Below are 56,322 nucleotides of genomic sequence, written 5' to 3'. Positions count from 1 at the left end.
GACCGGCGCGGTGGAGTGGGCTCCGCCGCCGGGCGCGGACCGGCTGCTGCTGGCCGGGGACGAGACCGCCGTGCCCGCCATCTCGGTCATCGCCGCGGCGCTGACCCCGGCGGCGCGCGGCCGGATCCTGCTGGAGGTGCCCGAGCCGGACGACGAGCTGCCGCTGGCGGCGCCGCCGGGCGTCGAGGTCGCCTGGCTGCCCAGGACCGGCGCACAGGCCCACGGCGACCTGCTGGTGCCCGCCGTACAGGAGGCCGTGCGGGCGCTCGCCGCCCCCGCGCAGGAGGCCGCCGGGCGGGGCCCGGAGAGCCTGGATGACCTTGAGGACGTGGACGAGGACGAGCTGTGGGAGATCCCCGAGACACCGGGCGGGGACGGCTTCTACGCCTGGCTGGCCGGCGAGGCGGGCATGGTCAGGCGGATGCGCCGCCATCTGGTCCAGGATGCGGGCGTGGACCGGTCGTCGGTCGCCTTCATGGGCTACTGGCGGCTCGGCCGCCCGCCGAGATGATCCGGCGTTAAACCAGTCGGCCCGGCGAGGTCTGGGTGGTTATGGTCGGGGATCATGGATGTGACGGGGCTGGTGCCCGATCAGGTGGTCCTGTCGGTCGTGGTGGGATCGCGGGCGTACGGGCTGGAGACCGAGGAGTCGGACGTGGACCGGCGGGGCGTGTTCGTGGCGCCGACGCCGTGGTTCTGGCGGCTGGACAAGCCTCCGACGCATGTCGAGGGGCCGCTGCCCGAGCAGTTCTCCTGGGAGGTCGAGCGGTTCTGCGGGCTGGCCCTGGAGGCCAACCCGACCGTCCTGGAATGCCTGTGGTCGCCGCTCGTCGAGCGGGTCACCCCGGCGGGCGAGGATCTCCTCGCGCTGCGCACGGCCTTCCTGTCCACCCGGGCCCACCGGAGCTTCCTCCACTACGCCGAGGGCCGGTTCCGCCGGTTCGACCCGGAGCGGCCCCCGTGGAAGCGGGTCATGCACATGCTCCGGCTGCTGATCAGCGGCCTGCACCTGGCCAGGCACGGGGAGCCGCTGGTCCGGATGGACGGCTACCGTGACCGCCTGCTCGCCGTACGGCGGGGCGAGACGCCGTGGGCCGAGGCGTGCCGGTGGCGCGCGGAGCTGACCCGCGGCATCGAGGACGCCGTGCCCGGCTCCCCGCTCCCCCTCCGGCCGGACCGGGACCGGGTCGAGGAGTTCCTCGCCGGCGTGCGGAGGGCCGCCCTGTGACCGCCGCCCTGTGACCGCCGCCCTGTGACCGCCGCCCTGTGACCGCCGCCCCGGGCGCCTCCTAAGCGGTCAGGGCGCAGCGGAAACCGGTGTGGCCGGAGGAGCTGTCCGGGGTGTTGCCCATCCGGGCGGCGACCCGGTAGCGGGTGCAGTAGGAGTCGTGGCAGAGGTAGGAGCCGCCGCGCAGCACCCGGGAGGAGCCTTTCGGCGGGCCGGCCGGGTCCTCCCTGCGGGCGGTGCGGTGGTGGTCGACGCTCCACCGGTCCGAGCACCACTCCCACACGTTTCCCGCGACGTTGTACAGGCCGAAGCCGTTCGGGTCGAACGCGGTGACCGGGGCGGTGCCGCGGTGGCCGTCCTCCGCGGTGTTCTTCGCCGGGAAGGAGCCCTGCCAGATGTTGCACATGTGCCGCCCGCCGGGGGTCAGCTCGTCGCCCCAGGGGTAGCGCCGCTGGACGAGGCCGCCGCGGGCGGCGTACTCCCACTCGGCCTCGGTGGGCAGCCGCAGCCCGGCCCACCGGCTGAAGGCGTCGGCGTCGTGCCAGGAGACGTGCACCACCGGGTGGTCCCAGCGGCCCTCAAGGGTGGACCCCGGCCCCTCGGGGTGCCGCCAGTCGGCCCCGGAGACCGCGCACCACCAGGGCGTCTGCTCCACCCTCGGCGAGTCCCTGCGCAGCACGCCGGGCAGGAAGCCGGCGAAGACGTGCGACCAGCCGAACTTCTCGGCCTCCGAGACGTACCCGGTGGCGTCGGCGAACTCGGCGAACCTGGCGTTCGTCACCGCGCAGGCGTCGATGAGGAAGGGCCGCAGCGTGACCTCGCGCACCGGCCCCTCGCCGTCCGCGGGGAAGCCGCCGTCCTCGTTGCCCATGAGGAACGCGCCGCCGGGCAGGCTCACCATCCCGTCCGTACGCCGGACCGCGCCCATCGGCATGGGGGTCACGGCGGCCGAACCGCCCCGTGCGGGGGCACAACACGCAGGCTCTTCTCGCATAGTCCTGTTCCAGGGATCTTCCGCTCGCCCGCCGATTATCGCCGAAGGCCGCGGCGGGAGGGCCGGGGAGGGGTCAGCCGAGCGGGCGGCGGCCGGGGAAGCCCAGGTCGGTGCGGTGGTACCAGGCGAGCTCGGCGTCGCCTTCCAGCCAGCACAGCCGGACCGGCACTCCGTCGAGCTCGGCGGGGAAGTCGACGAGCAGCGGGGCCACGCCCTTGACCTCGATGCCCTGTTCGTCGAACCAGCCGAGGATCTCGTCCATCCGCGCCTCGAACGCCTTGGCCTCCGCCAGCCCGCCGATCGGCGAACGCTCCCCCCGTCGCAGATCGTGCGCCAGCTCGGACATGTCCGCGCGGATCGCGACGAACTCCTCCGCCCGCGCGAGCACGTCCGGCATCAGCGCGCGTGCCTCTTCGATAGTGAAGATCCGTTCCACACCCGGAACGCTACCGTGTCCGCCATCTCACCACACGCCGGACTTGACATCTAAATCTCACTCCAGGACATCAGCCGGGTACGGATCGCCCGGCGTCGGCCAGGACCTCCTCGGCCTGGCGGACGATCGCCGCGTCCACGAACCGGCCGTCGGGCAGCGCGGCGGCGCCGGCCCCGGCCAGGGACATGACCTCGCGGGCCCGCGCCACCTCCTCCTCGGTGGGCCGGAAGGCGGCGGCGATCACCGGGAGCTGGGCGGGATGGATCGCGGTCCTGCCGCGGAACCCCAGCGCCCGGCCCGCCGCGCAGGAGGCGGCCAGCCCGTCGAGGTCGCGCACGTCGGCGTAGGCGGACTGGACCGGCGCCGGCAGGCCGGCCGCGCGGGCGGCGACGACGATCCGCGACCGGACCCAGGCGAGCCCCGCCTCGTCGCTCACCCGCAGGTCGGCCCGCAGGTCGGCCTCGCCGAGCCCGACGCTCGCCACGGCCGGCGAGGCGGTCGCGATCTCGAAGGCCCGCTCCACGCCGAGCGCCGACTCCAGCAGCGGGTGCAGCCGCGCGCCCGGCACCGCTCCGGCGACGCCGGCGAGTTCCGCCGCCGACTCCACCTTGGGCAGCCGCACCCCCTCGGTCAGGGCGAGGTAGGGGGCCAGCTCGTCGAGGTCGGCGGCGCCGTACGGGCCGCGCGGGTCGTTGATCCGGATCTGCAGCGGGCGGGACACCCCGGAGGCGAGCAGCGCGGCGGTGTTCTCCCTGGCCCGGTCCTTGGCGTCGTCGGCGACCGCGTCCTCCAGGTCGACGATCACCACGTCGGCGGCGGTGGCGAGCGCCTTGGCCACCCGGTCGGGCCGGTCGGCGGGCACGTAGAGCAGGGTGAGCATCAGACGACGCCCTTCTCGCGCAGCTCGGCGATCCTGGCCGGGGAGAGGCCGAGCCCGGCGAGGACCTCGGCGGTGTCGGCGCCGTGCGGGCGGCCGGGCCAGCGGATCTCGCCCGGCGTGCCGGACAGCCGGAACATCACGTTCTGCATGCGCAGGTCGCCCAGCTCGGGGTCGGACACGGTGGTGATCGCGTCGAGCGCGGCGAGCTGCGGGTCGGCCAGCACGTCGCGCACGTCGTAGACCGGCGCGACCGCGGCCTGCGCCTCCTCGAACGCGGTGAGCACCTCCTGCCTGGACCGTTCGGCCACCCAGGCGGCCACGGCCGCGTCCAGCTCGTCGGCGTGCTCGGCGCGGCCGGCGCCGGTGGCGAACCACGGCTCGGCCACGACCTCGGGCCGCCCGACGAGGCGCATCACCCGTTCGGCGATGCTCTGGGCGGAGGTCGAGACCGCCACCCAGGCGCCGTCCGCGCACCGGTAGGTGTTGCGGGGCGCGTTGTTGACCGACCGGTTGCCGGTGCGCGGCGGGATGACGCCCAGCCGGTCGTAGATGGTCGGCTGCGCGCCGAGCACGGTCAGGATGGGCTCGATGATCGACAGGTCGGCCACCTGCCCCCTGCCGGTGTGCTCACGGGCGCGCAGCGCGGTCATCACGGCGTAGGCGGTGGCGATCGCGCAGATGCCGTCGGCCAGCCCGAACGGCGGCAGCGTCGGCGGCCCGTCCGGCTCCCCGGTCATCGCGGCGAACCCGCTCATCGCCTCGGCCAGCGTGCCGAAGCCGGGCCTGCGGGCGTACGGGCCGGTCTGCCCGAAACCGGTCACCCGGGCGAGGACCAGGCCGGGGTTGGCCTCGGAAAGGCGCTCGTAGGAGAGGTTCCAGCGTTCCAGGGTGCCGGGGCGGAAGTTCTCGATCACCACGTCGGCGTCCCTGACCAGCTCGACGAGCAGGTCCTGGCCCTCGGGCGCGGACAGGTCGAGGGTGATCGCGCGCTTGTTGCGGCCGAGCAGCTTCCACCACAGCCCGCCGGGGCCGTGGCCGCGTGCCGGGTCCGGTTTGGCCGGGTGCTCCACCTTGGTCACGTCGGCGCCGTAGTCGCCGAGCAGCATGGCCGCGGTGGGACCCGCGAAGAGGGTGGCGAGGTCCAGGACCCGGATGCCTTCGAGGGGTTTCACGGCCGCTCCGCGAGGAAGCGGTCGATCTCGGCGCGGAGCGGCATGGAGGTGCTCGCCCCCTCGCGCTGCACGGACAGCGCCGCCGCGGCGGAGGCGAAGCGGAGGGCGTCGGCGGGCGGGCGGCCCTCCTCGCGGGCCACCGCGAGGGCCCCGGCGAACGTGTCGCCCGCCGCGGTGGTGTCCACCGCGCGCACCTCGAAGGCGGGCACGTGCACCGGCGCGGCGTCGCGCGCGCCGTACAGCGCGCCCTCGCCGCCGAGGGTGATGACCGCCTCGGGGACCCGTTCCAGCAGCTCGGCGAGGGCCTGCCCGGGGTCCTTGCGGCCGGTGATCGCGGCGGCCTCGTGCTCGTTGGGCAGGATGAGGGTGACCGCGTCCAGCAGGTCGCCGGGCAGCGGGACGACCGGCGCCGGGGTGAGGATCACCTCGGTGCGCGCCCGGCGGGCCGCCTCGGTCACGGCCGCCAACGGGAGTTCGAGCTGGAGCAGCAGCGCGCCTGAGCGGCCGATCGCCTCGGCGCCGGCGTCGGTGGGGCCGGTGACGGCGCCGTTCGCGCCGGGGACCACGATGATCGAGTTGCCGCCCCGGTCGTCGACGACGATGTGCGCGATGCCGGAGGGGCCCGGCTCGGTGCGCAGGTGCGTGACGTCGACCCCGGCGCCGGCCAGCGTGGCTCTCAGCTCGGGGCCGAACGCGTCGTCGCCGACCGCGCCCAGGAACAGCACGGACCCGCCCGCGCGGGCGGCGGCCACCGCCTGGTTGGCCCCCTTGCCGCCGGGGATCGCGCGGAACGCCCGCCCCGTGACGGTCTCGCCGAGCGCCGGGGCCTGGGCCACGTAGGCGACCAGGTCCATGTTGGCGCTGCCGAATACGCTGATCACTGAACCTCCAAGGTACGGCGGGCGAGCTCGTCCAGCCCGATCCCGTCGAATCCCGTGATGCTGCTGGCCAGTCGATTCTCCATGGCCCACCGCTCCGGGATCGCCCCGGCCCCGGCGAGCGCCCCCGCCACGGAGCCGGCGGTGGCCCCGGCCGAGTCGGTGTCCCAGCCGCCGGCGACGGCGCCCGCGATCGCGGCGGTGAAGTCGCCCCGGGCGTGCACCAGCGTGGCGGCGACCAGGGCGGCGTTGTTGACCGTGTGCACCCAGTGCAGCCCGGCGTGCCGTTCGTGCAGGGCGTCGAGGACCCGTTCGAAGTCGGGCTCGGCGCGGGCGGTCGTCACCGCGTGCCGTACCGCCGCCGCGAGCCGGGAGCGTTCGGGGACTACGGACAGGCCGGCCGCGACGACCTCCTCGGCGTCGGCGGCGACCAGCGCGGCGGCGCACATGGCGGCGGCGAACATCGCGCCGTAGATCCCGTTGGCCGTGTGGCTGAGCCTGGCGTCGCGCCAAGCCATCCCTGCCGCCGCGCCGGGGTCACCCGGGTTGACCCAGCCGTAGACGTCGGCCCTGATCAGGGCGCCGATCCACTCCCTGAACGGGTTGCGGTGCACGGCGGTGGCGGGCGGTTCGAGCCCGGCCAGCAGGTTGCGGTAGGCGATCCGCTCGGCGGTGAACACCCGGCCGCCGGGCAGCTCGTCCAGCCACGTCCGGGCGACGTCGTCGGTGCCGAAGCCGCGCCCGTGGCGTTCCAGGACGGCGAGGGCGAGGAGCGGGAAGTTGAGGTCGTCGTCCTCGGGCACGCCCGCGATGTTCTCGGCCAGGGAGGTGGCCGCGCTGCGCCGGTTCCACGGCCACCGCCCGGCGACCTCGGCGGGCAGCCCCACGGCGGTGAACCAGCCGCGGACCGGCCAGTTGCCGGTGGCCTCGGCGATCTCCCTGATCCCGGCGCGCGGGATCTTCTCCACCGGTTTGCCGAGCACGCATCCGGCGGCCCGGCCCCGCCAGGCGCCGAGCATCCGGTCGGGGTCCGCGGGCCTGCGGGAGCCGGAGGGCCATCGCGGGCAGGCGGCGACGATGTCCGCCAGGTCCGACGGCTCGTCCAAGGGCGACTCCAGCGCGGCGAGTTCGTCGAGGATCTCCTCGGCGAGCGCGGCGAGGGCCGGTCCGGCGGGGGCGGGCGAGGCGCCGGCGCGCGGCGGCGCGTCGTGGCCGCCCGCCGCCCGCCAGCGGGCGGCGATCTCCGCGACGTCCCTGCCGTCCTGGCCGGCCTGGCGCAGTTCGTGCCCGACGAGGTCCTCCGGCTGCACCCAGGTGAGCCTGATCATGCCAGCAGCCCGCCGAACGCCTCGTCGGCCGCGCGCCGCCGCAGGGCGTCGGCCGCGCGCACCCGCGCCGCCACCCCGGCCAGCGCGAGCCCGGGGGCCACCAGGTCGAGCCGGCTGGCGGTGCCCACGTCGGAACGCCAGTCCGCGGGGACCGCGTCCAGGCCGCCGAGCGCGCCGGCGATGGCGCCGCCCATGCTGGCGATCGAGTCGGCGTCGCGGCCGTAGTTGGTGCCGCCGAGCACGGTGTCGCGGTAGTCGCCCTTGGCGATCAGCAGGAACGCCAGCGCCAGCGGCAGTTCCTCGATGCTGTGCAGCCTGCTCGGGCGGCGCGCGCCGAGCCCCTGGTCCCGGTAGGTGTCGGCGACCGTGTCGTAGGGCGCCATCGCGGCGCGCAGCCCGGCGAAGGAGCCCTCCCAATGGCCGAACTCCCGGGCCTTCTCACACACTGCCTCGATCGCGGCCCTGGTCCCGTCGTGGGCGAGCCGCAGCGCGGTCTCCACCACGGTCTCGGCGGTGGCTCCCGGGCGCATCGCCTCGGCGACGGCGGCGGCGAGCACCCCGGCGGCCTCCCGGCCGTAGCTCGACTGGTGGGCGCCCGCGACGTCGATCGCCTCGGCGTAGGCGGCGTCCGGGTCGGCGGCGTTGACCACGCCCACCGGGGCCATGTACATGGCCGCGCCGCAGTTGACGATGTTGCCGACGCCGGCCTCGCGCGGGTCCACGTGCCCGTAGTGCAGGCGCAGCACGAGCCACTTCTCGGCCAGGAACACCCGGTGCAGCGGCAGCGCCTCGGCCTCCAGCTCGGGGATCCAGCGCTTCTCGCCCATCATCTCCGGCACGAGATGCTCGGCGACCGCGTAGGCGTCCAGGTGGCCGCCGGCGCGCTCGTAGACGCGGACCAGGGCGTGCGTCATCAGGGTGTCGTCGGTGACGTGGCCGTCGCCCTTGTGGTACGGGGCGATGGGACGGGCGTTGCGCCAGTCGTCGTGGTAGGGCGGCACGATGCCTTCGACCCGCCCGCCGTACCGTTGCCCGATCTGTTCCGGGGTCCAGCCCTCAGTGGCACCGCCGAGCGCGTCCCCCACCGCGGCCCCGGCCAGACAGCCGGCGGCCTTGTCCTCAAGCGGCGTCATGCTTCTCCTCTACTCTTGGCGTCGTTCGCTGGTCGGCGGAGGTCGTCGGCCAGGGCGAGCAGGTCCGTCCCGGCGAGGTCGGGCAGGCAGCAGCCCGCCAGCGTGCGGGCGGCCCCGGCCCAGGCGGCGGGCAGCGCCGCGTAGCCGCCGATCGCCCCGGTGAGCGCCCCGGTCAGGGCGGGCGCGGAGTCGGCGAGGTCGGGCAGGCAGGCGGCGGCGGGTACGGCGGCGCCGAGCCGGCCGCCGGAGGCGACGGTCAGGGCCAGCGCGACCGGCACCGTCCGCGCCGCCGCCACGCCGTAGCTGTAGACGTGGTCGAGCAGGGCGGCGTCCAGTTCCGGCACGGCCGAGAACGGGTCGCCCGCGGCCCGCGCCACGTCCAGCGCGATCCTGGCCGCGGTGCCGATCGCGGTGTAGGCGGGCAGTTCGGCCAGCGCGGCGGCGGCCACCTGCTCGGCGTCGCCGCCGCGCACGGCCGTGCCGACCGCCGCGGCGACGGCCAGCGCCGCGAGCACGCCGTCGCCCGCGTTGGTCACCTCGGCGTCGGCGCGCGGGTCCAGCCCGGCCGCGCCGAAGGCCACCGCGCGCACGGCCGCCGAGTCGTCGAAGAAGTGCGGGTTGTCGTGCCCGGTCACCGGCGGCCTGCGCCCGGCGGCGAGACCGTCCAGCGCGCTGCGCACCGAGATCCGCACCCGCAGGTCGGTACGGCCGGCCAGCTCGCCGAACGCCTCCGCCCGGTCCCGCCCGATGGTCGCGGCGGTCCAGGCGAGCCACTCCGCGTCGTCGGACGGCCCGGTGGCCAGCGGCCCGACCGGCTGGTTCAGCGCGAACGGCACCGGCAGCGCGGTCAGCGCGTGCTTCTCCGCGAACTCGTCCAGCTCCCTGCGCAGCCGCCTGCTCCACGGCGCGTGCAGGCCGGAGCGGTGCCGCTGCGCGGGCCATCCGGCGGCGTCGCCGATGGCGAGCCCGACGAACGCGCCGCGAATCCTGTCCCCCGATGTCATCGTGTGCTCAGATTCCTTCCGGCCGTTCCCGATCACGTGCCGCCACCAGCTCCGCCGCCACGTCCAGCACGTGCCGGCCGGCGACGACGGGCAGGCAGGCGCCCCTGACCGGCCCGATCTCCCGTGCCCAGCGGGCGGGCACGCCACTCTCACCGCGTCCGGCGCCGGACAGGGCGCCGGCGATGGCGGCCGTGGTGTCGGCGTCCCTGCCCAGGTTGGCGGCGGCGACCACGGACTCCTCCACGTCCCCGCCGCCGGCCAGGTAGGCGGCGAACGCGAGCGCCACCGCCTCGGGCGCGAGGTCGGTCCACGGGTAGTGCCGGACCACCACGGCGTCGTGCAGTTCCTCCGCGCCGCCCGCCCGCCGCGCGATGTCGGCGGCGGCGCGGACCGACCGGGAGGTCCAGGAGTCCTCGGGGATCGCGGCCAGGCCCGCGGCCACCGTCTCGTCCGGCTCCGCGCCGGCCATGGCCGCGGCGACCGCCGCCGCGACCGCCTGCCCGCCGTAGACGCCTTCGCCGCTGTGGCTCACCGCGCCGTCGGCGGCCACCAGCCGCGCCGCCTCACCGGGCTCGCCCGCGGCGAAGATCCCGTACGGCGCGGCCCGCATGGCCAGCCCGTCCGACCAGCCGTGCTCGTGCCACCGACCGGTCAGCGGCGGTTCCAGGCCGCGCCGCAACGCCTGGACGGTGCCCAGCTCGGAGAACCCGGCGCCGCGCATCGGCCCTTCGACGAGCGGCACGACCTCCTCGCGGTAGGCGCGGGCGACGTCGCCGGCGGTGAGCCGGGAGCCGTGCCGGGAGAGCAGCATCGCGGCGAAGATGGAGTACTCGGTGTCGTCGGTGCCGCCCTTGCCCGGTTCGATCTCGGTCAGCCGGCCCCACCGGCGGACGATCTCCGCCGGTTCGAGGTTCTCCGCCGGGCGGCCGAGGGCGTCGCCGGCCGCGAGGCCGAGCAGGCACCCCCGGGCCCGGTCAAGAATGCTCACGACGCGTAACGCTCCAGGACCTTGTTGCCCTCGTCGACGAGACGGGTGGCCGCCTGGTCCAGGGTGATCTTGTTGGCGAAGTACTCCTGCAGGACCGGGGTGGCGACCTTGCTCTTCCACTCGTCGAAGCCGTTCACCTTCAGGTAGGGGGCGACGACGAGGTTCTTGGCGGAGGCGGTGGCCACGTCCCAGCCGTTCTCCGTGCCGGTGATGGACGGGTCGGCGGCGGCCTTGACGCTGGTCGGCAGCAGCCAGTCGCCCTTGGCGAGCTTGGCCTGGTTGGCGCCGTTGAGGAAGAAGGAGATGAACTTCAGCGCCTCGTCCGGGTGCTCGCTGTCGGCCGCGACGGACAGCGTCTGCGAGGTGGCGCCCTGCTCGGACGTGGTGCCCTTCAGCGGCGGCAGCGTGATCCACTCGAAGCCCTCGGGGGCCTGCTCGACGACCTGCTGGCGCAGGTAGACGCCGGCCGGCAGCAGGGCGTACTTGCCGGCGTAGAAGCCGGGCAGCGGGTCGGCGGTGCCCATGCCGAGCGCGGACGGGTCGGCCGACTTGTCGGTGTAGAGCTGGTCGTGGATCCGCTGGAGCACCTCGCGCTCCTGCGGGCCCACCTTGACCGTCGTCTTCCCCGAGCCGTCGGTGGCGAAGAAGGTGCCGCCGAAGTTCAGCGCCAGGTTGAGCACCCGGTTGACCGGGGACTTCATCCCCCAGGCGACGCCGAACCGGTCGCCGGGCTTGGTGAGCTTCTTGGCGATCTCGGCGAACTCGTCCCAGGTCCACGGCTCCTGCGGGGTGGGGATGCGGACCTTCGCCTCCTCCAGCAGCTTCTTGTTGGCGATGATGACCTGCGACTCCTGGAGGAACGGCACGCCGTACACGCCCTGGCCGCCCCTGCCGTCGCCGAAGGTGACGGTGTCCCAGGCGGGCTGGGGGATGTCGCTCTTGAGTTCGGCGGGCAGCTTCGGGGTCAGGTCGAGCAGGTAGCCGCGGGAGGCGAAGCCGGCCAGCGCCGGGGAGTCGTCGTGGATGACGTCCGGCGGGTCGCCGCCCTCGAAGGAGGTGACGAGCTGGTCGTTGACGTTGTCCCAGCTGCCCTGGACGTATTCGACCTGGATGTTCGGATTGGCGTTGTTCCACTCGGCGACCAGCTGCTTGTTGGCGGCGATCGACTCCTTCTGCCAGGCCAGGCTGAGGAACTGCAGCCGGACCGGCTCGTTCGACGTGGCCTGACCGCCTCCGTCGCCCGACCCACACGCGGCGGCGGTCAGGGCGACCAGCGCGGCCGCCGCGGCCGCAAGTGCGGTTCTCACACGCATGAGCACTCTCCCATCGGGACCTACCTTGCTAACCCTTGACGGCGCCGGCCATCAGGCCGGACCTGAGCCGCCGCTGGATGACTGCGAAGAACACCATGCTCGGGATCGTCGCCAGCAGCGATGCGGCGGCGAGCGGGCCGAGCCGTACCACTCCCTCGGGGCCGGTGAACTTCGCCAGCGTCAGGGGGAGGGTGGCCACGTCCGGGTCCTTGAGCACGACCAGTGCGAACAGGAACTCGTTCCAGGACGAGATGAAGGAGAACAGCAGCGTGGCCACCACGCCGGGGGCGAGCAGCGGCGCCACCACGCTGACCAGCGACCGCACCCGGCCCGCGCCGTCCACCGCCGCGGCCTCCTCCAGCTCGCGCGGCACCGCCCGGACGTAGCCGAGCAGCATCCACAGCGCGAACGGCAGCACGAACGTGACGTGCACGAGGATCAGCCCGACCAGCGTGTTCACCAGGTCCAGCCGGCGCAGCACCATGAACAGCGGGATGATGATCAGGATGAACGGGAAGACCTGGCTGACCAGCACCCAGCCGATCGCGATCCGGTTGATCACCGACCGGTAGCGCGCCATCGCGTACGCCGCGGGCAGCGCGAGCACCACGGTCAGCACGGCGCAGGCGAGCGCCACCACGAGGCTGCGCAGCGCGCCGCCGAGGAGGTCCTGCTCGCTGAACGCGGCGGCGAAGTTGGCCAGCGTCGGCTGCCTGGGCAGCCACGTCGGGTCCAGCAGGGCCATCTCGCGCGGCGTCTTGAGCGCGGTGGACAGCAGCCACAGCAGCGGGAACGCCAGGAAGACCATGTAGGCGGCGAGGGCGAGGTACTGCCCCGCCCGGCCGGCGCGCCTGGTGAGGGGACGGGCCATGTCAGTTCGCCTCCCGCATCTGACGCCAGAGATAGAGGCCGAGCACGGCCAGCACGACGACCACGATCGCCACGCCGAGGGTGGCCGCGTAGCCGAAGAAGCCGTAGCGGAACGCCTCCTCGTAGGCGAAGAGCATCGGCAGCCGGGTCTGCCCGCCCGGACCGCCCTGGGTGAGCACGTAGACCAGGCTGAACTGGTTGATGTTCCACACGAAGTCCAGCGAGGTGATCGCGACGATCACCGGGCGGAGCTGGGGCAGGGTGACGTTCCAGAACCGCCGCCAGACGCTCGCGCCGTCCATCTGGGCCGCCTCGTGCAGTTCCTTCGGCACGCTCTGCAGCCCGGCCAGCAGGACGACGGTGGTCTGCGGCATGCCCGCCCAGACGCCCACGACGATCACCGCGGGCAGGGCGAGGGAGAAGTCGTTGAGCCAGTCGATGTTCTGGCCGATCAGCCCGAGGTCGCGCAGCACGGAGTTCAGCAGGCCGGCGTTGGGGTGGTAGACCAGCCGCCACATCAGGCCGATGACCACCGGCGGCATCGCCCACGGGACCACGGCGAGCACCCGGGCGAGGCCGCGCAGGCGCAGGTTCTGGTTGAGCAGCAGGGCCAGGCCGAGCGAGGCGGCGAACTGCACCACGGTCACCGACAGCGCCCAGATCATGCCGATCCGGAACGATCCCCAGAAGTCGCCGTCGGTCAGCAGGTCGCCGAAGTTGGCCAGGCCGACGAAGGACGGGTCCCGCCCGCCCTGGGCGTCGGTCAGCGACAGGGCGATGCCGTAGATGAGCGGTCCGACGCTGAAGACCAGCACCGGCACCAGGGCCGGCAGCATGAGCAGGAGCATCTCCCGCCGGCCGCGGTCCGGGGCGGTCCGCCGGCGGGCGTGCGCGGCCGTCATCGGGGCTCCTCCCCCACGGTGGAGGCGCGCACGACGAGCCTGGGCCGCACGGTGACCACCTGCGGTGGCCGGCCCGCGTCGTGCAGCCGGTCGAGGAGCAGTTGCGCCGCCGCCCGGCCGCGCTCGGCCGAGCCGAGCGAGACGCTGGTCACCGCGGGCCACGCGTCGGCGGCCAGGTCGATGTCGTCCATGCCGGCCACCGCGACGTCCTCGGGCACCCTGCGCCCGGCCCGCCGCAGCACGTGCAGCGCCCCGAGCGCGATCAGGTCGTTCGCGCACATCAGCGCGTCGATGTCGGGCGCCCGGTCGAGCAGCCGCCGCACCGCCTCCGCGCCCTCGGCCCGGTAGAAGTCGCCGGTCTCCACCAGCTCCGGCTGGTACGGCAGGCCGAGCGCGGCCAGCCCGTCGGCGTAGGCCGCGCCGCGCGCCGCGCCGGGCACGGTGTCCAGCGGGCCGTTGACGAAGCCGATCCGGCTGCGGCCCAGGCCGTGCAGGTGGTCCAGGGCGAGCCGCAGGCCGGTCCGCGAGTCGGTCCGCACGTTGTCCACCCGGAGCCCGTCCGGCACCGAGCCGATGACCACCACGGGCGCCCGTGCCGCCGCGATCGCCTTGACGAGTTCTTCGGTGACCCGCAGCGGGATCATGATGAGCCCGTCCACGTACCGCTCGCCCAGGCTGCGCAGCACGCCGATCTCGTCGCCGACGTCCGCGTCCGTGGAGTGCAGCACGAGCCGGTAGCCGGCCGCCTTCAGCACCGGCTGGATCTCGCGGACCATCGCCAGGTAGACCGGGTTGGCGATGTCGGCCATGGCGAAGGCGATCTGGTTGGTGCGCCGCGACTTCAGGGACCTCGCCACCGAGTTGGGCACGTAACCCAGCTCCTCGGCGGCGCTGAGCACCTTGTGCACGGTCTCCTGCCGGGTCGGCAGGCCGTTGAGCACCCGCGACACCGAGGCGATGGACACCCCGGCCCGCGCGGCGATCGTGGTGATCGTCGGCCCTTCCCCCACGCTGGACACTCCCGCCCGCTCTTGTGCCGTAAACGTTTACTCCCAAGCTCGCTTGTGTAAACGTTTACGGATGGATGAATGGCCCCTATGAAACCGGTGCGTAACGTAGGCGTCAAGTCACGACCTGGTAACGCGGCACCCGGCGGACCTGGGAAGACCGTGCGGGAGACGGTGCCGGGCGAGACCCGAAGGCTATCCTTCGCGCCGCGATCTTGCGGCGGAGGGACCGCGAAGGGTACGAACGAGACCCCGGCCCGGCACGGAGGCGACGTGAACCTGGAGCTCGCTCTGCGGATGTGTGAAGCGGCGATCAAGGAGGCGGTGCGAGCCGGCGCGCTGGTGTCGGTCGCCGTGGTGGACGCGGGAGGGCATCTCGTCGCCTTCCAGCGGATGGACGACGCCGAGATCGCCGGTCCGGCGCTCGCGCCCGGCAAGGCGTACACGGCGGTGGCGCACCGGATCTCGACCGCCGACCTCGCCCAGCTCGTCCAGCCGGGCGGCGAGCTGTACGGCCTGGCGGGCGACCGGCGGTACGTGTGCTTCGGCGGCGGCATCCCGCTGTGGTCCGGGCACGGCGACGGCGAACGGGTGATCGGCGGGGTCGGCGTCAGCGGCGGCACCGTCGTCCAGGACGTCGCCTGCGCCGAGGCTGCCGCCGCACTGTGGAACACGATCTGAACGCGCTCCGGACGCGCTCCGGACGCTCTCTGGACGCGCTCTGGACACGGCCTGGACGCGGGCCGGACGCGGTCCCGGACGGGGAGGACGGTCTGGACGCCGCACCGGCCGCCACCGGACCAGCGGGCCGCATTAGCCGTCGAACCGGGCATATGCCCTGGCAGGGGCACGGTGGGTGACGGGAAGCCCGGAAAACTCGGGCCCGCCGCGATTAGATTCGGCGCTGCGGGTAACTAGATCCGAGCCCCTACCCCCAAGGAGGACGAGCGCATGACGCTCCCCAGCCTTACCCCCGAGCAGCGCCTGGCCGCCCTGGAGAAGGCCGCGCAGGCGCGCGCCGCCAGGGCCGCGCTGCTCTCCAAGATCAAGACAGGCGAGCTGTCCTTCTCCGAGCTGCTGGACAAGGAGGACGACATCGCCAGGAAGACCAAGGTGTCCATGGCGTTACGAGCGGTGAAGGGCGTCGGGCCCGCGAAGGCCGGCGCTCTGATGCGGCAGGCGGGCGTGGACGCCAACCGGCGGATCGGCGGTCTCGGCGCGCAGCAGCGCCGCAAGCTGGTGGACGCGCTTTCCTGACCGCCTCCCGGTCACCTAGGAACGCAGATAGGTGAGCACGGCCAGCACCCGCCGGTGCTGGTCGGTGTCGTCGGCGTGCAGGCCGAGCTTCGCGAAGATGCTGCGGATGTGCTTCTCGACCGCGCCGTCGCTGATGACGAGCTGACGGCCGATGGCGGGGTTGGACCTGCCTTCGGCCATCAGGCCCAGCACCTCGCGCTCGCGCGGGGTGAGCGAGACGAGCGGGTCGTCGCGGCGCCGCCGTACCATCAGCTGGGCCACCACCTCGGGGTCGAACACCGTGCCGCCGCCGGCGACCCTGCGCAGGCCGCCGAGGAACTCGTCCACGTCGACGACCCGGTCCTTGAGCAGATAGCCGACCGCGCCCCTCGCGTCGGCGAGCAGATCGTCCGCATAGGACACCTCCACGTACTGGGACAGGATGAGCATCGGGGCGCCCGGCACCCGGCGGCGGGCCTCCACGGCCGCGCGCAGGCCCTCGTCCCGGAAGCTGGGCGGCATCCGGACGTCCACCACCGACACGTCGGGGCGGTTCGCCTCGACGGCCGTGATCAGGGCGTCGCCGTCGCCGACCGCCGCCACCACCTCGCAGCCGAACTCCTCCAGCAGCCGGATCAGGCCCTCCCTGATCAACACCGCGTCGTCGGCCACGACTACCCGCACGGTACCTCCGCCACGATCATCGTCGGCCCTCCCTGCGGCGACTCGACGGCCATCTCCCCGTCCACCGCGCGCAGCCGGTCGGCAAGACCGGACAGGCCGTGTCCCTTGGCGACGTGTGCGCCGCCGACCCCATCATCCCCGATCGTGAGCAGCAGCACGTCGCCCACCCGGGTGAGGGTGACGGTGCACTGGGTGGCGCGGCTGTGCTTGGCGACGTTGGTCAGCGACTCGGCGACGACGAAGTAGATCGTGTTCTCCACGGCCGCGGGGTAGCGCTCGGAGGTCTGCACGTCGATCTCCACCGGGACGGTGCACCGGCTCGCCAGCGCCGCCAGCGCGGGGGCGAGACCGCGGTCGGACAGGATCGGCGGGGCGATGCCGCGGGACAGCGCGCGCAGCTCGTCCAGGGTCTCCCGGGTGGCGAGGATGGCCTCGGCGATGGTGTGCTGGGCGCCCGACGGGTCCTTGCCCATCTGACGCTGGGCGCGGGACAGTTCCATCGCCAGGTGGACCAGGCGCTGCTGCGGCCCGTCGTGGATGTCGCGCTCCAGCCGCCGCAGGGCGGTGGCCTCGGCCGACACCGCGGCGGCGCGGCCCTCGGTGAGGTCCTCGATCCGCTCCTGCAACTCGGCCACCCCGACCAGCAGCGCACGGCCGAGCCCGGCCTTCAGCAGCGCCACCAGGTGCAGGACGAACGGCAGGGTGAGCAGGAAGAGCAGGCCGATCGCGAAGTTGAACGCGGCGTCGGCGATGTAGAGATCGGGCAGGCCGAGCAGGGAGGGCAGGGTGTTGTTGCCCGGGATGCGGTACAGGATCCAGCCGTAGAGCGGGTAGCTGAGGCCGGCCACCGTGCCGCTCCACCACGTCACCGCGAAGACGAATCCCACGATGGCGAACGGGAAGGCCAGGATGCCGTGCAGCAGGTCCAGCCAGGACTGGCCGTTGGTCAGCGGGTTCACCATGCGGCGGAACGCGCCGGCGTCCTTCGGGGCGGGGGCGTAGCGCGGCCTGGGGACCGGCCGGCCGAGCACTTCGGGCAGCTGACGCCGTTCCGTGTCGGCGAAGGTGCGGGCCAGCAGCAACGTCGTGGCCAGGATGGGCAGGCCCACCCAGACGACCGTGGTCCCCACGCCCGCCGCGAAGCCCGTGATCAGGAGGACGAAGGCGATGACGGCGACGGGGAATCCGATGAGCAGGTAACGCGTGTCGATGCCGGCCTGCTTGTAGAGGGAGCGCATGCGTCACACGTTATGAGGCGGGCGCGGCCGGGAACGACCCCGTGCGCAGGCGTCCCGGAGGTAGGGCGGGCACTACCCCGGGCCGGACCGCGTCCCGGCGGGCCGCGAAGGTAGGGCAGGCACTACCACGGGCGGTAGTGCGGCGTTGCGCGGAAGAGACGGGACCGCGTGACTGCGCAGGGACCCCCTCCGGCGAGAGGCTCGACACACCGCGCTCCTCGCCGAATCGAGCCCCGCCATGACCGTCCTGCTTGATCGTCCGCTGCCCGCCGCCAGGCCGCCGGCGGCCGTCTCCTCCCGTCCGCGCCCCGCCCTCGTACGCGACCCGTTCATCGACGTCCTGCGACTGTTCGGCATCGCCCTGGTCGTGCTCCAGCACTGGAGCATCCCGGTGCTCTCCTACACCTCCGGGCACATCGTCACCGGCAACGCCTTCGCCACCCCGGGGGCCGCCGCGATCACCTGGCTCACCCAGGTGATGCCGCTCGTCTTCTTCGCCGGCGGCGCCGCGAACGCCCTCAGCCTGCGCGCGTCCCTCCCCTCCGCCACGTCCACGGGCCCTTCGCCCTCGGCGCCCGGCCGTTCCGCGGTCTCCGCCGCCCTGCACGCCGCCGGGCCCGCCTGGCTCGCCCGCAGGCTGCGCCGGCTGGCCTGGCCGGTGCTGGCGCTGGCCGCGGTGTGGATCCCGCTGCCGCACGTGCTGCTCACCCTGGGCCTGCCCGCCCAGCCGGTGGAGGTAGGCGCCCGGCTCGCCGGCCAGCTCCTGTGGTTCCTCGCCGTCTACCTCATCGCGGTCACGCTGACCCCGCTGATGCTCAGGGCGCACGCGCGGCACGGCCTGCTGGTCCCCGCCCTGCTGGCCGCCGGGGCGATCCCGGTGGACGTGGCGAGGTTCGCCACCGGGGTGGAGTGGCTCGGCTACCTCAACATCCTCTTCGTCTGGCTCGCGGTGCACCAGCTCGGGTTCTTCCACGCGGAGAACCGCCTCACCAGGCCGGTCCCGCTGGCCGTGGGCGGCTTCGGCGCCGCCGCGCTGCTGGTCGCGTACGGCCCCTACCCGATGAGCATGATCGGGCTGCCGGGCGCCGCCGTGTCGAACATGGCGCCGCCCACCCTCGCCATGCTGGCCGTCGCGGCCGGTCAGATCGGCCTGGCCACGCTGCTGCGCCCGTACCTCACCCGGCTGGGCCGGCACCGCCTGATCGGCTGGGCCGGGTCGCGGATCATGACGGTCTACCTGTGGCACATGCCCGCGCTCTTCCTCGTCACCGGCGTCGTGGTGGTCGGGTTCGGCGTCGCCACCCCCGCTCCGGGCAGCCTGGCCTGGTTCGCCGGCTGGCCGCTCTGGCTCGCCCTGCTCGCCCTGGCGATCTATCCCCTGCTGCGGGTCTTCACCCGCTTCGAACAGCCGCCCGCCCTGCCGTACGGCAAGGCCACCTGGCCCGGCATGCTCACCGCGGCCGCCCTCATCGGCGGCGGCCTGCTCACCCTGACGGTCGCCGGCTTCGCCCCCGGCCTCACCCCGGTCGCCGCCCTCGTCGCCCTCGCCGGCGGCCTCCTGCTCACCGCCCCGGCCGCCCGGACGTGACGCACCGGGGACCCCGCACCCGGGGGTCCCCGTCCGCCGCGCTACGACCTGGCCGACACCACGCGCAGGATCTCCTTCAGCATCTCCCCATGGGACCGGAGCAGTTCCCCGTGCGACTCCAGAGCCTCACCGTGCGACTCCAGGGCCTTCCCCTGCGACTCCAGGGCCCTGCCGTGGGTGTCGAGGGTCTCGTCCTGCCGGGCCATGCGCTGTTTGATCTCCGAGACGTCCGTCTGGAGGCCGGTGACGTCCTTGCGCAGGAAGGCGACGTTCGACTGGAGGCCGGTGAGGTCCATCCGCAGGAAGGCGACGTCGGACTGGAGGCCGGTGACGTCCAGGCGCAGGAAGCCCAGGTCCGTCCGGAGGTCGGAGACGTGCGTCTTGACGGTGGCGACGTCGGACCTCACCTCCCGCTCGAACGTCGAGACGCGGTCGGTCAGCCCGGTGATCTGTCCGCTCAGACCGGTGATCTGTCCCCTGACCTCGCCGAGCGTGCCGGACAGGCCGGAGACGGTCCGGGTGAGCTGATCCGTGGCGTTCTTGGTCTCGCGCACGTCGGCGGAGACGTGCTTCAGGATCTCGCTCATGGCGTCGTAACGCGCGGTGGCCATGCCCGCCACGTGGTCTACCGCCTTGACCTGGTCCTCCAGGTGGGCCATGCGCTCCTCCGGGGTGGATGACGCGGTCAACGTATCAGCTCCTTCAGTCCGGGCCCAGGGATCGGGCGGGAACCGCATGCGATCATGTGATCACAGAGAGTCGTCGTCCGGTGCGTGTCACATCCGCCACCCCGGGCGAAAAGAACTCATCCCGGGGGCCAAGGATCGCCAACCACGTACGGCCCGGCGCGCGTGGCGGGCGGCGCGGATGTCGGCTTCGGGGATCGATCACTCTGCCGGTGGCGGCAGTATGGACGTGTGAGCCTCCTCGAATACCTGCCTGAAGAGACCGACGCCGACGCGGACAGCATCTTCGACGCCTTCGCCGAGTGGAACACCGAGCGCGGGCTCACCCTCTATCCGCACCAGGAGGAGGCGCTGATCGAGGTCGTCTCCGGCAACAACGTGATCCTGTCCACGCCCACCGGGTCCGGCAAGAGCCTGGTGGCGGCGGGCGCCCACTTCACCGCGCTGACCCGGGACGTGCGCACCTTCTACACCGCGCCCATCAAGGCGCTGGTGTCGGAGAAGTTCTTCGAGCTGTGCGCGCTGTTCGGCACCGAGAACGTCGGGATGATGACCGGCGACGCGAGCGTCAACCCGGGCGCGCCGCTGATCTGCTGCACGGCCGAGATCCTCGCCAACGTGGCGCTGCGCGACGGCGCCGGGGCCGACATCGGCCAGGTGGTGATGGACGAGTTCCACTTCTACGCCGAGCCGGACCGCGGGTGGGCGTGGCAGGTGCCGCTGCTGGAGCTGCCCAACGTGCAGTTCATCCTCATGTCGGCCACGCTCGGCGACGTGACCCGGTTCGAGGAGGACCTCACCCGGCGCACCGGCCGCCCCACCGCCGTGATCAAGAACGCCGAGCGCCCGGTGCCGCTGATCTACTCCTACCGGCTGACACCGCTGCACGAGACGCTGGAGGAACTGCTCTCGACCAGGCAGGCCCCCGTCTACATCGTGCACTTCACCCAGGCCGCGGCGATGGAGCGGGCCCAGGCGCTGATGAGCATCAACATGAGCACCAAGGCCGAGAAGGAGGCCATCGCCGCGCTCATCGGCAACTTCCGGTTCACCACCAAGTTCGGCCGGGCGCTGTCCAGGCTGGTGCGGCACGGCATCGGCGTGCACCACGCGGGGATGCTGCCGAAGTACCGGCGGCTGGTGGAGCGGCTGGCCCAGGCGGGCCTGCTGAAGGTCATCTGCGGCACCGACACGCTCGGCGTCGGCGTCAACGTGCCGATCCGCACCGTGCTGTTCACCGCGCTGTCGAAGTACGACGGGAGCAGGGTGCGGCGGCTGCGGGCCAGGGAGTTCCACCAGATCGCCGGACGGGCCGGCCGGGCGGGCTTCGACACCGTGGGGTACGTCGTCTGCCAGGCGCCCGAGCACGTCATCGAGAACGAGAAGGCGCTCGCCAAGATCGGCGACGATCCGAAGCGGCGCCGGGGATATGCCAGGAAGAAGCCGCCGGAGGGGTTCGTCGGCTGGAACGAGGAGACCTTCGAGAAGCTGCAGACCGCCGAGCCCGAGCAGCTCACCTCCCGGTTCAAGGTCAGCAACGCGATGCTGCTGGCGGTGATCAACCGTCCGGGCGACTGCTTCCAGGCGATGAAGCGCCTGCTCACCGACAACCACGACGACCGCAAGTGGCAGCGGCGGCACATCAGCCACGCCATCGCGATCTACCGTTCGCTGCTGGCGGGCGGCATCGTGGAGACGCTGCGCGAGCCGGACGAGCAGGGCCGCCGGGCCAGGCTCACCGTGGACCTCCAGGAGGACTTCGCGCTCAACCAGGCGCTGTCCACGTTCGCGCTGGCCACGTTCGAGCTGCTCGGCCCCGACTCCCCGACGTACGCGCTGGACATGGTGTCGATCATCGAGGCGACGCTGGACGACCCGAGGGCGATCCTGCACTCCCAGCTGAACAAGGCGCGCGGCGAGGCCGTGGCGCAGATGAAGGCGGACGGCATCGAGTACGACGAGCGGATGGAGCTGCTCGCCGAGATCACCTACCCGATGCCGCTGGCCGATCTGCTGCTGGGCGCCTACGAGACCTACCGGCACGGCCACCCGTGGGTGGGCGACCACACGGTCAGCCCCAAGTCGGTGGTGCGGGACATGTACGAGCGGGCGATGACCTTCACCGACTACGTGCAGTTCTACGAGCTGGCCCGGTCCGAGGGCACCGTCCTGCGCTACCTGGCCGACGCCTACCGCACGCTGTCCCGGACGATTCCCGAGCATCTGAAGACCGACGACCTGGTCGACCTGATCGAATGGCTGGGCGAGCTGGTCAGGCAGGTCGACTCCAGCCTGCTGGACGAGTGGGAGGCGCTGACCAACCCGGACGCCGCGCTCGCCGCCGAGCAGCAGATCGAGGTCAAGCCGCGCCCGGTGACCGGCAACCCGCGGGCCTTCCGGGTGCTGGTGCGCAACGCGATGTTCCGCCTGGTGGAGCTGGCCGCCCTGGAGAAGGAGGAGGAGCTGGCCGAGCCCGCCCCGGATGTCGACTGGGCCGCCGCGCTGGACGCGTACTTCGAGGAGCACGACGAGATCCGGACCGGCCCCGACGCGCGCGGTCCGGCGCTGCTGAGCATCGAGGAGGACGAGGGGTTCTGGCGGGTCCGCCAGACGATCGACGACCCGGCCGGGCACCGCGACTGGGGCATCGACGCGCAGGTGGACCTCGCGGCCTCCGACGAGGAGGGCCGCGCGGTCCTGCACGTCCTCGGGCTCAACCGGCTGTAGCCGGGGCGGCCCGGCGCCGGGTCAGGAGCCGGCGGCGAAGTACTGGGCCGAGCCGTCGTGCAGCGGGACGGGCTCGGTCTTCGGCGCGTTCTCCCTGGTGATGTCCTTGGCCGCGCTGTGCACCTTCTCCAGGTCCGCCTTGCGGTCGAAGAGCAGCTTGGTGAGGTTCCCGGCGAGGGCGGGGTCCATCTTCTCGTTGACGAGCAGCAGGTTCGGCACGACGATCGTGGGCACGTCGGCGGCCGTGCCGTACACGTCGCCGCCGACCGTGCCCGCGGCGTAGACCGGGCCGTGCGCCTGCTGCATGGCGGGCAGCACGTCGTCCAGCGGGACGAAGGCGACCCGGTCCTTCTCGCTGGTCATCAGGTCGGTGATGCCGGCGGTGGGCAGGCCGCCGGACCAGACGAGGGCGTCCAGGGTGCCGTCCTTGATGCCCTGGACGGTCTCCGGGAGGGACAGCGCCTGCCGGGTGACGTCCTTGTCCGGGTCGAGGCCGGCCGCCGCGAGCAGCCGCAGGGCGATCACCTCGGTGCCGGAGTTGGGCGAGCCGGTGGAGACCCGCTTGCCCTTCAGGTCGGCGATCGTGCGCACGCCCGCGTCGGTGCGGGCGATCACCTGGGTGAAGTTGTCGTAGAGGCGGGCCAGGGCGCGGATCGGCTGCGGGGCGGTGAAGGCGCCCTTTCCGCCGATCGCGTCGGCCGCGGAGTCGGCGAGGGAGAAGGCGATGTCGGAGTCGCCGCGCACGACCCGCTGGATGTTCTCCACCGACGCGCCGGTGGCCTCCGCGGTCGCCTGGTAGCCGGGGATGCCCTTGCCGATCTGCTCGGCGAGGCCGCCGCCGAGGACGTAGTAGACGCCCGTGGTGTTGCCGGTGGCGATGGACAGCCGCTGGCCGCCGCCGGCCGCGCCGCCTCCCTGCTCGCCGCCGCAGCCGGCCAGTACCAGGATTCCGGCCGCCACCAGCGCGGCCATACGCGTCAAGCTCACGAGTCGCTCCTCCTTCGAAGCAGCAGATGAACGGCGAGCGCCAGGACCAGCATGATCACGCCGGCCAGGATCGGCATCGGGGACAGCACCAGCAGCGCCACGGCCGCGGCGGCGCACAGCACCCGCTCGACCGGCCCGGCGGGCCCCACCAGCCAGCCGCCGGTGGCCGCGGCGAGCGCGGCGACCGCCAGCGCCGACACGGCGAGCGCCAGGGCGATCTCGCCGGGCGAGCCCTGCCCGAGCAGCGCGCCCCCGGCCGGGGTCAGCACGAAGGCGAACGGCACCAGGAAGGCGGGCAGGGTGTACTTCCAGGTGGCGAGCATGGTGCGCTGCGCGTTGCCGCCGGTGATCGCCGAGGCGGCGAAGGCGGACAGCGCGGTGGGCGGGCTGACCTCCGACAGCACCGCGTAGTAGAAGATGAACATGTACGCCTCGGCCGCGCTCACCCCGAGGTTCAGCAGGGCGGGGCCGATGATGACGGCGGCGATGACGAAGGACGCGGTCACCGGCACGGCGAGGCCGAGCAGCAGCACCGCCAGCGCGCACATGACCGCGGTGATCGCCAGCACGCCCGCGGACACCCCGACGATCAGCGAGCTGGCCTTGAGCCCGAGGCCGGTCAGCGTGACCACCGCGACGATCATGCCGGCCGCGGCGCAGGTGGCCGCGACGGGCAGCACGCCGGTGGCCCCGGCCGCGAGGGCCCGTACGGCGCGGCGCGGGGTGAGCCGGTGCTCGCGGTCCAGGAAGGACAGCGCGAAGGCGAGTATCGTCGCGTACGCCACTGCGCGGAACGGCGACTGGCCCACCGCCATCAGCACGACGATCACGAACAGCGAGCTGAAGTGGTAGCCGAAGCGGCGCAGCAGCGGCCACAGCCGGGGCGCGTCGATCCGCACGGCCTGGGTGCCGTACTTCCTGGCGTCGATCTCGATGGCCAGGAAGACGCCCAGGTAGTAGAGCAGCGTCGGGATGATCGCGTAGACGAGGACGGTGAGATAGCCGACCCGCAGGTATTCGGCGATGATGAAGGCCGCCGCGCCCAGGGTGGGCGGCGAGAGGATCGCGCCGATGCCGGCCGCGGCCAGCACGCCGCCGCCCTGTTCGCGCGGGTAGCCGGCGCGGCGCAGGATCGGCCACGCGACGCTGCCCACGCTCACCGTGGTGGCCACGCCCGAGCCGCTCACCGTGCCGAGCAGGAACCCGGCGAGGGTGACGGTACGGCCGGGCGCGGACCGCGAGCGGCGGAACGCGGCGAGCGAGACGTCCACGAAGAACCGGCCGGCTCCCGAGTGGTCGAGCACGGCGCCGTAGATCGTGAACAGGATGATGTAGGTCGCCGCCACGTCGAGCGGTACGCCGTAGACGCCCTCGGTGCCCATGACGAACGACGCCATGATCCGCTCGATGCCGTAGCCGCGGTGCCCGATCGCCCAGTCGATGGGGAGGTAGCCGCCGTAGTAGGCGTAGAGGAAGAAGCCGATGACGACGGCGGGGAGGATCCAGCCGACGGTGCGGCGCACGGCCTCCAGGATGAGCAGCGCGATCAGCGTGCCCGCCGCCACGTCGAGCGTCGTGGGCGCGAACGCCCGGCGGATGAGGTCGTCGAAGACCAGCAGCGGGTAGGCGCACGCGGCCAGCGCGAGGGCGGCGAGCACCCAGTCGGCGACCCCCGGGTTGTCCTTCGCGCCGGGGCGGCCCTGCCTGCTGCGCGGGCGGTAGCACAGGAAGACGAGCGGCAGCACGACGGCGAGGAAGCCCATGCGGTAGGGCAGCACCGGGCCGGGGCGGAACGTCCAGTAGAGCACGCCGAGCGTCGAGGCGACGCCGATGACCGTGACGGCCACGGCCACCGGCCCGGATAAGCTCCGTGCCGGCCGCTCGGCGTCAAGCTCCGCGATCAGCCCCTCGGGCGAGGGTGCCGCGTTCTGCTCCCGGGTTTCCGTCAAACGTCGTCTCCACTGGTGAGGCGGTGCGTCTGCCTGACTGAACGTTACGCGGAAGGCTGACAGTCGTCCGTAATTCTATGATCACAGTCTCATTACTGCCGGGTGAAACCGGGAATCCGCAGGAGAGCGGGGGTGCGGGCCCGCGACCGAAACCCACGACCGACCGCTGCCCGGCCCTGCCCGGCCCGTGCGGGCGGGTACGGAGGAGCGGCGCTTGTCGTGGCCGGGGTGGGTCAGCCGCCGGAGGTGGCGAGTTCGGCGTCGCCGGAGAGGGCGGGCGTCTCGTAGGGGTCGTCGAGCCAGCCCTCGGGGAGGTGGACGCGGTCGCGCGGGTTGGACCTGCCGCGCGGGCCCTCGGCGGCCTGCGGCCAGGGCACGGCGGGGTCGAGGGCGGCGAGCCCGGCGCGCAGCCCGTCCAGCGTCGTGGCGGTGGCCAGCTCGCGGCGGATGTCACCGCCGGCCTCGAAGCCCTTGAGATACCACCCGACGTGCTTGCGGAAGTCGGCGATCGCGTGCGGCTCGCTGCCGAAGCACTCCACCAGCAGCTCGGCGTGCCGCGCCATGGCGGCGGCCACCTCGCCCAGCGTGGGCCTGGCCCGCTCCGCGCGGCCCTCCATCGCGGCGGCGAGGTCGCGGAAGAGCCACGGCCTGCCCAGGCAGCCGCGCCCCACGACGACGCCGTCGCAGCCGGTGCGCCGCATCATGGCCAGCGCGTCCTCGGCGCTCCAGATGTCTCCGTTGCCGAGCACCGGGATCTCGGTCACGGCCTCCTTGAGGCGGGCGATCGCCTCCCAGTCGGCCACCCCGCCGTAGTGCTGCACCGCCGTACGGCCGTGCAGCGCGACCGCGGCGACGCCCTCCTCGACGGCGATCCGCCCCGCGTCGAGGTAGGTGAGGTGGTCGTCGTCGATGCCCTTGCGCATCTTCATCGTGACCGGCAGCGCCCCCGCGCCCGCGACCGCCTCGCGCAGGATCGCGCGCAGCAGGTTCCGCTTGTACGGCAGGGCGGACCCGCCGCCGCGCCGGGTGACCTTGGGCACCGGGCAGCCGAAGTTGAGGTCGATGTGGTCGGCGAGATCCTCCCGCGCGATCATCCTGGCCGCGCGGCCGACGGTGACCGGGTCCACGCCGTAGAGCTGGATGCTCCTCGGCCGCTCCCCCGGCTCGAACCTGATCATCGTGAAGGTCTTGCGGTTGCGCTCCACCAGCGCCCGCGTCGTGATCATCTCGGAGACGAACAGCCCGCCGCCCTGCTCGCGGCAGAGTGTGCGGTAGGCCGCGTTGGTGATGCCGGCCATGGGGGCGAGCACCACCGGGGGCCACACCTCGATCGGCCCGAGCTTCAACGCTTCCACCCGACCATTTGTACCGCACCTTGTCCCGCACCGGACCGGGGACGCCAGCCGTGAGGGCGGTTCGCGGATAGGCTGTGACCTGGACCACCAGATGCAGGGGAGGCGACGAATGCTGCTGCGACTGCGGATCGCACTGCCCGACCGGCCCGGTTCCCTCGGCCAGGTCACCCGGGTCCTCGGCGTCGCCGGTGCCGACATCACCCAGATCACCGTGCTGGAGCGCGGAGACGGCAGGGCGGTCGACGACCTCACCGTCTTCTGGCCCGAGCACTCGCCGCGCGAGCTGCTGGCGCGGAGCCTCCAGAGCATGCCCGACGTGACCGTCGAGGGCGTCTGGACGACCCGCGAGGCGCCCGGCACCTACCCCGAGCTGGAGATCCTCAAGTACATCACCACCGCGGGCGACCGGGCGCTGTCCACCCTGATCGACTCCATGCCGGTGCTGTTCAGCGCCGACTGGGCGGCGGCCGGCACCGAGACGCACGCGGTCGTGCACTCAAGCTGGCGGGCCCCGGAGGAGATCCCCTTCCCGCTGACCCCGGCCCGTCCGGTGGCGAGCACCCTGGAGTCCGGCCTGCACGTGATCTCCGCGCCGCTGCCGCCGCTCGCGCTCGTCTTTCTGCTGGCCCGCGCCGAGGGCCCGGCCTTCCACCGCACCGAGGTCCACCGCCTCACCAGGATCCTGGAGATCTTCCTCACCCTGCCCGCCGTGGAGCGCGGCCTGGCCCGTCAACTCCGCAGGGCGGGCATCGACTGAGCCGCCGGTTAGGCACCGGCGGCGAAAACCCGCTAGAGTGGCGTCGTCGCCGGGAAAACATCCGGGCGCACTGCGGACGTGGCTCAGCTGGTAGAGCATCACCTTGCCAAGGTGAGGGTCGCGGGTTCGAATCCCGTCGTCCGCTCGGAGAGGTTCTTCACTCAGGAGCCTCGCTCGGTGGAGTGGCCGAGAGGCGAGGCAGCGGCCTGCAAAGCCGCGTACACGGGTTCAAATCCCGTCTCCACCTCGCAGTTTGCAGCACAGGGGCGATTAGCTCAGTGGGAGAGCGCTACCTTGACACGGTAGAGGCCACTGGTTCAATCCCAGTATCGCCCACCACTGTCCCATACACATATGGGCCGACCCGGTCATAAAGAATTCAACAACCCCAGCTCACGATCCCGGTCATGAGCTGGGGTTTCTTTGTCGCTTCGCTTCAGGTCATTCACCCTCGACGAACGCGTCGAGGCACTACACCGGCCGGACAGGTGGAGGCGACCCAGCAGGGGCGGATCGACGAGCGGGGTTCGCCTCGACGAGGGCGCCGTCAAGACGCTGGACCTGAGCCGGACCTGGCTCCGTGGCGCGGATCTGGAATAACGGCGTGAGGCGGTCCGCGAACCCGATAAGGGCAAATCCCACCGGCACCGACCTGGCGGGGCGCCCGAGGTACGCGGACCTGACTGACGCGCACCTTTCCGGGACCGACCTGCGCGGTGCGGACCTGCGGGATATTCAGCGGATTACCGAGGCGCAGATCAAATCCGCGGCCAAGGCTGCCCGGTTCGGGAAGTGTCCACTCTATTGGGGATGCGGGGACGATGCCTATCCCCACTAGGGCTTTCTACAGCTCGATGTAACGGTTTGGTGCCCTTAGGCGGCCTGGCGGCGACGAGCCCGCTCATCCTTTAAAAACCTGGCTACTTTCTACACATCGTGTGATATCACGGTCGCAAGTCGGACACGCATCGGAAGGATGTCATGGGGACACCACAGGGGCCGGACGCAGCAGCCAACATGAAGGCGCCCTCCGCCACCAAGGCCGCCTGGCGGGCGCTGATCGTGCTCGGAATCGTCCAGTTCATGCTTATCGTCGACGACGCCGTGGTGAACGTCGCACTTCCGTCGATACGGGGGGAACTCGGATTCGACCTCGCCGGACTCGCCTGGGTGGTGAACGGCTACGTACTCGCGTTCGGTGGCCTGATCCTCCTCGGCGGCCGGGCGGGTGACCTGTTCGGACACCGCAAGATCTTTCTCATCGGGTTGACCGTGTTCGCGCTGGCGTCACTGGCCTGCGGTCTCGCCCAGGAACCGTGGCAGCTGGTCGGCGCGCGGTTCGTGCAGGGTGCCGGCGCCGCGATGGCCTCGCCGGCCGCACTCGCGTTGTTAACCCTGGTCTTCCCGGAGGGCCCGGACCGCAACAAGGCACTGGGCATCTGGGGCGGGATCTCCGGCCTCGGCGTGATCGTCGGCTACGTCGTGTCCGGCCTGGTGACCGACCTGCTGTCCTGGCGCTGGGTCTTCTTCATCAATCTGCCGCTGGCGGCCGTGGCGCTCGTCGTCGTGCCCCGGCTGGTGCCGCGGGGCAGCGCGACCGGCCAGGGCCGCATCGACGTGCCCGGCGCCGTGTTCGGCACCGGTGCGCTCGCCGCGCTGGTCTACGGTCTGCTGTCGGTGCCGGAGCGGGGCTGGCAGTCGGCCACCGTCATCGTCTCGCTGGTGCTCGCGGTCGTGCTCGCGGTGGCGTTCCTCGTCACCGAGTCCCGCATCCGCAACCCGTTGGTGCCCATGGCGTTCTTCTCCAACCGCACCCGGGCGACCAGCAACGGCATCATGATGCTCATCGCGTGCGGCCTGGTCGGCATGTTCTTCCTGATCACCCTGCACCTGCAGGATGTCCTCGGCTGGTCGCCGCTGCAGGCGGGCCTCGGCTTCGTGCCGATGGCGGTCACCCTGATCATCGCCATCGGCACCACGGCGAAGCTGGTCCAGAAGGTCGGGCCGCGCGGCGCGCTGATCATCGGACCGCTGGTGGTCGCCGCAGGTCTGGGACTGCTGACCCAGGTGTCGCCGGACGACACCTACGTGGCCGACATCCTGCCCTCGGTGCTGCTGATCGGTCTCGGCGCGGGTCTCACCTTCCCGACCGTCGCCACGACCTCCATGTCCGGCACGACCGAGGCCAACGCGGGTCTCGGCTCAGCGATGCTGAGCGTGGTGCAGCAGATCGGCGGCGCGGTCGGCCTCGCCATCCTGGTCAGCGTCGCCAGCGGCCACGCCCGGTCGCAGCAGGCGGCCGGCGAGAGCGTCGCCGAGGCGACGACGTCCGGCTTCGGCCTCGCCTTCGTCGTGGCGGCCGCGTTGCTCGTCCTCGCCGCCCTGCTGGCCGCGTTCGCGCTCGGCCGGGCCGAGACACCGGCACCGCAGGCGAAGGAGGCCGACACGCAGAGCGCGTGACCCGGTCGTAGGAACACGAACTCGCCCGGTGCTCGCCCGTCGAGCACCGGGCGAACTGTTGACGCCGAACCCGGTGGCCGGTGCGGTCCTGCTCGCCGGAAAAGCGCACCAAGGCGCATCCGATGGACAGGGACGCCCCACAGGAAGAACGCTGGGACGACTTCCGCCACGACGGCCCATAAAACGCACCTGACCAGCGGAAGAAAGACACGTAAGTCGCCGACTTGACCAAGGAAAGCGAGCGCGCCGGCCCCAAGGCCCATGATGACCGGGCACGGCGACTTCCGTACCACCGTCCGCCGCACCCATCGAGTCAGAGCCGCATACCCAGCCATCTATGAGGTTGTGGCGGCCAAGAGTGCGTGCCGGCCATTGTGCTGACCGATCAACCGGGCCCCTCTAAAAGAATATGGCTCTTTGTCCTTGAATGGGCGATTCTATGTGCTCATCATTCTCAGCCGTCAGCGTCCCTTCTCGGGGATGTCGGCGGCTTTCTTCGTCCGGCTTTTCCGGGCGGGGTCGTGCCGTCGTCGCCTACCTCGGGTGGGCGGGCAAGAGGGGATCGCCTGCGGCGGGTGGGGCCGGCTTGCCGTACCGTCACGGGGAACACGCAGAGAAAGGCCCGCACGTGTCCAGTGACCTCCACCGCCCGGTGACCGATCTGCCGAAAATGCTCGCCGACCTCGAAGAGCTCGTGCTGTGCGAATCCTTCTCCGCCGACCTCGACGCGGTGGCGCGCAGCGCGGACGTCGTGGCCGCGCAGGGCGCACGACTGCTCGGCGCCCGGCCGGACCGGATCGTGATCGACGGGGTGACGCACCTCAGATGGACCTTCGGCACGCCGCGGGTGCTGCTGCTCGGCCACCACGACACGGTGTGGCCGGTCGGCACGCTCGCCCGGCATCCCTGGTCGGTGCTGGACGGCGTGGCGCGCGGGCCGGGGGTCTTCGACATGAAGGCCGGTCTCGTGCAGCTGTTCCACGCGCTGGCCGCGCTGCCGTCGCTGGACGGGGTCAGCGTGCTGGTCACCGGGGACGAGGAGGTCGGCTCGGTGACGTCCCGCGCCCTGATCGAGGAGTCCGCCCGGGGGTGCGCCGCCGTCTTCGTGCCCGAGCCGTCCGCGGGCGGCGCGCTGAAGACCGCCCGCAAGGGCATCTCCCTGTACGAGGTCGTGCTGCACGGCAGGGCGGCGCACGCGGGCCTGGAGCCGGAGCGCGGGATCAACGCCACGGTCGAGGCCGCCCACCAGATCCTCGCCATCGCCTCCCTCGCCGCCCTGGCGGACACGGACACGGACACGGACACGGACACGGCCCCGGCCGCCGGTGAGGGCTCAGGTAAGGGCACCGGTGAAGGCTCGGGTAAGGGCGACGGCGGGGCCGGGGGGACGACGGTGACGCCGACCGTGGTGGCCGCGGGGACCACCGGCAACACCGTGCCCGCGACGGCGCGGATCTCGGTGGACGCGCGGGTGGCGACCATGGCGGCTCAGGCGCGGGTGGACGAGCTGATGCGCGGGTTGTCGCCGCGGCTGCCCGGCGCGCGGGTGGAGGTGCTCGGCGGGCCGAACCGGCCGCCGCTGGAGGAGGCGGCGTCGCGGGAGCTGTTCGCCCTGGCCCAGAAGATCGCGGCCGAGCTGGGCATGGCGCCGCTGCGCGGGGTCGCGGTCGGCGGCGGCTCGGACGGCAACTTCACCGCGGGCGCCGGCTACCCCACCCTCGACGGCCTGGGCGCCGTGGGCGGCGGCGCACACGCCGACGACGAGCACGTGGTGGTCGCCGACATGCCCTCGCGCGCCACCCTGCTGGCCGGACTGGTCGCGACGGTGACCCGATGACGACGCGCTGAGCGGCTCGCGGCCCGGGCCGGTCAAGGGGCGCCGGATGGCCAAGGCGGCGCTGAAGACGGCGGTGCTGGACGCGCGGCTCCGGGCGTCGGGCCGAGTGGATCATCCGCTGAGCGGCCGACCCCTCGCGCGGCCGGCCGTACCGGGCTCACTAGGATCGCGACGCGAACCGCCCCGAAAGGAAGCCATGTCTGGACAGCGGGTACTCATCACCGGTGCGTCACGCGGGATCGGCGCCGCCATCGCCGAGGAGCTCGCCGGCCGCGGTGACACGATCGCCGTGCACTACCGCACCGACCGAACGGCCGCGGAGGCGTTCGCGGCCCGGCTGCCCGGCGAGGGCCACGTGGCGCTGCACGCCGACCTGTCCCGCCCGGAGGACCTGCCCGGCCTGGTGACGGGCGCGGTGTCCGCGCTCGGCGGGGTGGACGTGCTGGTGAACAACGCGGCGATGTACGTGGCGCACCCCATCGCCACCACCTCCTACGAGGAGTGGCGGGCCACCTGGCGGCAGACGATCGAGGTGAACCTGTTCGCCGCCGCCGACGTCACCTGGCAGGTCGTGCGGCACCTGCTGGACCGCCCGGAGGGGCCCGGCGGCGGGCGGATCGTCATGATCGGCTCGCGCGGCGCCTACCGGGGCGAGCCGGACACGACCGCGTACGGCGCGAGCAAGGCGGGGCTGCACGCGTTCGCGCAGTCGCTGGCCGTCTCCCTGGCCCCGCACGGCATCGCCGTGGCGGCGGTCGCGCCCGGCTTCGTCCGCACCGACATGGCCGAGGAACTGCTCGCGGGGCCGGACGGTCCGGCGATCCGGGCGCAGAGCCCGTTCGGCCGGGTCGCCGAGCCCCGCGAGATCGCCGCGGCGGTCGCCTGGCTCACCTCCGCCGACGCGCTGTGGGCCAGCGGCACGGTCCTCGACCTCAACGGCGCCTCCTACCTGCGCTGACGCCGGCGCGGGCCGGGGCGGCCGTGGGGGGCCGCCCCGGCCGGGCCTTCACCCGATCCGGGTGCTCTGCGGCGGCCCGAGGTAGCTCGGCAGGACGCCGCCGGTGTCGACCACGAGCCGCTGCAGCACCACCGTGGGGTCCACCATCCAGAACTTCAGGGTGTGCACCCCCGCCTTGGTGATCGTGTGGGTCGTGGTGGTGACGTTGGCGTTGTCGGAGGTGTTGCGCTCCCACTGCCGGTTCATCGTCGTGTCGTTGGCGCCGGTGACGGCGGTGACGTTCACCACCTGCGGAGCCTGGTCGTCGAAGGACACGGCGTACCTGAGCCCGTCGCCGGGCAGCACGTTGTTCCTCGGCGACAGCACCGCGGACACCTTGACCGGCCCCGTGGTGAACAGCGACACGGTGTACTCCAGCCGCGGCCCGGCCCCGCCCGGCGTCTGCCGCGGCGCGGTCACCGGGGCGGGCGTCATCCCGTCACCGGTCTTGCCGATGTCCGGGATGAGCCGCCAGCCGACCCCGGAGCGGGACACCGCCTTCGTGTACGAGCCGGCCTCGACGGCGACGTGCCCGCTCGCCTCCACGAAGCCCTTCAACTGCCCGCGCGGCGTGGCGGGGTTGTCCACGACCGCGGTGACCACGACGCTCGCGCCGCCCGGCCCGGACACCGTGACCGGCACCTCGGTCCTGCCCTTCGGCGCCCGCGCCCAGTCCACCCGTACGGCGGCGCGCACCTGGTCGGTCACCCTGCCCGCCTTCGGCGTGACGCTCACCCAGGGCACGGCGGGCCGGATCGTGTAGTCGAAGGCGGTCGTGCCCCGGTTGAACACCTCGATGTACTGCCCCGGCTGAGACTGGTAGGGGCTGAAGACCGGCAGCACGGCGGGCGTGCCCGCCTGCGGCCACCATTGGTCCGACCCGTCGATCGCCACGCCCATCTCGGCCGCCCGCGGGACCTCGATCCGGCGCAGATGCGGGTAGAAGGCGTCCGGCAGGGCCACGTTGTCCAGCTCGGGCTGCTGCCAGGGGGCGTTCGGGCCGTACCGCTCCACGTCGCCGTAGCCGATCTTCGGCTGGGTCTGGAAGCCCTTCCACTTCCCTCCGGCGAGCGTGTCGTTGTAGTAGGCGGACATCGCCTGGTCCTCGTCGAACCTGGCCTGGGCGAGGTCGGCCAGGTCGTTCGTCGCCGCCCGGCCCTGCCTGGCGTAGAGGATGTTGGTGAACTGAGCCCTGCGCAGCGCGTAGAGGTTGGCGGTCGCCTTCACCTGGTAGTAGACGAGCTGGTAGTAGGCGTCGTCCCAGGCGTCGGGCAGCCGTTCCCCGATCTTCTGCGCCCTCGCCGCGAGAGCCTGCCATTCGGCGGTGACCCGGTCCATCTCCTGGTAGGCGGTGAGGCTGAAGGGGGTGTCGGTGTCGTCGTAGACCACGGCCGACGGGTCGGTGGCGAGGTCCTTGGCGGGGTCCACGCTGATCCGCCGGTTCAGCAGTTCGGGCTTGCGCCGGGACTGGAGGTGGCCGTAGTCGCCCAGCACCCCGGCGATCTCCTGCGCCAGCTCCGGCCCGAAGTTCTGCGCCGCGTACCGCTCCGCCCACTCGCCGAGCCGGTCCAGCGGCCACCGGCCGGGGTCCCAGGCGTAGTCGAGGAAGAACTGCAGGGGGAGCTCCTGGTTCTTCATGTCGCCGACGTTGACCACCCAGAGCCGGTCCACGCCGTAGGAGTAGGTCGCGTTGAGCTGCTCCCAGGTGTTCGCCAGGTTGACGGTGTCGACCCATTTGTAGTTGCGGCCGCCGCCGACGTAGTCGAAGTGGTAGTACATGCCGTAGCCGCCGCCGCGGGCGGGCAGGCTCCGGTCGGGCAGCTTGCGCATGTTGCCCCAGTTGTCGTCGCAGAAGACCACGGTGACGTCGTCCGGCGGGCGCAGCCCCTGGTCCCAGTAGCGCTGGACCTCCTTGTAGAGCGTCTGGACCTGCGGGATCGACTCCACTTCCTCGCCGCTCTCCTCGGCGAGGATCTCCCGCTGGGCCGCGAGGATGCTCTCCATCAGCTCGATGCCGTCGCCGTCGGGCAGGCTGACGTCGCCGTTGCCGCGCATGCCGAGGGTGACCACGCCCTCGAAGTCCTGCTCCCGCATCCGGCGGATGCCGTCGGCCCAGTACCTCTTGATCGCCTCGCCGTTGCGCCGGAAGCTCCACTCGCCGGTGCCGCCGTAGGGGTCGCGGCCGGGGGTGACGATGTTCCCCTCGGCGTCCCGGACGGCGGGCACGGCGTGCCGGTTCCACTCCTCGATGCCGCGCATCATGGGGGCCTCGTGCGAGGTGCCCATGACGACGCCGTAGTCGCTGGCCGTCCGGTGGTTCAGCGGGTCGTCCTCGGCGAAGGCCCGGCCCCACACGGCGGGCCACAGGTAGTTGGCCTTGAGCCGGAGCATGACCTCGAAGACCTTGGCGAAGAACTTGCTGTTGAACCCGCCCTCGAAGCCGGGGGCGAGACCCGGCCCGAAGTACTCCGGCGCCCAGGTGCCGAGCGCGGGGTTCTCGTCGTTGATGAAGAACCCGCGGTACTTCACCTTCGGCGTGCCCTGGGTGTGCCGTCCCGGCAGCACGTAGAGCGCGTCCCGGTGACGTGAGGGGACGTCGTCCCACCAGTACCACGGGGAGACGCCGATCTCCTTGGAGACGTCGTAGGCGCCGTAGATGGTGCCCCGCTGGTCGCTGCCGGCGATCACGAAGGCCCGGCGGACCCCGGGCAGCGGGTTCTGCACCACCTGTTCGAGGGAGGTCTCCCACTTCCCCTCGATGCCCTGCACGTCCAGCTTGCCGCCGCTGACCAGCCGGTCGATCAGCGGGCTTTTCCCGATGGTCCCGACGATCACGATGTCGTCCGCGCGCGGAATCCGGTCCGCGGACACGGCGGGCCGTACGCCGGTCACCCGCTGGATGTCGGCCTGCAGGTCGTTCACCACCCGGACCACGCCGCGGTGGTCGCTCGCGCTGACCACGATCGGCGCCGCCCTGCGCGCCGCGACCAGGGGGAACCGTCCCGGTCCCGGCTCGCCGGAGATGTACGAGCCCGGCGCCGGGTCGCCCCCGTGGCCGGGTCTCCCGCCCTGGCGGTCGGCGGCGGCGGGACCGGCGACCGCCGTCGCGGCGAGGACAGTCAACGAGAGCAGTGCGGTGAAGAACGTGCGTGCGGAACCCGGCGGACCAACGACGAACCTTCTCATTTCGCGATCTCCGTTACGGGGGCTGGGGAGAGCTCTCGAAATATTTCGTTGTCAACTTGAAATGTTTCGGAGCCGGATAAATCAACCGGATGGTAGCCAGCACGGCATGGCCGGTCAACAGCGCCGTGCCCGAAGACCTCCGTCCCCCGGCGCTCCCAGAAACTTTCAGCGCGACCGGCCCGTGGAGCCCGCCAGCCCTCCGGAAAGTGGGACAAAATAGACTGCCGGGGCCGGTTCGATCAAGGGAGGACCATGGAGACGCAGGGGTGGCGGTCGATCGGTTCCGCGGAGGAGCTGAGGGAGTTGCTCGGGGAACCCAAACCGGGCGCGATCGACAAGGAACGCACGACGCTGCACGCGCTGGACCGGGCCTGGCTGGCCGCCTCGCCGTTCTGCCTCGTGGCGACGTCGGACGCCGACGGGCGCTGCGACGTCTCGCCCAAGGGCGACCCGGCCGGCTTCACCCTGGTCCTGGACGACACGACGATCGCGATCCCCGAACGGCCCGGCAACCGCAGGGCCGACGGGTTCCACAACATCCTGCGCAACCCGCACGTCGGCCTGATCTACTTCGTGCCCGGCCGGGGCGACACGCTGCGCGTCAACGGCAGGGCCCGCCTGGTGCGCGACGCCCCGTTCTTCGACCGGATGGTGGTCAAGGGGCACCGGCCGCAGCTCGCGATCGTGGTGGAGATCGAGCAGATCTTCCACCACTGCGCCAAGGCGTTCCTGCGCTCCGAGCTGTGGCAGCCGGAAAGCTGGCGGCCCGACGCGCTGCCGTCGCGGGCGCGCATCGCGCAGGCCCTGGAACGGCAGCAGGAGTCGATCGAGGAGCTGGAACGCTACTACGGCCCGTCGTACGCGGAGGGGATGTACCGCTGAGCGGCCGGGCTTGACCTGGAGTCCGGTCCAGCTGGCACCGTCTTGGCCGAGAGCGTTCGACGGCAACGCTCCGCGAGAGGGCAGACCATGAGCATTCCCTTCCGGCCGCTGGGCGGCAGCGGCATCGAGGTCGGCGCCATCGGGTTCGGCGCCTGGGCGATCGGCGGCCCGTTCACCGCGAACGGCAAGCCGGCCGGCTGGGGCGAGGTGGACGACGACACGTCCGTCGCGGCGATCCACCGCGCCCTCGACCTCGGCGTCACCTTCTTCGACACCGCCGACGTCTACGGCACCGGCCACAGCGAGCGGGTCCTCAACCGGGCCCTGGCCGGCCGCCGGGACGCGGTCACGATCGCCACCAAGTTCGGCAACACCTTCGACCCGGACGCCCGCGCCCTGACCGGCGTAGACGTCTCCCCCGGCTACATCCGCGCGGCCTGCCGCGCCTCGCTGGACCGGCTCGGCACCGACCGCATCGACCTCTACCAGCTGCACCCCGGCGACGTCCCCTTCGAGCGGGTGGAGGAGATGCTCGCCACCCTGGAGGACCTCGTCGCCGAGGGGCTGATCCGGGCGTACGGCTGGAGCACCGACGACCCGGAGCGGGCCGCCGCCTTCGCCAAGGGGCCGCACTGCGCCGCCGTGCAGCACCAGATCAACGTGCTGGACGACACCCCGGCGATGCTGGCCGCCTGCGAGGAGCTCGGCCTGGCCAGCGTGAACCGGGGGCCGCTCGCCATGGGGCTGCTGTCCGGGAAGTACGACGCCGGGTCACGGCTGCCGCACGACACCGTGCGCGGGGACACCCCGGAGTGGATGAGGTACTTCCGCGACGGGCGTCCCTCGGTGGCGCTCCTGGCGCAGCTCGACGCCGTCAGGGAGATCCTCACCTCCGGCGGGCGCACCGTCGCCCAGGGCGCGCTCGGCTGGCTGCTGGCGCGCAGCGGGCGCACGATCCCGATCCCCGGCATCCGCACGGTCGCGCAGGCCGAGGAGAACGCCGGCGCGCTGGCGCACGGCCCGCTGACCCCCGCCCAGCTGGCCGAGATCGACTCCCTGCTCGGACGCGGCTGAGATGCCGGGACGGTTGCATCAGTGAGTATCGCGTTGACGACTCAGCGGTAACTCGACATATTTACCCGCATGATCCGTTTAAGTCGTCCCTTTGCGGGCGCGCTTCTCACAGCCGTCGTCCTGACCGCTGCCGCCGTTCCGGCCGCCGCGGCGACCTCGGGTTCCACCGCGGTGCGCACGGGAGCCGCCACGGTGGGCCAGAGCGTCGCCACGGCGGCCGCACCGGCGTCGGTCGCGGCGGCCCGTCCCTCCAACGGCAAGGTCCTCTACGACCGCATCAGCGGCGGCCAGGGCACCCTCAAGGTGAAGAACGGCACCAAGTACGACGCCATGATCACCCTCGTCCGCGGCAAGACGAAGGCGGTCAGCCTCTACGTCCGGGCGAACTCCACGGCCTCGTACAAGGAGGTGCGTGACGGCACGTACCGCGTCTACTTCACCAGCGGCTACCGTTTCAGCACCTCCAAGAAGCGGTTCGCCAGGAGCGCCACGTACCAGCGTTTCGACCGGTCGCTGGCGTTCCGCACCACCTCCACCAGCTCGACCATCTGGACCCTCACCCTCAACCCGGTGAAGAACGGCAACGCACGCACCACCAGGATCAACCCCGGCGACTTCCCGGGCTGACCCCCGCACGAATCGCGCTCGGTGACGGGCGGGCGGCTCACCGCCCGCCCGTTTCCGTTGCGGCCCGAACGTGTTTCCCCGCTGTGCCACCGGCCGCCGGAACGCCCGTCGGCCGGAGGGCGGAACGCGGTCAGGCGTGCGCGGAACGCGGTCAGGCGTGCGCGGAACGCGGTCAGGCGTGCGCGGCGGCGACGAAGTCGAGGGCGGCCGACGGCAGGCCGGCGCCGTCGTCCGGGCGCGGCCAGTGCACGGTGATCTCGTCGAACCCCAGCCCGGCCAGGCGGCCCAGGGTGTCCGCGTACCGTTCCCGGCTCTCGAAGGGCCAGCGCACGTCGAGGGAGATCTGCGCGATCCGGCGCAGCGCCGAGGCCGGCCGGCCGCGCGCCGCCAGCGCCTCGGTCAGCGCCTCGCTCTGCTCGCCGAGCGCCTTGAACCAGTCGTCCGGGTCGGTCCGCCGCCGGTAGGGGCCGTAGGTGACCCACGCCTGGCCGTACCCGGCCGCCAGCCGCAACGCCCCCGGTCCGGCCGCGGCCACGGTCAGCGGCACGCGGGGCCGTTGCACGCAGCCGGGGATCTGCCGCGCCTCGACGGCGCTGAACCGCGGGCCGCGCACGGTGCTCACGTCGTGGGTGAGCAGGTGGTCGAGCAGGGACAGCCACTCGGCGAACCGCGCCGCGCGCTCCGGGATGCCGTACTCGGGGCCGCCGAGCACCGCGGAGTCCGGTCCCTCCGCGCCCGCGCCGACGCCGATGTCCAGCCGGCCGCCGGTCAGGTGGTCCAGCGTCATGATCTCCTTGGCGAAGGTGACCGGGTGCCGGTAGTTGGGCGTGGCCACCTGGGTGCCCAGCCGCACCCGGGAGGTGGACACCGCGGCGGCGGCCAGCAGCGGCACGGCGGCGTGCCAGGGCCGGTCCGCGAGGCGCGGCCAGGTCAGGTGGTCGTAGGTCCACACGGTGCGCGCCCCGGCGGCCTCGGCCTGCCGTACGTCGGCGACGAACCGGGAGATCGGCGCACGGTCGGGCAGGACCAGGGCGGACAGTGCCGGCACGGTCGGATCCTCTCTGCGGCGGAGCCCGCGCGACCGGCGGCCTCCTTCTGACACGGCCCGAGCATTGTGCCGCACGCCTCCGGCGCGGCCGGAGGCAGGTGGTTCACCCGCTGTTTGCCATCGCGGGAGGTGGCCCAGGAGCGACGCCGGGCATGTGGCCAGGTGCCGGGGCGTTCGAGGCGGGGGTGAACGCGCACGGCGGGCGTCGCGGGGGCGGGCCTGCGACGTCAGACGACCGCCGGCCGTACCGGACCGGCGGGGGACGCTGCCGGGCGCCGGCCGACCGGCGGCGCGGAACGGGCGGGCGGCCGAAGGCGGCGCGGAACGACCGGGCGGCGGAAGGCTGCCGGGTGACGGCGCGGAACGGGCGGGCGCGGAACGGGCGGGCGGGGGGCGTTGGGTCACTCCGGGGCGGGGGTTTCGCCCGCGGGTACCGCGATGGCCGTGACGACCAGGCCGCCGGCGACCAGCCACCGGCCGGAGAACCCGGTCAGCTCGCGTCCGCCGAGCCGGGGGCCCGGCACCAGGAGCCGGGCGCGGAACCCGCCGCCGGGTTCGAGGGTGATCTCCGCGTCCTCGAAGCCGAGCCAGCGGCGGGCGAGCGGGAACCACGCCTTGTAGACCGCCTCCTTGGCGGTGAAGAGCAGCCGGTCCCCGTGGACGCCGGCGCCGAGACGGCCCAGCGCCTCGCGTTCGGCCGGCAGGGAGACCGTGTCCAGGACGCCGTCAGGGAGCGCGTCGTGCGGCTCGGCGTCGATGCCGACGGTCAGGGCGTCCACCGACAGCGCGGCGGCCCGGTATCCGGCGCAGTGCGTGATGGCGCCGGCGACGCCGTCCGGCCAGACGGGGGCGCCCCGCTCGCCGCGCGGGATCGCCACCGGGGGCAGGCCGAGCCGGGCGAGCGCCTGCCGGGCGCAGTACCTGCCGGTGGTGAACTCCCTGCGCCGCTTGTCCACCGCGCGGGCGACGTGCGCCTCCTCCTCGGGGAGCAGCACGGCCTCGGGCGGGTCGCCGAACGCCTCGGCGACGGCGACCCAGGGCGGCAGGATCTTCTCGATCACGGCGTGGTCCCGGGGTGCGGGAGGATCTGGCGGAGCACGCCGGGCGGGGTCGGGCGGGGCCGCCACTCGCGCGGATAGCCGAGCGAGACCTCCTCGAACCGGACCCCGTCGTGCCACGTGGTGCGCGGGATGTGCAGGTGGCCGTAGACCACGGCGGCGGCGTCGAAGCGCACGTGCCAGTCGGCGGTGCGCTCGGTGCCGCACCAGATGGCGAACTCCGGGTAGCGCAGGATCCTCGTCGGGTCGCGCACCAGCGGGTAGTGGTTGACCAGCACCGTGGGCACGCCGGCGGGGCGCTCGGCCAGCCGCCGCTCGGTCTCGGCGATCCTGGCCTCGCACCAGGCGTCGCGCGAAGGGTAGGGGTCGGGGTGCAGGAACCTCTCGTCGGTGCACACCACGCCCTTGTCGTAGGCGAGCTCCAGCGCCTGCTCCTTGGTGGTGACGCCGTCCACCCGGAAGGTGTAGTCGTAGAGCACCAGCAGCGGGGCCACGGTGACCGGCCCGCCCGGGCCCGTCCAGGTGGGGTAGGGATCCTCCGGGGTGACGACGCCGCGGTCGCGGCAGGTCTGCACCAGGTGCTCGTAGCGTTCGACGCCGCGCAGCGTGACCGCGTCGCGCGGGTGCGTCCACAGCTCGTGGTTGCCCGGCGCCCAGACCACCTTGGCGAACCGGCCGGCGAGCAGTTCCAGCGCCCAGGCGACGTCGGCGACCTGCTCCGCGACGTCCCCCGCGACGAGCAGCCAGTCGTCGGCCGACCTCGGCCGCAGTCCTTCCAAGATCTGCCGGTTCTCCGGGTAACCGATGTGCAGATCGCTGATGGCCAGCAAGGAGCTCATGGCTGGATCTTCCCAGACGGCCGCCACGCGGGTCGATATGCCCCGTTCGACGCGGCTATGGTGGTGGCTCGGACGCGCGGGCGAGGCGACGGGAGAGCCGATTGGCCGGGGCATCGGTGAACTGGGCGGGCAACGTCACGTTCCGCGCGCGGGAGGTGCACCGGCCAGCCACCCTGGAGGAGCTGCGGCGCCTGGTCGCGGGCGGCTCCCGGGTCCGCGCGCTCGGCACCGGCCACTCCTTCAACGACGTCGCGGACACCTCCGGCGCGCACATCTCCCTGGCCGGCCTGCCGCAGGCGGTCGAGCTGGACACCGCCGCGTCCGCGGTCAGGGTGGGCGCGGGCGTCCGGTACGCCGAGCTGGGCCGGTGGCTGTCCGGGCGCGGGCACGCCCTGGCCAACACGGCCTCGCTGCCGCACATCTCGGTCGCCGGCTCCTGCGCCACGGCCACCCACGGCTCCGGCGACGGCAACGGCAACCTCGCCACGTCCGTCTCGGCCCTGGACCTCGTCACCGCCGGCGGCGACCTCGTCACGCTGGCCAGGGGCGACGCCGACTTCCCCGGGGCGGTGGTGTCCCTCGGCGCGCTCGGCGTCGTCGTCGGCGTCACGCTGGACGTGCTGCCCGCCTTCGACGTGCGGCAGGTGGTCTACGAGGAGCTGCCGTTCGACGCCGTGACGGAGCACTTCGACGAGATCACGTCGGCCGCCTACAGCGTCAGCCTGTTCACCGGCTGGCGCGGGCCGTACGTGGACCAGGTGTGGATGAAGAGCCGGGTGGACGAGGGTCCGGGTTCGCCCGATCCGACCCGGTTCGGGGCGCGGCGGGCGGCGGTGCCGCGTCATCCCGTGCCGGGCGTGTCGGCCGAGCACTGCACCGAGCAGCTGGGCGTCCCCGGCCCCTGGTCCGAACGGCTGCCGCACTTCCGGCCGGACTTCACGCCGAGCGCCGGCGAGGAGCTCCAGACGGAGTACCTGCTGCCGCGCCGGCACGCGGTCGCCGCGTTGCGCGCGCTGGACGGCGTCCGCGACCGGATCGCGCCCGTCCTGCAGATCTCCGAGATCCGCACCGTGGCCGCCGACGACCTGTGGCTGAGCCCGTGCCACCGGGAGGACTGCGTGGCGGTCCACTTCACCTGGGTGAAGGACACCGCGGCGGTGACCCCGGTGATCGGCCTCCTGGAGGAACGCCTGGCGCCCTTCGAGGCCCGTCCGCACTGGGGCAAGCTGTTCGCCACCCCGCCCGGGGTGCTGCGCTCCCGGTATCCGCGGCTGGCCGACTTCCAGGCGCTGACCCGTCGTTACGATCCCGCCGGCAAGTTCGGCAACGACTTCCTGGAGCGCCACCTCTTCGGGTGACGTGACCGCCGGGGTGGCGCCCTATCCGGCCTTGCGGTAGCTGTCGATCCGGCCGCCCCACGGGGTGGAGGAGTCCCATTCGACGGCCAGCGCGGTGCCGTCCGCCTTCACCTTGACCTGGCCGGTGCTCCGGGACTCCTCCCCGCCGGGGCAGCGGAGCGTGATGACCCGCTTGGCGTCCTGGCGGGCCAGCTCTCCGGTGCAGGTGAGCTTGCCGGTGGTGGTGACCTTGTCGCCGGTGATGGTCAGCGTCTCCAGGTCGGTCTCGGCGATCGTCCGCCAGGTGCCCGTGACGTCCGGACCGGCGTCACCGGGGTCCGCCGCCCCGGGGGACACCGCCTCGGAGGTAGCGGACGGCTCGGGCGGCGCCGCGGTCGTCGCCGGAGCCTCCGGTACGGCGGCGCCGGCCGTCTCGCCGCCACCGCCGCAGCCGCTCACCAGCGCCAGCGCCACGAGTGCGAACCCGATGCCTTGAACTCTCTTCACGAACCTTCTCCTCAGACCGCGATCCCCCAAAGTGATCAACTTACTGGGTTTTCCGTCCCGCAGTCAGACGGGGAGTCGGGGGACGGCGTCGAGGAGGCGGCGGGTGTAGGGGTGGGCGGGGTCGGTGAGGACCCTGGCGGTGGGGCCGTGTTCGGCGACGGCGCCCTCGTGCAGGATCAGCACCTGGTCGCACAGGTGACGGACCACGCCGAGGTCGTGCGAGACGACGATCAGCGTGAGTCCCTCCGTCGCCGCGAGGCGGGCCAGCAGGTCGAGCACCTGGGCGCGTACCGAGACGTCCAGCGCGCTGACCGGCTCGTCGCCGACGAGGATCCGGGGCCTGGGGGCGAGGGCTCGGGCGATGGCGATCCGCTGCCGCTGCCCGCCGGAGAACTCGTGCGGGTAGCGGCGGCCCATCTCCGGCTCCAGGCCGACCGCGGTCAGCACCTCGGCCACCCGGGCCGCGGTGGCCGCCCGGTCGCCGGCCACGCCGAGGGCGCGCAGCGGCTCGGCGACGGCGCGGGCGACCGTCATCCGCGGGTCGAGCGAGCTCATCGGGTCCTGGAGCACGATCTGCGCCTCGCGCCGGAACCAGCGCAGGCTCGACGGCCGCCCCGGCCGCACCTCTCTGCCCCGGTAGCGGACCGTGCCCGCGTCCGGCCGGTCCAGCGCGAGCAGCAGCCGGACCAGGGTGGACTTGCCGGCTCCCGACTCGCCCACGATGCCCAGCGCCGCGCCCTCCTCGACGCGCAGGCTCACGTCCCGCACCGCCTCCCTGCGGGCCCGCCGCCCGGTCAGCGAGGTACGCGGCAGCGGATACCCCCGCCGCAGCCCCACCGCCTCCAGCAGCGGAACGTCCGGCCCGGCAGCGGCCATGTCGGCGGTCATGTCCCCGGTCGTGTCGGCGGTCATGTGCGCGTCCCGGGCGGCGGTGCGGCGGGTGGTCCGGTGAGCAGGTTCACGACGGGGTCTCCTGGGGGTTCCAACTGGTGGCTCTGGCCGCGGCGACGAGCTGCCGGGTGTACGGCTCGCGCGGGTCGCGCAGGACGTCCAGGGTGGGGCCCTCCTCGACGACCCGGCCGGCCCGCATGACGGCGAGGCGGCGGCTGACCTGGGCGACCACGGCCAGGTCGTGGCTGATGAACAGCAGGGCGCTGCCCTCCTCCTCGACCAGGGCGGTGAGCAGCCGGAGGATCTCGGCCTGCACGGTCACGTCCAGCGCCGTGGTCGGCTCGTCGGCGACGATCAGCGCGGGGCGGGCGGCGATCGCGATGGCGATCCCGACCCGCTGCCGCTGGCCGCCGGAGAGCTGGTGCGGGTAGGCGCGGACGATCCGCTCCGGGTCGGGGAGGCCGACCCTGGCGGCCAGTTCGGCCGCCGCGCCGCGCGCCGCCCGCCGGGACAGGCCCCGATGGATGCGCAGCGGCTCGCCGATCTGCGCGCCGATCCGCATGAGCGGGTTCAGCGCGGTCAGCGGCTCCTGGAAGACGAAGCCGATCCCGGCGCCGCGCAGCGGGGCGATCGCGCGTTCCCGGCGGCCGAGGAGTTCGGAGCCTTCGAAACGGACCGAGCCGGTCACGGCGGCGCCGGGGGGCAGCAGACCGGCGACGGCGAGCGCGGTGAGCGTCTTGCCCGATCCCGACTCGCCGATCAGCCCGAGCCGCTCCCCCGCGCCGAGCGAGAGCCGCACCCCGGCGACCACGGTGGAGTCGCCGAACCGCACGGTCAGGTCCTCGACCTCCAGCAGTCTCACGTCCGCCTCGCCTTCGGGTCGCCGGCGTCGCGCAGCCCGTCGCCGAGCAGGTTGAAGCCGAGCACGGTGGCCACGATCGCGAGGCCGGGCCACACCAGCACCTGCGGCCTGATCGTGAGCTGGGTCTGCAGGTCGTGCAGCATCCGGCCCCAGGTGGGGGTGCTGGACGGCACGCCATACCCGAGGTAGGACAGGGCGGCCTCGGCGAGTACGGCGATCGCCATGACCAGGGAGAGCAGCACGGTGAGGGTGGGCAGCGCGTTGGGCAGCACGTGCGCGTACAGGATGCGCCAGGTGCCCGCGCCGCCGGCCCGCGCGGCGAGGACGTAGTCGGCGGCGAGCACCCGGGTCATCTCGGCCCGCATGACCCTGGCGACGAAGAAGCCCTCGCCGAGCCCGATCGCGAGCACGGCGGTCAGCGTGGAGGCGCCGTGCACGGCGACGAGCACCATGGCCAGCAGCAGGGTGGGGAAGGCGATGAGCACGTCGATCCCGTAGCCGACGGCGGCGCGCACCCAGCCTGGGGTGACCGCCGCGGCGGCGGCGAGCAGCGTGCCGGTCACCGCGGCGACGACGGTGGCCGCGAGGCTCACCAGCAGCGTGGTGCGGGCGCCGGCGAGGACCAGGCTGAACAGGTCCCGGCCGAGCCGGTCGGCGCCGAACCAGTGCGCGCCGGAGACCGGCGCCCAGCTCGCCCGCGGGTCCACGGCTCCCGGGTCGTAGGGCGTCCACACCAGGGAGACCAGTGTGGCCGCGACCACCACGGCCGACAGCGCCAGCCCGAGCAGCCCGGACCGGCTGCGCACCAGCGACCGGAACGCCCCGGTCATGGGGTGTCCCGCAGGCGGGGGTCGGCCAGCCGGTGGACGATGTCGATCACGGTGCCGAGGACGAGGACCAGGCCGGACAGGAGCAGGACGGTGCCCTGGACCTTGACGAGGTCGCGGTTGCCCACGTCGGCGAGGAGCATCTTGCCCACGCCCGGCAGGCTGAACGCCTGCTCGACGACGACGGCCCCGACGATCAGCGAGGCGATCTGGATGCCGAGGACCGACACCACCGGCATCGCGGCGTTGCGCAGCCCGTGGCGGAGCAGCGCCGCCCCGGTGGTGAGCCCCTTGGCCCGAGCGGTGCGCAGGAAGTCGGCCTGGAGCACCTCCAGCGTGGCCGAGCGGACGAAGCGCAGCAGCACGGCCGCCTGGGCCAGGGCGAGGGTGAGGACGGGGAGCACCAGGCTCGCGGCGGCCCGGCCGGGTTCGGCCCAGCCGTCGGCGGGGAAGCCCTGCGCGGGCAGCAGGCGGAGCTGCACGGCGAAGACGACGGAGAGCATGATGCCCATCCAGAACGTCGGCACCGCGACGCCGAGCTGGCCCAGCGCGGACACCGCCGCGCCGTCCGGGGCGCGCTGCCGCAGCGCCGCGTAGGCGCCGAGCGGCACGGCGATCGCCACGGCGAGCACGGCGGCGGTCAGGGTGAGCGGGAGGGTGACGACGAGCTTGCGGGCGAGCTCGTCGGTGACCGAGACGCCGTTGAGCATGGAACGGCCGAAGTCCCCGGTGAGCACGCCGCCCGCCCACTCGGCGTACTGCACGGGCAGCGGGCGGTCGGTGCCCAGCCGTTCGCGCAGGACGGCGAGTTGCTCCGGGGTGGCCTGCACGCCGCCGACGATCGTCGCGACGTCCCCGGGGAGCAGCCGGAGCAGCACGAAGATCAGGAGGCTGACCCCGAAGAGGGCGGCGGCCAGGAGACCCAGCCGCCGCACCAGGAAGACCGGCGTCATCGTGGTGTGGTCACGGTCAGGCCGGACAGGTCGAGCCGGGCGTTGGTGTCGTTCTTCGGGAAGCCGGTCACGCCGGGGCGGGCGATGCTGGTGCTGAGGGAGCGCACCACCCAGTCGGCGGCGGCGTCCTCGGAGATCTTCCTGGCGACCTGCCCGAGCAGGGTGTCCCGCTCGGCGTCGCTCCCGGCGGAGATCGCCTCCTCGGTCCACTTCCGCACGTCGGGGTTGTCGTAGCGCCAGTAGTAGCCGGGCTGGGCGTACTGCAGGATGGTCAGCGGCTCGACGTGCGCGACCAGCGACAGGTCGTAGTCGGCCTTCGTGTAGACCTTGTCCAGCCAGACGCCGAACTCGACGGTGTTCACCTTGAGGTTGACGCCGACCGCCTTGTACTGCGCGGCGATGTAGTCGGCCATCGTGGACGGGTAGATGTTGGGCACGGTCAGCTCCAGGTCGAGCCCCGCGGCGTGGCCCGCCTGCGCCAGCAGCGCCTTGGCGGCGGCGGGGTCGTAGGAGTCGATCGAGGTCAGGTCCTCGTACCACGGGTCGGTGGGCGCGGTGTGGCTGCCGGCCTTGGCGTAGAGGTGGTCGCCGCCGAGCGTGGTGACCAGGCCGTCCTTGTCCACCGCGCGGCGCAGGGCGTGCCGTACCCGCGGGTCCTTGAGCGGGCCGCGGGAGTTGTTGAAGGCGAGCACGAAGATCGTGTTGCTGTTGCCGGTGGTGACGGTGAAGCCGGGGTCGCCCTGGACCGCGGCGTAGCTGTCGCCGGTGGTGCCGGTGTAGAGGTCGATCTCGCCCGCGCGCAGCGCGTTGAGCGCGGTGTTCTCGTCCGCGATGTAGTGGAACACCACCTTGGCGACCTTCGCCTTGGCCTGGCCCCAGTAGGCGTCGTCCCGGACGAAGGTGATCGTGGAGCCGCGTTGCCAGTTCTGCAGCCGGAACGGGCCGGTGCCGTTCTCGGAGTCGTCGAGCCGGTTGGCCGCGCCCTTCTTGAGCACGACCCCGCCCCGGCCGGCGAGGGCGTAGAGGAACGTCGTGTCGCGGCGGGCCAGCGTGATGACGACGGTGGTGTCGTCCTTGGCCTCGACCTTCTCGACCGAGGCGAAGGACGCCTTGGCCGGGTTGACCGAGTCGGCGGCGATGACCTTGCCGAAGGAGTCCTCGACGTCGGCGGCGGTGACCGGGGAGCCGTCGTGGAAGGTGGCCCTGTTGAGAGTGAAGGTGTAGGTCAGCCCGTCGCCGGACACCTCGGGCAGGGCGGCGAGGCCGGGCTCGATCTTCCCGTCGTCGGTGTACTTCACCAGGCCCTCGTAGACGTTGCCAAGCAGGATCTGCTCCAGGGCGGCACCGGCGACCTTGGTGATGTCCAGGCTGGTGGGTTCGAGGAGCAGCCGGACGTCGACCTCGGCGCGGGGATCGGGGCGCCCCGGGGCGGCTCCGGTCGGCGACCCGTCGTCGGCGGCGCCGCAGCCCGCCGCGAGGAGCAGCGCGGTCACGGCCAGGGCGATGATTCTCGGGCTTCTCATCGAGGTCGTGTCTCCAGGAACTCGGGGGCAGGCCGACCATTGTGGCCTTGGTAAACGGTAGGACGCACGCGTGACACGGGCTGTCACGGGGGGCGTGCAACACCGCGGCACGCCGCTGAGCAGCGGCGGCGTCCCCGGTCAGCCGCCGGTGGGCCCCCAGCGCAGCCCGTCGAGGTTGACCACGATGGCCTCCTGGGTGCTGCGCGCGACGACCACGACCGCCTCCTCGTCGGGGTCGGTGTTCTCCTCGCGGTGCGGCACGAAGGGCGGCACGAAGATGTAGTCGCCCGGTTTGGCGGTGATCCGCACCTCGCGGGGCTCGTCGGCGTCCACGTCGAGGAAGACGAACGACGGGTTGCCGCTGACGACGTAGATGGCGGTCTCGGAGTCGCCGTGGTGGTGGTCGGCGGAGACGGTGCCGGGCGCGACGTGGGCCTGTCCCATCCACAGCCGCCGGGATCCGACGGTGGCGCCGCTGATCGCCGCGCGCCGTTCCATGCCGGAGGACTGGGCCGTCTCACCGCTCAGCCCGGAGGGCGCGATGTGGTGCAGCCGCCGGTGGAAGGGGTCCTCGGGGAGATCGTTCGTCATGTGGCACTCCAAACCTGGCACCCGAGTAGGAAATGAGTAGATATATGCTTACGCCCAGTATTCTGGGCTTTCGTCCCATCTGGTGGGATTAGCCGTTTCGTAAGGACAGACCACATCATGCGAATCACCCCTGCGCTGGCCGTACTCGTCTCGGCCCTCACCCTGACGGCCTGCGGCGGCGAGCCGGCGGCGGACGGCGCCCAGGCCGCACCGAGCAAGTCGGTCATCTTCATCACCCCGAACCCGGTCGGCACCAACAGCTTCCTCCAGCTCGGCGTCAAGGGCGCGGAGGCCGCCGCCAAGGAGATCGGCGCGTCCTTCAAGCTGTACGAGAGCAAGGATCCCACCAGCATCGCGCAGAACGTCGACGCCGCGGTCCGGGCCAAGCCCACGATCATCGTCGGCATCAGCTTCTCCTTCGACGACGTCTTCGCCACCGTGCCCAAGCAGCACCCCGGCCAGCAGTTCCTCCAGGTGGACTCCTGCGCCAAGGACCAGGCGCCAAACCTCGCCTGCGTGTCGTTCAAGGAGCACGAGGCGGCCTACCTCGCCGGCGTGGAGGCCGGGCTGCTCACCAGGAGCGGGCAGATCGGCGTCGTGGCCGCGCAGGACACGCCGTTCGTCCACCGCTGGATCGAGCCGTTCTTCGAGGGCGCCAAGTCCGTCCGGCCGGACGTGCGGGGCACCTCGCTGTTCGTCGGCGGCAGCAACCCGTTCAGCGACCCGGCGCGGGCCAAGTCCCAGGCGCAGACCCTGATCGGGCGCGGCGCCGACGTGATCACGGCGGCGGCCTCGGCCGGCAACCAGGGCGTGTTCGAGGCGGCCGCGGCGGGCAAGGTCAAGGCCATCGGCGTGGACGTGGACCAGTGCCCGCAGAGCCCGGGCAACGTCATCGACAACGTCCTCAAGCGCGTGGACGTCGCCGAGATCGCGGCCATCAAGGAGATCGCGGCCGGCAAGACGGGCGGCGTCAAGGTCTACGGCCTGGCCGAGGACGGCGTCGGCGTCGGCGCCCTGCAGGCGGACTTCTCCTCCTCCCAGTGCACCACGGCGGGCGACGTCGACCTGCAGGCCAAGGTCAAGCAGGTCCGCGACGACATCGTGGCCGGCAAGATCACTGTCGCCGACCCGCTGGCGGGCTAGCCGTGGCGGTCTCCCCCGCCGAGCCCCCGGCCGCCGAGCTGGTGGGCGTCTCCAAGAGGTTCGGTCCCGTCGTGGCGAACGACGGGATCGACCTGGCGATCGCCAAGGGCGAGATCCACGCCGTCGTGGGCGAGAACGGGGCGGGCAAGTCCACCCTGATGTCCATCCTGTACGGCCTGCACCGCCCCGACGCCGGGCACGTCGCGCGCAACGGCGCCAGGATCCGGCTGCGCTCCCCCGCCGACGCCATCTCGCACGGGCTCGGCATGGTCCACCAGCACTTCCGCCTCTTCCCCGAGCTGACCGTCGCCGAGAACGTGGTGATCGGCGCCGAGCCCACCAGGGGCGGCGTGCTCGACCTGGCCGCGGCGCGCCGCGAGGTCGAGCGGCTCGGCGACCTCTACGGCCTGCGCGCCGACCCGGACGCGCGGATCGACGGCCTGCCGGTCGGGATCCGGCAGCGGGTGGAGATCCTCAAGGCGCTCTACCGGCGGGCCGAGGTGCTCATCCTGGACGAGCCGACCGCCGTGCTCACGCCGGGCGAGGCGACCCGGCTGTTCGACGTGCTGCGCACGGTCACCGCCACCGGCGCCTCGGTCGTGCTGGTCACGCACAAGCTGACCGAGGTGCTCGCGGCCGGCGACCGGGTCACCGTGCTGCGCCGCGGCCGGGTCACCGGCCGCTTCGACACCGCGACCACCACGGCGGACGAGCTGGTCATGGCCATGATCGGCCGATCCCTCGGCCCCGCCACGCCCCGCCGGGCCACCCGGCCGCCGGCGGACGGGCCGTACGCGCTGGAGGTGCGCGACCTGCGGGTGCGGGACCGCGACGGGGTGCCGCGGCTGGACGGGGTGTCCTTCGGCGTGCGGCCGGGCGAGATCGTCGGCATCGCGGGCGTGGCCGGCAGCGGCCAGCGCGAGCTGCTCGACACGGTCACCGGCCTGCGCGGCCCTGGACGCGGCGACTCCGGCGAGGTGCTGCTGTCCGGCGCCCCGGTACGGCGCGGCCGGCATCCCGCCGTGGCGTACGTGCCGGAGGACCGGCGCGGCAGGGCGACCTCGCCCGGCATGTCGCTGGCCGAGAACCTCATCATGGGCGACCAGCGGACCCCCGCCCTGCGCGGGCGGCTCGGCCTGTCCGCCTCGGCCGTCCGCGAGCGGGCCAGGACGCTCACCGAGCGCTTCTCCATCCGCGCCGCCTCCGTCTCCGATCCGATCTCCAGCCTGTCCGGCGGCAACGCCCAGAAGGCCGTGCTGGCCCGCGAGCTGTCCAGGGGGACGCCGGTGATCGTGGTCGAGGAGCCCACCCAGGGCGTGGACGTGGGCGCGCAGGAGCAGATCCACGCGCTCATCGCCGACGCCCGCGACCAGGGGCAGGCGGTGCTGCTCCAGTCCAGCGAGCTGACCGAGCTGCGCGCGCTCGCCGACCGGGTGCTGGTGATGTTCGAGGGCCGGGTGGTCGCCGAGATCACCGGCGAGGAGGCCGGCGACGAACGCCTCGGCGCCGCCATGACGGGAGCCACGACCGGCGGCGCGTCCGGAACCACGACCGGCGGCACCTCCGGGGCGGCCTCGTGAGCGGCGGGCCGACGGTGGACGGGCACGACGCGAACGGGCAGCACGCGAACGGGCAGCACGCGGACGGGCGCGACGCGAACGAGCACCACACGGACGGGCGCGAGGTGGACGGGCGCGGCGTGGACGGCCCCGTGCCGGGGCGGCGGGGGGCCGGCGCGGTGGTGGCGCTCGCGGGGCGGATCGTGCTCGCGCCCGCCGTGCTCGCGGTCGCCGGGGCGCTCGTGCTGACCACGCTGGTCATGCTGGCCGTCGGCGTGGACCCGGCGCTGGCCTACCCCGCGCTGGTCAGGGGCGCGCTGTACGACGGCAACCTGGAGTACACGATCGCGGCGTTCGTCCCGACGCTGGGCATGGCGCTGGCGTTCGCGATCCCGTTGCGGGCCGGGGAGTTCAACCTGGGCGGGGACGGCCAGATGGCGCTCGGCGGCGTCGTCGCGGCGGCGCTCGCCCTGAACGTGACGCTGCCCGCCGGGCTCGGCGTGCTGCTGCCGCTGGTGGCCGCCGCGCTCACCGGCGCGCTGGTCGCGGGGATCTCCGCGCCGCTGCGCACCCGGCTCGGCGTCCCGGCCATCGTGACGACGCTGCTGGTCAGCACCCCGGCCGTGGCCCTCGCGTCCTACCTGGTGCGCTTCCCGCTCGCCGAGCAGGGCACCGGCAACGCGCAGACGCCCACGCTGCCCGACGCGGCGCACCTGCCGGCCCTCGCGGGCAGCGAGTACGTCACGCTCGGGCTGCCGCTGATCGCGCTGCTCACCGCCGCCTGGCTGCTCGCCGACGCCCGCGGCGTGCTCGGCTACGAGATCCGGGCCACCGGTTCCAACCGGGAGTTCGCCCGGTACGGCGGGGTCGCGGTGAACCGGCTGGCCGCGGTGACGCTCGCCGGGGGCGGCGCGTTCGCCGGCCTGGTGGGCGCGCTGATCGTGCTCGGCCCGCCGTACCGGTTCGTGGACGGCGCGCTGACCGCGCCCGGCTACACCTTCACCGCCATCGCGGCGGTGCTGCTGGCCACCGGGCGGCCGGTGGCGGTGCCCTTCACCGTCGCGCTGCTGACGATCCTGTCGGCGGGCGGGCCGGGCATGGAACGCGACGCGGGCGTGCCGAGCCAGCTCACCCAGATCGTGCAGGGGCTCATCATCGTGATCGTCGCCGTGTTCGCGACGGTGCGGCACGTCCGGCGGAGACGGAACGCCAGAACGGAGGCGGGCGCGTGAACATCTTCGAGGCGACGTTCTTCGCCGCGGTGCTGACCGCCACCGCGCCCGTCGTGCTCGCCGCGCTGGGCGGGCTGCTCAGCTCGGTGTCCGGCGTGTTCAACATGGCGCTGGAGGGCCAGTTGCTGTGGGGGGCGTTCACGGCGGTGGTGTTCAGCTACCTCACCGGCAGCGCGTGGCTGGGCGTGCTGGGCGGCGTGCTCGCCACCGTGCTCTACTCGGCCATCCTGTCGGTGTCGGCGGTGACCTTCCGGGCCGACCCGGTGGTGGTCGCGGTGGGCATGAACCTGCTGGCGCTCGGGCTGACCGCGTTCCTGATGCGGCAGGTCTTCGGCGTCGGCGGCACCTACACCTCCCCCGACCTGCGCGGCCTGCCCACCCTCGCCGACCTCGGCCTGGACGTGCCGGTGCTCGGCTCCCAGTCGCCGCTGGTGCCGGTGACGCTCGCACTGGTGGTCGCGGTGGCGCTGTGGCTGAAGCGGACCCGGGCCGGGCTGCGGCTGCGCGGCATCGGGCAGCACGCGGACGCCGCCGAGTCCCTCGGCCTGCGGGTCGGCGTCTACCGGCACGGGGTGGTGCTCGCCGCCGGCGCGCTCTGCGGGCTCGCCGGGGCGCAGCTCGCCCTGGGCAACGTGACCCTCTTCAGCGAGGGCATGAGCGCCGGGCGCGGTTGGGTGGCCGTCGTGGCGGTCATGCTGGGCGGCTCGCGACCCTACCGGGTGCTGCTGGCCTGCCTGCTCTTCGGCGCGGCGGAGGCGTTCGGCTTCCGCCTGCAGGGTGCCGGGCTGCCGCAGCAGGCGGCGGACGCGGCACCCTATGTGATCACGCTGCTCGCCCTGGTCGTCGCCGGCGCGGCGGGCAGGCGGCGGCAGACAGTGGAGGCACGATGAACACCCCGGCCCTGGCCGACTCGGTACGGATGGCCGGCGACGCGGTGGAGATCCTCGACCGCCGCGTCTACCCCTTCGAGGTGCGCTGGGTGCGCTGCGCCACCAGTGAGGAGGTCGCGACGGCCATCGAGCAGATGGTCACGCAGAGCTCCGGGCCGCTCTTCGCCACCACGGCCGGCATGACGCTCGCCGCCAGGGAGGGCAGGCACGAGCCGCCCGGCCGGGCAGCCGCTCGGCTGCGCGCGGCCGGCGAGCGGCTGATCGCCACCCGGCCGACGAACAACCACATCCGCGACGCCGTGCACGCGATCCTCGCCGCCACCGCGGACGGTCCGCTGGCCGAGGCCGCGGGCGAGGAACTGGCGGAGGCGGTGGCGGAGGCGGCGGCCGGGCACGACGCGGCGTACTGGGCGCGCAGCGCGGCCCTCGGCGGGCACGCGGCGTCGCTGCTTCCGGACGGCGCGCGGGTGCTCACGCACTGCTGGGCGGACGCCTACCTGATAGCGACCGTGCGGGCGGCGCAGGAGGCGGGCAGGCGCCTGTCCTTCGTGTGCACCGAGACCCGCCCCTACCTGCAGGGCGCCCGGCTCACCGCGGCCACCCTGGTGGAGATGGGGTACACGCCCACCCTGATCACCGACGGGATGGTCGCGGCGGCGCTGGCCGACGGGATCGCCGACGTGACGCTGACCGCGGCCGACCGGGTGACCCTGGACGGGCATGTGATCAACAAGGTGGGCACGCTCGGCGTGGCGCTGGCCGCCTCCGCCTTCGGCGTGCCGTACTACGCGCTGGTGCAGGCCCCCGACCCGCTCGCGCCGACCGCGGCCGACGTGGTGATCGAACACCGCGACGGCGACGAGGTGCTGCACGTCCTCGGGACGCGCACCGCCGCGCCGGGCGTCACCGGCTACTACCCCGCCTTCGACACGACGCCGCCGCGCCTCGTCACCGCGATCGTCACCGAGAACGGCGTCTACCAGCCAGGACAAGTCAAGGAGAGCCTTCTTTGAGCCAGATCCGACACGTCGTCGTCGACACCGACACCGGCGTGGACGACGCACACACGCTGCTCTACCTCGCGGGACGGCCGGACGCCGAGATCGTCGCGATCACCTCGGTCTACGGCAACTGCGTCGAGGAGGACGCGACCCGCAACATCGGCTACGTCAACCGGCTGCTCGGCCTGGACGTGCCGGTGGCCAGGGGCGCCGCCGCGCCGCTCACCGGGAGCCCGCGCATCGCCGGTTACGTGCACGGCAAGGACGGCCTGGGCGACATGGGCTATGACCGCCCGCTGCCCGAGGTCACCGGGGAGAGCGGCGCGGAGATGCTGGTACGGCTGGCCGCCGAGCGGCCGGGCGAGCTGGACCTGCTGGCGCTCGGCCCGCTGACCAACCTGGGCCTGGCCCTGCGCATCGACCCCGGACTGTTCACGAAGTACCGCTCGGTCGTGCTGATGGGCGGCTCGGGACCGTACGGCCCGCCCGGCACGTCCCTCATGGTGGACGCCAACATCAACAACGACGCGGAGGCGGCCCGCGCTGTGTTCGCCGCGCCGCGCAACGAGCTGGTGATGGTCGGGGTGAACGTCACCGGGACGACCATCCTGGACGAGAAGGCGATCGCGGCCCTGCGCGCGGCCGGCACCCCGAAGGCGCGCTTCGCGACCGAGATCCTCGACGCCTACCTGGACTTCTACCAGAATGAGTGGGGCCGCCGGATCATCCCGCTGCACGACCCGCTGGCGGCCGGCATCCTGCTCGACCCGGGCTTCGCCACCGCCTGGACCGACGGCCCGGTCAACGTGGTGAGCAACGGCTTCATGGCCAGGGCGCGGCTGATGCGCACCTTCGACGGGCTGCCGCCGGCCTTCCGGTACGAACCGGCGCCGGACACCCGGGTGATCACCGCCGTCGACTCCTGGCGTTTCGTGACCGATTTCGTGGAGGTGCTGTCCCGATGACGTCCCCTTCGTGGGTCGTGCTGGACATCGAAGGCACGACGAGTTCGACCGAGTCCGTGCACGTGGGGCTCTACTCCTACGCCCGGCCCCGGCTGGGCCCGTGGATCGACGCGCACCCCGACGACCCGGACGTGCGCGAGGCCGTGCGCCAGACGGGCGGGGCGACCACCGCGGAGACCGTCGCGATCCTGCACGGCTGGATGGACGGCGACGTCAAGGCGACGCCGCTGAAGACGCTCCAGGGGCAGATCTGGGCGGCCGGGTTCGCCGCCGGGGAGCTCACCGCGCATTTCTTCCCCGACGTCGCGCCGGTGCTGCGGGCCTGGCACGCGCAGGGGCGGCGCCTCGCGGTGTTCTCCTCCGGCTCGGTGGCGAGCCAGCGTCCCTGGTTCAGGCACAGTACGGCCGGCGACCTGTCGGTCCTGGTCGAGCACCACTTCGACACGGTCAACGCCGGCCCCAAGCGGGAGCCCGCCTCCTATCTCAGGATCGCCGAGACGCTCGGCCCGCCCGCCGGGCTGCTCTTCCTGTCCGACGTGCCGGCCGAGCTGGACGCGGCCGCCGCGGCGGGCTGGCGGACGACCGGCGTCCGGCGTCCCGGCGAGCCCAGCGCGGACGCCGACTTCGGCGCCCATCCCGTCATCGCGTCCTTCGAGGAGATCAAGTGACTCACCCGCTCACCGCCGGGCGCAT

53 protein-coding genes and 3 tRNA genes (2 of these 56 only partly in view) are annotated in these 56,322 nt (G+C 73.0%); 26 read left to right on the top strand and 30 right to left on the bottom strand.

The window, feature by feature from the left end:
- On the top strand, positions 1-511 hold the 3' portion of the coding sequence (locus QSK26_RS30310; RefSeq protein WP_285778705.1) for a siderophore-interacting protein. 413 nt of this gene lie to the left of the window's left edge; 511 of the gene's 924 nt are visible here — the last part of the coding sequence; the start codon falls outside the window, past its left edge; it ends in the stop codon at positions 509-511.
- 54 nt (positions 512-565) lie between these two features.
- Positions 566-1,228 (top strand): nucleotidyltransferase domain-containing protein, encoded by a 663-nt coding sequence (locus tag QSK26_RS30305; RefSeq protein ID WP_285778704.1) that lies wholly within the window; start codon positions 566-568, stop codon positions 1,226-1,228.
- Between the two features lie 61 nt (positions 1,229-1,289).
- Here QSK26_RS30305 and QSK26_RS30300 read toward each other — a convergent pair whose 3' ends face one another.
- The 13 genes from QSK26_RS30300 to QSK26_RS30240 all read right to left on the bottom strand — a co-directional run bounded on the left by QSK26_RS30300 (position 1,290) and on the right by QSK26_RS30240 (position 14,136).
- Positions 1,290-2,162 (bottom strand): formylglycine-generating enzyme family protein, encoded by an 873-nt coding sequence (locus QSK26_RS30300; RefSeq protein ID WP_285778731.1) that lies wholly within the window; start codon positions 2,160-2,162, stop codon positions 1,290-1,292.
- Between the two features lie 133 nt (positions 2,163-2,295).
- Positions 2,296-2,658, bottom strand: a complete 363-nt coding sequence (locus QSK26_RS30295; RefSeq protein WP_285778703.1) for a DUF2203 domain-containing protein — start codon at positions 2,656-2,658, stop codon at positions 2,296-2,298.
- A gap of 70 nt (positions 2,659-2,728) precedes the next feature.
- A complete protein-coding gene (locus QSK26_RS30290; RefSeq protein ID WP_285778702.1) occupies positions 2,729-3,538 on the bottom strand; it encodes an HpcH/HpaI aldolase/citrate lyase family protein in 810 nt (269 codons plus the stop codon).
- Complete coding sequence (locus tag QSK26_RS30285; protein WP_285778701.1) at positions 3,538-4,710, bottom strand: CaiB/BaiF CoA transferase family protein; 1,173 nt, start codon at positions 4,708-4,710, stop codon at positions 3,538-3,540. Before QSK26_RS30285 ends, QSK26_RS30290 begins: the two co-directional genes overlap by 1 nt.
- On the bottom strand, positions 4,707-5,591 hold the full coding sequence (locus QSK26_RS30280) for a ribokinase (protein WP_285778700.1): 885 nt from the start codon (positions 5,589-5,591) through the stop codon (positions 4,707-4,709). The genes QSK26_RS30285 and QSK26_RS30280 overlap by 4 nt, the downstream gene beginning before the upstream one ends.
- Positions 5,588-6,916, bottom strand: a complete 1,329-nt coding sequence (locus QSK26_RS30275) for an ADP-ribosylglycohydrolase family protein (RefSeq protein ID WP_285778699.1) — start codon at positions 6,914-6,916, stop codon at positions 5,588-5,590. The genes QSK26_RS30280 and QSK26_RS30275 overlap by 4 nt, the downstream gene beginning before the upstream one ends.
- Entirely contained in the window at positions 6,913-8,049 is a 1,137-nt protein-coding gene (locus QSK26_RS30270; protein ID WP_285778698.1) for an ADP-ribosylglycohydrolase family protein, read from the bottom strand. The genes QSK26_RS30275 and QSK26_RS30270 overlap by 4 nt, the downstream gene beginning before the upstream one ends.
- Positions 8,046-9,053, bottom strand: a complete 1,008-nt coding sequence (locus QSK26_RS30265; RefSeq protein WP_285778697.1) for an ADP-ribosylglycohydrolase family protein — start codon at positions 9,051-9,053, stop codon at positions 8,046-8,048. Before QSK26_RS30265 ends, QSK26_RS30270 begins: the two co-directional genes overlap by 4 nt.
- Positions 9,054-9,060: 7 nt before the next feature.
- Complete coding sequence (locus QSK26_RS30260) at positions 9,061-10,041, bottom strand: ADP-ribosylglycohydrolase family protein (RefSeq protein WP_285778696.1); 981 nt, start codon at positions 10,039-10,041, stop codon at positions 9,061-9,063.
- A complete protein-coding gene (locus QSK26_RS30255) occupies positions 10,038-11,354 on the bottom strand; it encodes an ABC transporter substrate-binding protein (RefSeq protein WP_285778695.1) in 1,317 nt (438 codons plus the stop codon). Before QSK26_RS30255 ends, QSK26_RS30260 begins: the two co-directional genes overlap by 4 nt.
- Positions 11,355-11,382: 28 nt before the next feature.
- Complete coding sequence (locus QSK26_RS30250; protein ID WP_285778694.1) at positions 11,383-12,225, bottom strand: carbohydrate ABC transporter permease; 843 nt, start codon at positions 12,223-12,225, stop codon at positions 11,383-11,385.
- 1 nt (position 12,226) lies between these two features.
- Positions 12,227-13,126, bottom strand: coding sequence for a carbohydrate ABC transporter permease (locus QSK26_RS30245; protein WP_285778693.1), 900 nt, complete (start codon positions 13,124-13,126; stop codon positions 12,227-12,229).
- A complete protein-coding gene (locus QSK26_RS30240) occupies positions 13,123-14,136 on the bottom strand; it encodes a LacI family DNA-binding transcriptional regulator (protein ID WP_285778692.1) in 1,014 nt (337 codons plus the stop codon). The genes QSK26_RS30245 and QSK26_RS30240 overlap by 4 nt, the downstream gene beginning before the upstream one ends.
- 270 nt (positions 14,137-14,406) lie before the next feature.
- Here QSK26_RS30240 and QSK26_RS30235 point away from each other — a divergent pair, with 270 nt between their 5' ends.
- Both QSK26_RS30235 and mihF read left to right on the top strand, forming a co-directional pair.
- The gene (locus QSK26_RS30235) at positions 14,407-14,814 is read left to right on the top strand and encodes a GlcG/HbpS family heme-binding protein (RefSeq protein ID WP_285778691.1); all 408 of its coding nucleotides are present in this window, start codon (positions 14,407-14,409) and stop codon (positions 14,812-14,814) included.
- Positions 14,815-15,084: 270 nt separating this feature from the next.
- Positions 15,085-15,390: an integration host factor, actinobacterial type gene (gene mihF / locus QSK26_RS30230; RefSeq protein WP_285778690.1), complete on the top strand. Its 306-nt coding sequence runs from the start codon at positions 15,085-15,087 to the stop codon at positions 15,388-15,390.
- A gap of 15 nt (positions 15,391-15,405) precedes the next feature.
- Here mihF and QSK26_RS30225 read toward each other — a convergent pair whose 3' ends face one another.
- Positions 15,406-16,053 (bottom strand): response regulator transcription factor, encoded by a 648-nt coding sequence (locus QSK26_RS30225; protein WP_285778689.1) that lies wholly within the window; start codon positions 16,051-16,053, stop codon positions 15,406-15,408.
- Entirely contained in the window at positions 16,044-17,291 is a 1,248-nt protein-coding gene (locus tag QSK26_RS30220) for a sensor histidine kinase (protein ID WP_285778688.1), read from the bottom strand. The genes QSK26_RS30225 and QSK26_RS30220 overlap by 10 nt, the downstream gene beginning before the upstream one ends.
- Before the next feature lie 238 nt (positions 17,292-17,529).
- Here QSK26_RS30220 and QSK26_RS30215 point away from each other — a divergent pair, with 238 nt between their 5' ends.
- Positions 17,530-18,879, top strand: coding sequence for an acyltransferase family protein (locus QSK26_RS30215; protein WP_285778687.1), 1,350 nt, complete (start codon positions 17,530-17,532; stop codon positions 18,877-18,879).
- 41 nt (positions 18,880-18,920) lie between these two features.
- Here QSK26_RS30215 and QSK26_RS30210 read toward each other — a convergent pair whose 3' ends face one another.
- Entirely contained in the window at positions 18,921-19,568 is a 648-nt protein-coding gene (locus QSK26_RS30210; RefSeq protein ID WP_285778686.1) for a hypothetical protein, read from the bottom strand.
- Positions 19,569-19,796: 228 nt separating this feature from the next.
- On the opposite strand from QSK26_RS30210, the gene QSK26_RS30205 reads away from it, so the two are divergent.
- The gene (locus QSK26_RS30205) at positions 19,797-22,292 is read left to right on the top strand and encodes a DEAD/DEAH box helicase (RefSeq protein WP_285778685.1); all 2,496 of its coding nucleotides are present in this window, start codon (positions 19,797-19,799) and stop codon (positions 22,290-22,292) included.
- Positions 22,293-22,313: 21 nt separating this feature from the next.
- Here the strand turns inward: QSK26_RS30205 and QSK26_RS30200 are convergent, their stop codons facing one another.
- The 3 genes from QSK26_RS30200 to dusB all read right to left on the bottom strand — a co-directional run bounded on the left by QSK26_RS30200 (position 22,314) and on the right by dusB (position 26,583).
- The gene (locus QSK26_RS30200; RefSeq protein ID WP_285778684.1) at positions 22,314-23,279 is read right to left on the bottom strand and encodes a TAXI family TRAP transporter solute-binding subunit; all 966 of its coding nucleotides are present in this window, start codon (positions 23,277-23,279) and stop codon (positions 22,314-22,316) included.
- Positions 23,276-25,228, bottom strand: coding sequence for a TRAP transporter permease (locus tag QSK26_RS30195; RefSeq protein WP_285778683.1), 1,953 nt, complete (start codon positions 25,226-25,228; stop codon positions 23,276-23,278). Before QSK26_RS30195 ends, QSK26_RS30200 begins: the two co-directional genes overlap by 4 nt.
- A gap of 233 nt (positions 25,229-25,461) precedes the next feature.
- Positions 25,462-26,583, bottom strand: a complete 1,122-nt coding sequence (dusB, locus tag QSK26_RS30190) for a tRNA dihydrouridine synthase DusB (RefSeq protein ID WP_285778682.1) — start codon at positions 26,581-26,583, stop codon at positions 25,462-25,464.
- A gap of 109 nt (positions 26,584-26,692) precedes the next feature.
- On the opposite strand from dusB, the gene QSK26_RS30185 reads away from it, so the two are divergent.
- The 8 genes from QSK26_RS30185 (at position 26,693) to QSK26_RS30155 (ending at position 32,595) form a co-directional block, all read left to right on the top strand.
- The gene (locus QSK26_RS30185) at positions 26,693-27,340 is read left to right on the top strand and encodes an ACT domain-containing protein (protein ID WP_285778681.1); all 648 of its coding nucleotides are present in this window, start codon (positions 26,693-26,695) and stop codon (positions 27,338-27,340) included.
- Between the two features lie 72 nt (positions 27,341-27,412).
- A tRNA-Gly gene (locus QSK26_RS30180) sits at positions 27,413-27,485 on the top strand.
- A gap of 31 nt (positions 27,486-27,516) precedes the next feature.
- Positions 27,517-27,587: transfer RNA gene (locus QSK26_RS30175), tRNA-Cys, on the top strand.
- Positions 27,588-27,604: 17 nt separating this feature from the next.
- Positions 27,605-27,679 (top strand) — tRNA-Val (locus QSK26_RS30170).
- Between the two features lie 241 nt (positions 27,680-27,920).
- A complete protein-coding gene (locus tag QSK26_RS41935) occupies positions 27,921-28,178 on the top strand; it encodes a pentapeptide repeat-containing protein (RefSeq protein WP_352244419.1) in 258 nt (85 codons plus the stop codon).
- Between the two features lie 143 nt (positions 28,179-28,321).
- Positions 28,322-29,800 (top strand): MFS transporter, encoded by a 1,479-nt coding sequence (locus QSK26_RS30165; protein WP_285778680.1) that lies wholly within the window; start codon positions 28,322-28,324, stop codon positions 29,798-29,800.
- Between the two features lie 628 nt (positions 29,801-30,428).
- Positions 30,429-31,637: a M20/M25/M40 family metallo-hydrolase gene (locus QSK26_RS30160; RefSeq protein ID WP_285778679.1), complete on the top strand. Its 1,209-nt coding sequence runs from the start codon at positions 30,429-30,431 to the stop codon at positions 31,635-31,637.
- 196 nt (positions 31,638-31,833) lie between these two features.
- Positions 31,834-32,595, top strand: a complete 762-nt coding sequence (locus QSK26_RS30155; RefSeq protein ID WP_285778678.1) for an SDR family NAD(P)-dependent oxidoreductase — start codon at positions 31,834-31,836, stop codon at positions 32,593-32,595.
- Between the two features lie 48 nt (positions 32,596-32,643).
- Here the strand turns inward: QSK26_RS30155 and QSK26_RS30150 are convergent, their stop codons facing one another.
- The gene (locus QSK26_RS30150) at positions 32,644-35,820 is read right to left on the bottom strand and encodes a glycosyl hydrolase 115 family protein (protein WP_285778677.1); all 3,177 of its coding nucleotides are present in this window, start codon (positions 35,818-35,820) and stop codon (positions 32,644-32,646) included.
- Between the two features lie 252 nt (positions 35,821-36,072).
- On the opposite strand from QSK26_RS30150, the gene QSK26_RS30145 reads away from it, so the two are divergent.
- The 3 genes from QSK26_RS30145 (at position 36,073) to QSK26_RS30135 (ending at position 38,403) form a co-directional block, all read left to right on the top strand.
- Entirely contained in the window at positions 36,073-36,702 is a 630-nt protein-coding gene (locus QSK26_RS30145) for a pyridoxamine 5'-phosphate oxidase family protein (RefSeq protein WP_285778676.1), read from the top strand.
- A gap of 87 nt (positions 36,703-36,789) precedes the next feature.
- Complete coding sequence (locus tag QSK26_RS30140) at positions 36,790-37,776, top strand: aldo/keto reductase (RefSeq protein WP_285778675.1); 987 nt, start codon at positions 36,790-36,792, stop codon at positions 37,774-37,776.
- Positions 37,777-37,845: 69 nt separating this feature from the next.
- The gene (locus tag QSK26_RS30135) at positions 37,846-38,403 is read left to right on the top strand and encodes a hypothetical protein (RefSeq protein ID WP_285778674.1); all 558 of its coding nucleotides are present in this window, start codon (positions 37,846-37,848) and stop codon (positions 38,401-38,403) included.
- 172 nt (positions 38,404-38,575) lie between these two features.
- Here QSK26_RS30135 and QSK26_RS30130 read toward each other — a convergent pair whose 3' ends face one another.
- The 3 genes from QSK26_RS30130 to QSK26_RS30120 all read right to left on the bottom strand — a co-directional run bounded on the left by QSK26_RS30130 (position 38,576) and on the right by QSK26_RS30120 (position 41,348).
- The gene (locus tag QSK26_RS30130; protein WP_285778673.1) at positions 38,576-39,451 is read right to left on the bottom strand and encodes an LLM class flavin-dependent oxidoreductase; all 876 of its coding nucleotides are present in this window, start codon (positions 39,449-39,451) and stop codon (positions 38,576-38,578) included.
- 401 nt (positions 39,452-39,852) lie between these two features.
- Entirely contained in the window at positions 39,853-40,512 is a 660-nt protein-coding gene (locus tag QSK26_RS30125) for a 4'-phosphopantetheinyl transferase family protein (RefSeq protein WP_285778672.1), read from the bottom strand.
- Complete coding sequence (locus QSK26_RS30120; protein ID WP_285778671.1) at positions 40,509-41,348, bottom strand: metallophosphoesterase family protein; 840 nt, start codon at positions 41,346-41,348, stop codon at positions 40,509-40,511. The genes QSK26_RS30125 and QSK26_RS30120 overlap by 4 nt, the downstream gene beginning before the upstream one ends.
- A gap of 101 nt (positions 41,349-41,449) precedes the next feature.
- Between QSK26_RS30120 and QSK26_RS30115 the strand changes: the two genes are divergently transcribed.
- Positions 41,450-42,706: a D-arabinono-1,4-lactone oxidase gene (locus QSK26_RS30115; RefSeq protein ID WP_285778670.1), complete on the top strand. Its 1,257-nt coding sequence runs from the start codon at positions 41,450-41,452 to the stop codon at positions 42,704-42,706.
- A gap of 21 nt (positions 42,707-42,727) precedes the next feature.
- On the opposite strand, the gene QSK26_RS30110 is transcribed toward QSK26_RS30115, so the two are convergent.
- From QSK26_RS30110 to QSK26_RS30080, 7 genes are all read right to left on the bottom strand, one after another.
- Positions 42,728-43,192 (bottom strand): hypothetical protein, encoded by a 465-nt coding sequence (locus tag QSK26_RS30110; protein ID WP_285778669.1) that lies wholly within the window; start codon positions 43,190-43,192, stop codon positions 42,728-42,730.
- A gap of 63 nt (positions 43,193-43,255) precedes the next feature.
- Positions 43,256-44,104: an ABC transporter ATP-binding protein gene (locus QSK26_RS30105; protein ID WP_285778668.1), complete on the bottom strand. Its 849-nt coding sequence runs from the start codon at positions 44,102-44,104 to the stop codon at positions 43,256-43,258.
- Between the two features lie 46 nt (positions 44,105-44,150).
- Complete coding sequence (locus QSK26_RS30100; RefSeq protein WP_285778667.1) at positions 44,151-44,945, bottom strand: ABC transporter ATP-binding protein; 795 nt, start codon at positions 44,943-44,945, stop codon at positions 44,151-44,153.
- Complete coding sequence (locus QSK26_RS30095; RefSeq protein WP_285778666.1) at positions 44,942-45,775, bottom strand: ABC transporter permease; 834 nt, start codon at positions 45,773-45,775, stop codon at positions 44,942-44,944. The genes QSK26_RS30100 and QSK26_RS30095 overlap by 4 nt, the downstream gene beginning before the upstream one ends.
- Positions 45,772-46,725, bottom strand: coding sequence for an ABC transporter permease (locus QSK26_RS30090; RefSeq protein ID WP_285778665.1), 954 nt, complete (start codon positions 46,723-46,725; stop codon positions 45,772-45,774). The genes QSK26_RS30095 and QSK26_RS30090 overlap by 4 nt, the downstream gene beginning before the upstream one ends.
- Positions 46,722-48,248 carry an ABC transporter substrate-binding protein gene (locus tag QSK26_RS30085; RefSeq protein ID WP_285778664.1) on the bottom strand — a complete coding sequence of 509 codons (1,527 nt, stop codon included), beginning with the start codon at positions 48,246-48,248 and terminating at the stop codon, positions 46,722-46,724. The genes QSK26_RS30090 and QSK26_RS30085 overlap by 4 nt, the downstream gene beginning before the upstream one ends.
- 138 nt (positions 48,249-48,386) lie before the next feature.
- Positions 48,387-48,839: a cupin domain-containing protein gene (locus tag QSK26_RS30080; protein ID WP_285778663.1), complete on the bottom strand. Its 453-nt coding sequence runs from the start codon at positions 48,837-48,839 to the stop codon at positions 48,387-48,389.
- Positions 48,840-48,956: 117 nt separating this feature from the next.
- Here QSK26_RS30080 and QSK26_RS30075 point away from each other — a divergent pair, with 117 nt between their 5' ends.
- The 8 genes in view from QSK26_RS30075 to mtnB are tightly spaced (at most 2 nt apart) and all read left to right on the top strand, a layout consistent with a single transcriptional unit that may run on beyond the window.
- Positions 48,957-49,982 (top strand): BMP family lipoprotein, encoded by a 1,026-nt coding sequence (locus QSK26_RS30075; protein WP_285778662.1) that lies wholly within the window; start codon positions 48,957-48,959, stop codon positions 49,980-49,982.
- 2 nt (positions 49,983-49,984) lie between these two features.
- Complete coding sequence (locus QSK26_RS30070; RefSeq protein WP_285778661.1) at positions 49,985-51,562, top strand: ABC transporter ATP-binding protein; 1,578 nt, start codon at positions 49,985-49,987, stop codon at positions 51,560-51,562.
- Positions 51,559-52,773: an ABC transporter permease gene (locus tag QSK26_RS30065; RefSeq protein WP_285778660.1), complete on the top strand. Its 1,215-nt coding sequence runs from the start codon at positions 51,559-51,561 to the stop codon at positions 52,771-52,773. The genes QSK26_RS30070 and QSK26_RS30065 overlap by 4 nt, the downstream gene beginning before the upstream one ends.
- Positions 52,770-53,663, top strand: a complete 894-nt coding sequence (locus tag QSK26_RS30060; protein WP_285778659.1) for an ABC transporter permease — start codon at positions 52,770-52,772, stop codon at positions 53,661-53,663. Before QSK26_RS30065 ends, QSK26_RS30060 begins: the two co-directional genes overlap by 4 nt.
- Positions 53,660-54,676: a s-methyl-5-thioribose-1-phosphate isomerase gene (locus tag QSK26_RS30055; RefSeq protein WP_285778658.1), complete on the top strand. Its 1,017-nt coding sequence runs from the start codon at positions 53,660-53,662 to the stop codon at positions 54,674-54,676. The genes QSK26_RS30060 and QSK26_RS30055 overlap by 4 nt, the downstream gene beginning before the upstream one ends.
- Entirely contained in the window at positions 54,673-55,629 is a 957-nt protein-coding gene (locus QSK26_RS30050; RefSeq protein ID WP_285778657.1) for a nucleoside hydrolase, read from the top strand. The genes QSK26_RS30055 and QSK26_RS30050 overlap by 4 nt, the downstream gene beginning before the upstream one ends.
- A complete protein-coding gene (gene mtnC / locus QSK26_RS30045; protein ID WP_285778656.1) occupies positions 55,626-56,297 on the top strand; it encodes an acireductone synthase in 672 nt (223 codons plus the stop codon). The genes QSK26_RS30050 and mtnC overlap by 4 nt, the downstream gene beginning before the upstream one ends.
- A protein-coding gene (gene mtnB / locus QSK26_RS30040) for a methylthioribulose 1-phosphate dehydratase (RefSeq protein WP_285778655.1) crosses the window boundary here: on the top strand, positions 56,294-56,322 show its beginning. The gene runs 595 nt beyond the window's last position; 29 of the gene's 624 nt are visible here — the first part of the coding sequence; the start codon lies at positions 56,294-56,296; its stop codon lies beyond the right edge, outside the window. Before mtnC ends, mtnB begins: the two co-directional genes overlap by 4 nt.

Source organism: Microtetraspora sp. NBRC 13810, assembly GCF_030268685.1.
Taxonomy (GTDB): domain Bacteria; phylum Actinomycetota; class Actinomycetes; order Streptosporangiales; family Streptosporangiaceae; genus BSRQ01.
Note: the sequence above shows the minus strand (reverse complement) of the source record. Positions and strands in the feature narration are given on the sequence as shown.

What these genes read in the sequence shown, in the direction of transcription:
- QSK26_RS30185 (WP_285778681.1), top strand. Translation starts at nt 26,693, where the DNA reads ATGCTGCTGCGACTGCGGATCGCACTGCCCGACCGGCCCGGTTCCCTC.
- QSK26_RS30215 (WP_285778687.1), top strand. Translation starts at nt 17,530, where the DNA reads ATGACCGTCCTGCTTGATCGTCCGCTGCCCGCCGCCAGGCCGCCGGCG.
- QSK26_RS30140 (WP_285778675.1), top strand. Translation starts at nt 36,790, where the DNA reads ATGAGCATTCCCTTCCGGCCGCTGGGCGGCAGCGGCATCGAGGTCGGC.
- QSK26_RS30075 (WP_285778662.1), top strand. Translation starts at nt 48,957, where the DNA reads ATGCGAATCACCCCTGCGCTGGCCGTACTCGTCTCGGCCCTCACCCTG.
- QSK26_RS30145 (WP_285778676.1), top strand. Translation starts at nt 36,073, where the DNA reads ATGGAGACGCAGGGGTGGCGGTCGATCGGTTCCGCGGAGGAGCTGAGG.
- QSK26_RS30155 (WP_285778678.1), top strand. Translation starts at nt 31,834, where the DNA reads ATGTCTGGACAGCGGGTACTCATCACCGGTGCGTCACGCGGGATCGGC.
- QSK26_RS30165 (WP_285778680.1), top strand. Translation starts at nt 28,322, where the DNA reads ATGGGGACACCACAGGGGCCGGACGCAGCAGCCAACATGAAGGCGCCC.
- QSK26_RS30090 (WP_285778665.1), bottom strand. Translation starts at nt 46,725, where the DNA reads ATGACGCCGGTCTTCCTGGTGCGGCGGCTGGGTCTCCTGGCCGCCGCC.
- QSK26_RS30135 (WP_285778674.1), top strand. Translation starts at nt 37,846, where the DNA reads ATGATCCGTTTAAGTCGTCCCTTTGCGGGCGCGCTTCTCACAGCCGTC.
- QSK26_RS30275 (WP_285778699.1), bottom strand. Translation starts at nt 6,916, where the DNA reads ATGATCAGGCTCACCTGGGTGCAGCCGGAGGACCTCGTCGGGCACGAA.
- QSK26_RS30300 (WP_285778731.1), bottom strand. Translation starts at nt 2,162, where the DNA reads ATGCCGATGGGCGCGGTCCGGCGTACGGACGGGATGGTGAGCCTGCCC.
- QSK26_RS30265 (WP_285778697.1), bottom strand. Translation starts at nt 9,053, where the DNA reads ATGACATCGGGGGACAGGATTCGCGGCGCGTTCGTCGGGCTCGCCATC.
- QSK26_RS30085 (WP_285778664.1), bottom strand. Translation starts at nt 48,248, where the DNA reads ATGAGAAGCCCGAGAATCATCGCCCTGGCCGTGACCGCGCTGCTCCTC.
- QSK26_RS30270 (WP_285778698.1), bottom strand. Translation starts at nt 8,049, where the DNA reads ATGACGCCGCTTGAGGACAAGGCCGCCGGCTGTCTGGCCGGGGCCGCG.
- QSK26_RS30290 (WP_285778702.1), bottom strand. Translation starts at nt 3,538, where the DNA reads ATGCTCACCCTGCTCTACGTGCCCGCCGACCGGCCCGACCGGGTGGCC.
- QSK26_RS30305 (WP_285778704.1), top strand. Translation starts at nt 566, where the DNA reads ATGGATGTGACGGGGCTGGTGCCCGATCAGGTGGTCCTGTCGGTCGTG.
- mihF (WP_285778690.1), top strand. Translation starts at nt 15,085, where the DNA reads ATGACGCTCCCCAGCCTTACCCCCGAGCAGCGCCTGGCCGCCCTGGAG.
- QSK26_RS30095 (WP_285778666.1), bottom strand. Translation starts at nt 45,775, where the DNA reads ATGACCGGGGCGTTCCGGTCGCTGGTGCGCAGCCGGTCCGGGCTGCTC.
- QSK26_RS30105 (WP_285778668.1), bottom strand. Translation starts at nt 44,104, where the DNA reads ATGACCGCCGACACGACCGGGGACATGACCGCCGACATGGCCGCTGCC.
- QSK26_RS30080 (WP_285778663.1), bottom strand. Translation starts at nt 48,839, where the DNA reads ATGACGAACGATCTCCCCGAGGACCCCTTCCACCGGCGGCTGCACCAC.
- QSK26_RS30220 (WP_285778688.1), bottom strand. Translation starts at nt 17,291, where the DNA reads ATGCGCTCCCTCTACAAGCAGGCCGGCATCGACACGCGTTACCTGCTC.
- QSK26_RS30150 (WP_285778677.1), bottom strand. Translation starts at nt 35,820, where the DNA reads ATGAGAAGGTTCGTCGTTGGTCCGCCGGGTTCCGCACGCACGTTCTTC.
- QSK26_RS30255 (WP_285778695.1), bottom strand. Translation starts at nt 11,354, where the DNA reads ATGCGTGTGAGAACCGCACTTGCGGCCGCGGCGGCCGCGCTGGTCGCC.
- QSK26_RS30055 (WP_285778658.1), top strand. Translation starts at nt 53,660, where the DNA reads ATGAACACCCCGGCCCTGGCCGACTCGGTACGGATGGCCGGCGACGCG.
- QSK26_RS30120 (WP_285778671.1), bottom strand. Translation starts at nt 41,348, where the DNA reads ATGAGCTCCTTGCTGGCCATCAGCGATCTGCACATCGGTTACCCGGAG.
- QSK26_RS30250 (WP_285778694.1), bottom strand. Translation starts at nt 12,225, where the DNA reads ATGGCCCGTCCCCTCACCAGGCGCGCCGGCCGGGCGGGGCAGTACCTC.
- QSK26_RS30245 (WP_285778693.1), bottom strand. Translation starts at nt 13,126, where the DNA reads ATGACGGCCGCGCACGCCCGCCGGCGGACCGCCCCGGACCGCGGCCGG.
- mtnC (WP_285778656.1), top strand. Translation starts at nt 55,626, where the DNA reads ATGACGTCCCCTTCGTGGGTCGTGCTGGACATCGAAGGCACGACGAGT.